Raw genomic sequence first — 56,094 nt, 5'->3', positions numbered from 1 at the left:
GCGCGGCGGACGAGTCCGTAGTGCAGCCGCCAGGCGTCGTGCACCTGGCCGGTCGGGCCGACCGGCAGCACGTTCGTGGAGCCGTCCGAGACGCGCACCCCGGTGCCGGCCGCCGCGACCTGCATGACCGCCTTGGCGTGGTCGGCGGCGGGGTGGTCGGAGGCCTGGTGGGCGGCGGAGACGCCGAGGCAGGCGCTGTAGTCGAAGGTGCCGTAGTGGAGGCCGGTGGCGCGGCCCCGGGACGCCTGGATCATGCGGGCGACGGTCGCGGTGCCGTCGGTGGCGAGGATCGACTGGCTGGTCTCGATCTGGATCTCGAAACCGAGCCGTCCGGCGTCGAGGCCGCGGGCCCGCTCGAAGGCCTCCAGGAGCCGGACCATCGCGGTGACCTGCTCCGGATAGGTCACCTTGGGGAGGGTCAGGACCAGGCCGTCGGGCAGGCCGCCGTTCTCCATCAGGCCGGTGAGGAAGACGTCGAGGGTGCGGATGCCCCGGTCGCGCACCGCGGCCTCCATGCACTTCATGCGGATGCCCATGTAGGGGGCCGCGGTGCCCTTCGCGGCCGCCTCCGCGATCAGCCGGGCCGCGCGGGCGGCCGCCGCGTCCTCCTCGGCGTCCGGGCGGGGGCCGTAACCGTCCTCGAAGTCGACGCGCAGGTCCTCGACGGGCTCACGTTCCAGCTTGGCCCGCACCCGGGCGTACACGGGCTCGGCGAGGTCCTCGGAGAGGCCGAGACAGGCGGCGAAGGAGTCCGCGTCGGGGGCGTGTTCGTCGAGGGCGGCGAGGGCCCGGTCGCCCCAGGAGCGGATGGTGTCGGCGTCGAAGGCGTCGCCGGGGACGTAGACGGTGTGGACGGGCTGCCGGGTGCCGGGGTCGCCGGGGTAGCGGCGGTCGAGTTCGGCGTCGACCGGGGCGAGGGAGGCGCTGATCTCCTCGCTGACGGCGCTCGCGAGGCTCGTCGTGACCGTCTCCTGCTGGCCCTGGCCCATTCCACACCCTCCGTTTTTCCGCTGTACGGAATCAACAATCCGTTGAATGAAGTTATCCGTGCGGCTTCCGGCAGGTCAACACCCTGTCCACGGCTCGGCCCCTCGCGTCCGGCGTCGCACCCGTGCCCTCTTCCCTCCACGGGTTCACGCCTCCATCCTGGCTCACGAGACAAAGGGGAACACATGACGGGCAGCAGTGGGCCGAGTCGCCGGGCGGGGCTGAGAACCGTGGTGGCCGCCGTGGCCGCCGTTCCCCTGCTCGGCATGGTGCGGGCCTCGGCGGCACGGCAGGAGAGCCGGCCGCGCGGGACGCTCCTGCCGGCGCAGCCCGTCCCCCCGCTGGAGGTCATGACGTTCAACCTCCGTTTCGCGTCCGCCGAGGAGCCCAACAGCTGGGCGGCCCGCCGGCCGGCGATGCGCGCGCTGCTGCGCCGGGCGGCCCCGCACGTCATCGGCACCCAGGAGGGCCGGCCGCAGCAGCTGCGCGACATCGCGGCCGACCTGGGGCGGCGGTACGCGTGGATCGGCGTCAGCCGGGGAGCCGCCGACGACGAGGCGATGGCGGTCTTCTACGACACGCGCCGGCTGGCCCCGGCCGAACACGCGCACTTCTGGCTCTCCGACACGCCCGAGGTGCACGGCTCCAACACCTGGGGAGCGGCCCATCCCCGCATGGTCACCTGGGTGCGCTTCCGGGATCTGCGGGCCGGGGGGCGGGAGTTCTGGGTCCTCAACACGCATCTCGACAACGCCAGCCAGTACGCGCGCGAGCGCTCCGCCGCCCTGATCGCGGCGCGGATCGCCCGGTTCGACCGCTCGCTGCCCCTGCTGCTGACCGGCGACTTCAACGCCGTCGCGCACGTCAATCCGGTCTACGGCACCCTGCTGGCCGCCGGGCTGGTCGACACCTGGGACGCGGCACGCTCGCGCGGCGGGGCGTACGCCACCTTCCACGGCTACAGGCCGCTCACGCCGGGCGGGGACCGCATCGACTGGATCCTGGCGACGCCCGGGTTCCGGGTCCACCGGGAGTGGACCGACACGTTCACGCTGAACGGCCAGTACCCGAGCGACCATCTGCCGGTGCGGGCGTCCCTGGGCGCGGAATGAGCCGAGGCCCCCGCGACCTGTGCGGTCGCGGGGGCCTCGGACAGTGCCGCGAGTGCCGGGTGATCAGCCCTTGCGGGTGTTGATCTCCTCGGTGAGCTGCGGGACGACGTCGAACAGGTCGCCGACGACGCCGTAGTCGACGAGGTCGAAGATCGGGGCCTCGGCGTCCTTGTTGACGGCCACGATGGTCTTCGAGGTCTGCATGCCGGCGCGGTGCTGGATGGCGCCGGAGATGCCGTTGGCGATGTAGAGCTGCGGCGAGACGGACTTGCCGGTCTGGCCCACCTGGTTGGTGTGCGGGTACCAGCCGGCGTCCACCGCGGCGCGGGAGGCGCCGACGGCCGCGCCCAGGGAGTCGGCGAGCGACTCGATGAGGGCGAAGTTCTCGGCGCCGTTGACGCCGCGGCCGCCGGAGACGACGATCGCGGCCTCGGTCAGCTCCGGGCGCCCGGTCGACTCGCGCGGCGTGCGGCCGGTGACCTTGGTGCCGGTGGCCTGGGCGGAGAAGGTCACCGCGAGGGCCTCGACGGCACCGGCGGCCGGGGCGGCCTCGACGGCGGCCGAGTTCGGCTTCACGGTGATGACCGGGACGCCCTTGGAGACACGGGACTTGGTGGTGAAGGACGCGGCGAACACCGACTGGGTGGCCACCGGGCCCTCGTCGCCGGCCTCGAGGTCGACGGCGTCGGTGATGATGCCGGAGCCGATGCGCAGCGCCAGACGGGCCGCGATCTCCTTGCCCTCGGCGGAGGACGGGACGAGGACGGCGGCCGGGGAGACCGACTCGACCGCGGCCTGGAGCGCGTCGACCTTCGGTACGACGAGGTAGTCGGCGTACTCGGACGCGTCGTGGGTCAGCACCTTCACGGCGCCGTGCTCGGCCAGCGCGGCGGCGGTGTTCTCGGCGCCCGTGCCGAGGGCGACGGCGACCGGCTCGCCGATGCGGCGGGCCAGCGTCAGCAGCTCCAGGGTGGGCTTGCGGACGGCGCCGTCCACGTGGTCGACGAAGACGAGGACTTCAGCCATGGGATTGCTCTCCTGCGAAACGAAGTTGAGGGGCGGTCGGCGAAGGGCCTTTAGATGAACTTCTGGCCCGCGAGGAACTCAGCCAGCTGCTTGCCGCCCTCGCCCTCGTCCTTGACGATCGTTCCCGCGGTGCGGGCCGGACGCTCGGTCGCGCTGTCGACCGCGGTCCAGGCGCCCTCGAGGCCGACCTCCTCGGCCTCCAGGTCCAGGTCCGACAGGTCCCAGGACTCGACCGGCTTCTTCTTGGCCGCCATGATGCCCTTGAACGACGGGTATCGCGCCTCGCCCGACTGGTCGGTCACCGACACGACGGCCGGCAGGGAGGCCTCGAGCTGCTCGGAGGCGGCGTCGCCGTCCCGGCGGCCCTTGACGGTGCCGTCCTCGACGGAGACCTCGGAGAGCAGGGTGACCTGCGGGACGCCCAGACGCTCGGCCAGCAGGGCCGGCACGACGCCCATGGTGCCGTCGGTGGAGGCCAGGCCGGAGATGACCAGGTCGTAGCCGGCCTTCTCGATCGCCTTGGCGAGCACCAGGGAGGTGCCGATGGCGTCGGTGCCGTGCAGGTCGTCGTCCTCGACGTGGATCGCCTTGTCGGCGCCCATGGAGAGGGCCTTGCGGAGCGCGTCCTTGGCGTCCTCGGGGCCCACCGTCAGGACGGTGATCTCCACGTCGTCGTCGGAGTTCTCGGAGATCTGCAGCGCCTGCTCGACCGCGTACTCGTCGAGCTCGGAGAGCAGACCGTCCACGTCGTCCCGGTCGACGGTCAGGTCATCGGCGAAGTGCCGGTCGCCAGTGGCGTCGGGCACGTACTTCACAGTGACAACGATCCTCAAGCTCACGCCGGCTCTCCTACTGCATCGTCAGTTCTCGGCTGCCTTCTTCCAGGCAGCATAGGCGCCACAAGCGGCCGATCCCGGTCGGGGCGGCCCGCGCTCCGACCGAAATATTACTCGTCAGTACACCCAGTTCGTTCCCGCTAAGCAAGCGCTTTGAACTGTGACCTTTGCAACGCAGCGTAATCGGAACTCGACGACTTCGCAGGAGAGCCGGGCGTGATCAATCCCGCAGGGCGGTGAACCGCCCCTGGTGGTAGAGCAGCGGACGGCCCGCGCCCTCCGGGTCGCCCAGCTCCACCTCGGCCAGCACGATGCGGTGATCGCCCGCCGGGACCCGCGCGACGACCCGGCACACCAGCCACGCCAGCACGTCGTCGAGCACCGGAACGCCCTGCGGGCCGTCCCGCCAGGCGGTCGGCGCGCCGAAGCGGTCCGCGCCGCTCCGGGCGAAGGTGGCGGCCAGTGCCTGCTGGTGCTCGCCGAGTATATGGACGCCCACGTGGGTGGCCCGCGACAGTACCGGCCAGCTGGAGGCCCCGGTGCCGATCCCGAAGGACAGCATCGGCGGCTCGGCGGAGACGGAGCTGAGCGAGGTGGCGGTGAAGCCGACCGGACCGCTCTCGCCGGAGGCGGTGATCACGGCGACCCCCGCGGCGTGCCGCCGGAAGACGGAGCGCAGGAGGTCGGGAGAGGCGAGACGAGGGGAGCCGAGGGCGGGTACGGCCGTCATGGGGGTGTCCTTCTGCGGGAAGTGGCGAACCGGGCCGTGGGTGCTCAACGGACCGGACAGCGCGCGCTCGCGGTACGGACCAGGTCGACGTGGACCCGTCCGTGGAGAAGGAGTTCCTCAGGCATACGGTCAGGCTGACGATAGGTGGCGCGCACAGTCAAGTACGTTCCGGCATCTGGGAGATGCCTCACCGTCCCCCGCGGGTGGATCACACGGCCTCCCCCAGGGCGGCGATGACGTCCGCCTTGCGGGGCTGGCCGGTGGCGCGCCGGACGACACGGCCGTCCGCGTCGAGCACCAGGACGGTCGGGGTCTTGAGGATGCCGAGCTCGCGGACGAGGTCCAGATGCGCCTCGGCGTCGATCTCCATGTGGATGACCCCGGGCACCACCGCGGCCACCTCGCCGAGCACCCTGCGGGTGGCCCGGCAGGGCGCGCAGAAGGCGCTGGAGAACTGCACGAGCGTGGCCCGTTCGCCGAGTTCGCCGCCCAGCCGGTCCGCTCCGAGCCGTTTGCCGTCGTCGCGCCCGCGCACCCGCACCCTCCCGCTCCGCCGCCTGTGCAGCACTCCGTAGGCGCTCGCCGCCGCGAGCACCGCCACGCACACCAGCAATCCGCCCATCAGGTCCTCCAGCGTTCACGAGACTGCAAAGATTCCCGGGCCCGGGAATCGTTTCCGTTGCGGAATGCTCGGTTCATGGACATCGATGCGAGGGGCCCGCGCTTCGGGGCCGCCGTGACGACCGTAGTACTGGCGGTCGTGCTGATCAGCGGCAACGCCTGGCTGCTGGGGTGGCAGACGCTGGCGTTCGCGCTCGGCGCGGCGGGCGGGGCGGGCCGCTCACCGTACGGCTGGGTGTTCCGCCGGGCCGTACGGCCCCGGATCGGGCCGCCGACCGGGTTCGAGGCGCCGGAGCCGCCGCGGTTCGCGCAGGCCGTGGGTCTGGTGTTCGCGGGGGCCGGACTCGTCGGCCTCACCCTGGGTCCGCACTGGCTGGGTCTCGCGGCGACCGGGGCGGCACTCGCGGCCGCCTTCCTCAATGCTGCTTTCGGGTACTGCCTCGGATGCGAGATGTACCTGCTCGCACGGCGGGTCGCGGTACGCGCGGAGTAAAGGCGGCTTAAAAGCCCGAGGTGGATCAAGGGGGTTGACGTGACGAGGATCTCGCCGTTCCGGGGCACCAGGGCTGGCTCCCGGGCCGTTCTTCGGGCACGATCTGCGAGATGCCGTAAACCTACGGCTGCGTAACTTTGCCGCCGGGAGCCCCTCCCCGGCAAAGAGAAGGAAGGGTCCGCCCCGCCCATGGCAGAGATTGTTTACCGCCCCGTCGTCGGCCTCGCCCAGACGTTGTTCAAGGCCTGGGACCTCAAGATCGACTGCAAGGGTTCGGAGAACATCCCGCGTTCGGGTGGAGCCGTGCTGGTGAGCAATCACATCAGCTACCTGGACTTCATCTTCGACGGACTGGCCGCGCTCCCGCAGAAGCGTCTCGTCCGTTTCATGGCGAAGGAGTCCGTCTTCCGCCACAAGATCTCCGGCCCGCTGATGCGCGGGATGAAGCACATCCCGGTCGACCGCAACCAGGGCGAGACGGCCTACGCGCACGCGCTCGAGTCGCTGCGCTCCGGCGAGATCGTCGGGGTCTTCCCCGAGGCCACCATCTCGCAGTCGTTCACGCTCAAGAGCTTCAAGTCGGGCGCGGCCCGCATGGCCCAGGAGGCGGGCGTCCCGCTGATCCCGGTGGCCCTGTGGGGTACGCAGCGGCTGTGGACCAAGGGGCACCCGCGCAACTTCAAGCGCAGCCACACCCCGGTCACCATCCGCGTCGGCGAGGCCATGGAAGCCTCCCGGGACAAGTACGCGGGCGCGATCACCCGGCAGCTGCGCGAGCGCGTCCAGGAACTCCTGGAAGCCGCCCAGCGCGCCTACCCCGTCCGTCCCAAGGACGCGGACGACACCTGGTGGATGCCGGCCCACCTGGGCGGCACGGCTCCGACGCCGGAGCAGGTGCGCGAGGCCGAGACCCGCTGACCCGGCCCGCCCCGAGAAGTGCCCCGGCGGCACCGTGACGGCCGGGCTCGGCCGTGGTCACAGTGCGCCGGGGAGGGTCTTCCACAGGTGCGCCCGGTCGGGGGCGGCCCGCAGCGCGGCGAGGACGGCCGGATGCGGTGCGGCGTAGAGGCGGGGGTAGTCCCGCTCGCCCGCCGCGGGGTCGGGACGGAAGGCCAGGCGTTCGCCGTCCAGGGAGAACCGCGCGTCCACTCCCGGCTTGTTGCCGCGCGGGTCCTGGCGGTGCCAGGCCCCGTGGAAGCGCACGGCGACGAGCCCGTGGAGGGCGTGCCCGTCGCCCTCGTCATGCGCGAACCGCTGGTAGCAGAGCGCGGTCGGGATGTCCTCGGCGCGCAGCAGGGCGGCCAGGGCGTGCGCCTTGGCGTGGCAGATGCCGGTGCCCTGTTCCAGCACGTCCGAGGCGCGCCAGGTCACGCGCTGGTCGCCGGCGTCCTGCGAGTGGGAGATGGCGTCGCGGACGAATTCGAAGGCGAGCCGCGCATAACCATACGAGTCTGCCGCCTCCCTCGCGAGGCGGGCAGCCGTGTTCCGCACCTGCGGATGGTGGTGGTCGATGGCCTCGTCAGCGGCCAGGTAGGCCGAGAGGTCGGGATTCTCCTGGATCAGCTCCATGGAGGGAGAGCATAGGAAAGCGATCACCCGAGAGTCAATGACTTTTCGGATGACCGCATACCTATGCACTCTTCGCTTCGGACCAAGGCGCCCTCGACTACCGCGCCATCTCTTCCTTGACCGCCGCGACGAACGTGTCCACGTCCTCCTCGGTCGTGTCGAACGCGCACATCCAGCGCACGACACCCGCGGCCTCGTCCCAGAAGTAGAACCGGAACTTCTTCTGCAGCCGCTCGCTCACCTCGTGCGGGAGCCGCGCGAACACGCCGTTGGCCTGCACGGGGTAGAGGATCTCCACGCCGTGCACGGCGCGCACGCCCTCGGCCAGGCGCTGGGCCATCTCGTTGGCGTGACGGGCGTTGCGCAGCCACAGGTCCTTGGCCAGCAGCGCCTCCAGCTGCACCGACACGAAGCGCATCTTGGAGGCCAGCTGCATGGACAGCTTGCGCAGGTGCTTCATGTGGCGGACGGCGTCCTGGTCGATGACCACGACCGCCTCGCCGAACAGCGCGCCGTTCTTCGTCCCGCCCAGCGAGAGCAGGTCGACGCCGACCGCGTTGGTGAACGTCCGCATCGGGACGTTCAGCGAGGCCGCCGCGTTGGCTATCCGGGACCCGTCCAGGTGCACCTTCATCCCGTGCGCGTGGGCATGGTCGCAGATCGCGCGGATCTCGTCGGGCGTGTAGAGCGTGCCCAGCTCCGTGCTCTGGGTGATCGAGACGACCTGCGGCATCGCCCGGTGCTCGTCGTCCCAGCCCCAGGCCTGCCGGTCGATCAGCTCGGGGGTGAGCTTCCCGTCCGGGGTGGGCACGGTGAGCAGCTTCAGGCCGCCCATGCGCTCGGGCGCGCCGCCCTCGTCGACGTTGATGTGCGCGCTCTCGGCGCAGATCACCGCGCCCCAGCGGTCGGTGACCGCCTGCAGCGCGACGACGTTGGCGCCGGTGCCGTTGAAGACCGGGAACGCCTGCGCCGTGGCGCCGAAGTGGCTGCGGATGATGCCCTGGAAGTGCTCGGTGTAGTCGTCCTCGCCGTACGCCACCTGATGGCCGCCGTTGGCCAGGGCCAGGGCGGCCATCACCTCCGGGTGTGCCCCGGCGTAGTTGTCGCTGGCGAAACCGCGGACCTCCGGGTCGTGATGGCGCCGCGCGTCGGTCTTCGGAGGGTTCACGGCTTCTCGGTGAGCCACAGACGCTGTCCGTTCACTTCGGGGGCGGGCTTCTCCCAGACTCCGGTGATGGCCTCGGCCAGGTCCTTGACGTCCGTGAAGCCCGCGAACTTCGCGTGGGGGCGGTCGGCGCGCATCGCCTCGTGCACCAGCGCCTTCACCACCAGGATCGCAGCCGCGGAGGTCGGGCCCTCGGCGCCCCCGGCCTTGCGGAAGGCGTCGGCGAGCGCGAGCGTCCAGGCCTCGGCGGCGGCCTTCGCCGCCGCGTACGCGGCGTTGCCCGCGGTGGGCTGGGAGGCGCCGGCCGCGCTGATCAGCACGTACCGGCCGCGCTCGCTGCGCTGGAGGGCCTCGAAGAAGGCCAGCGAGGTGTGCTGCACGGTCTTGACGAGCAGCAGCTCCAGGAAGTCCCAGTCGTCCAGGCTGGTCTTGATGAAGGTCTCGCTGCCGCGCCAGCCGCCGACGAGGTGGACCACGCCGTCGACCCGGCCGAAGTCCTTCTCGACGCGCTGCGCCCAGTCCCGGGTCGAGTCCAGGTCGAGCAGGTCGACCGGCTCACCGGTGACGGTGGCGCCCCCGGCACCGTAGCGGGCCGCGTCGACGGCCTCCGCCAGGCGCTCGGGATCGTTGTCCGCGCCGACGACGACCGCGCCGGCCTCGGCGAGCCGGAGCAGCGCCGCGCGGCCGGCCGGTCCGCCCGCACCGGCCACCGCGACCACCGCACCGCTGAGAGCCCCGTTCCCCATGGTCTTCGCCTCCTGAGCAGTGTTCTCGGTACGCAGGTCGCTCACGCGGCGATCCGCTCGGCGCTGTCCGCCGTGATGCCCTTGGTGGAGGCGATCACGTTCTTCAGCTTCTTGGACAGTGCCTCATAGAACATGCTCAGCGGAAACTCGTCCGGAAGCACGTCGTCCACGAGCTTGCGGGGCGGCTGGGTCAGGTCCAGGGCGTCGGGACCCTTGGCCCACTTGGAGCCCGGGTGCGGCGCGAGGTAGGTGGAGACCAGCTCGTAGCCGGCGAACCAGTGGACGAGCTTGGGGCGGTCGATGCCGTCCCGGTAGAGCTGCTCGATGTCGGCGCACAGCTGGTTGGTGACCTGCGGGGCGCGCTGCCAGTCGATGTGCAGCTTGTTGTCCGTCCAGCGGACGACGTCGTGCTTGTGCAGGTAGGCGAAGAGCAGCTGGCCGCCGAGACCGTCGTAGTTGCGTACCCGCTCGCCGGTGACCGGGAAGCGGAACATGCGGTCGAAGAGGACCGCGTACTGCACGTCACGGGCCTGCGAGACGCCGTCGGCCTCCAGCTTCACGGCCTCCTTGAAGGCGGTGAGGTCGCAGCGCAGCTCCTCCAGGCCGTACATCCAGAACGGCTGGCGCTGCTTGATCATGAAGGGGTCGAAGGGCAGGTCGCCGTGGCTGTGGGTGCGGTCGTGGACCATGTCCCACAGGACGAAGGCCTCCTCGCAGCGCTTCTGGTCGTGGACCATGGCGGCGATGTCCTCGGGCAGCGACAGGCCCAGGACGTCGACGGCGGCGTCGGTCACCCGGCGGAAGCGGGCGGCCTCGCGGTCACAGAAGATGCCACCCCAGGAGAAACGTTCCGGCGCCTCGCGGACGGCGATGGTCTCCGGGAAGAGGACGGCCGAGTTGGTGTCGTAGCCGGCCGTGAAGTCCTCGAAGGTGATGCCGCAGAACAGCGGGTTGTCGTAACGGGTGCGCTCCAGCTCGGCCAGCCACTCCGGCCAGACCATGCGCAGCACGACCGCCTCGAGGTTGCGGTCCGGGTTGCCGTTCTGCGTGTACATCGCGAAGACGACCAGGTGCTGGAGGCCGTCGCGGCGGTTCGCGGCGGGCTGGAAGGCCAGCAGCGAGTCGAGGAAGTCCGGCACCCCGAAGCCGCCGTCGGCCCAGACCCGCAGGTCCTTGGCGAGCGCCCGGTGGTAGTCGGCGTCGTGCGGGAGCAGCGGGGACAGCTCCTCGACGGCCTCGATCACGCGCAGGACGGCCTGCTCGGCGTCCGTGCGCAGCGGTGCGCCCTCGGCGGCGAAGTCGATCGAACCGTCCTTGGACTGCCAGGGCCGGATCTGCTCCACCGCATCCTTGAGCACGCGCCACGCCGGGTGCTCGACCACCCTCGCCGCCGGAGGAACGTGCTCCCCCGTAGCCGCCTGCACAAGAATTTCCGTCATGTCCCATCCTTCACTGGAGAAGCTCGCGTCAGGACACCGTATGCATATGAGGATTCCTCCAGCAAGTGGACCTTCCGGAAATTATCCTGCGCTCCCGCATCTTCACCGCACTTTTTCCTGCCGGACACGGGAGGAACGACTACTTCGGCTAGGGCCGGTCCGGTGGGTCGGATCTCCCCCCGGGGCGGGTAGAGGAAGCCTCGGTGCACGCTCATGTCCTTGACGGCCCGGGGCCACTAGGCTGCGTGCTCCTCCAGCCCAGCCGTCGACGGAAGCGAGTCGTGTCTTGAACTTCCTCACCATCGGTCACCGCGGAGTCATGGGTGTCGAACCCGAGAACACCCTGCGTTCCTTCGTCGCGGCGGAACACGCCGGCCTGGACGTCATCGAACTCGATCTGCATCTGAGCAAAGACGGTGCTCTGGTGGTCATGCACGACGCCGATGTCGACCGGACGACCGACGGGACCGGGCCCATCGCCGACCAGACGCTGGCGGAGCTGCGCACCCTCGACGCGGGGCGCGGCGAGCGCGTGCCGTTCTTCGAGGAGGTCCTGGACGCCGTCCGGCTCCCGCTCCAGGCGGAGATCAAGGACGTCCAGGCAGCGCGGGCGCTGGCCGAGGTGATGCACGCGCGGGACCTGGGGGACCGCGTGGAGGTCTCCTCCTTCCACGACGAGGCCGTCGCCGAGATCGCGCGCCTCGTCCCCGGGGTGCGCACCGCGCTCATCGGCAGCCGCTACGGCCTCGACATCGTGGAGCGTGCCGTGGAGACCGGCGCGGCGACGCTCTGCCTCAACCTGCGCCGGCTCACCCTGGAGATCGTCGAGGAGGCGCGGAAGCGGGACCTGCGGATCATCGGCTGGGTGGTCAACACGCAGGACCAGCTGCGGCTCGTCCGCGCCCTGGAACTCGACGGCGCGACGACCGACTACCCGGAGATCAGGCGCACGGGCCGGTTCACCGCCTAGGCCAGGGCCGCGGGGCGGCGCCGTCAGCCCCGTGGGGCAGGGCGGGCGCGCGGCGTCCGGTGCGCGCCCGCCCTGCGGCGGAGGGTCGCCCTCGAACCGGACGCCGTGCGCGGGCGCCCCGGCGCCGGGGCGGGCGTGCACGACGGGCCCCGCGAGCCGGCGGGACCGCGCGGACCGGCCTGGATCGGGGCCTGCCGGTCAGACGAGTTCCTTGACCAGCAGCTCGAACTGGAGGTCGTCGCGCTGCGGGATGCCGAAGCGCTCGTCGCCGTAGGGGAACGGGGTCATGCGACCGGTGCGCCGGTAGCCGCGACGCTCGTACCAGGCTATGAGGTCCTCGCGTACGGAGATCACGGTCATGTGCATCTCGGTGACGCCCCAGCTCTCACGGGCCTGAAGCTCGGCCTGCGCCATGACCGTCTTGCCGAGGCCGCCGCCCTGGACCGCGGGGCTGACCGCGAACATGCCGAAGTAGGCGTGGTCGCCCCGGTGTTCCAGCTGGCAGCAGGCGACGATCCGGCCCTGCCGCTCGACGGTGAGCAGGCGGCTGTCCGGCGCCTTGATGACCGCCAGCACGCCGTCGGGGTCGGTCCGCTGCCCCTCAAGGATGTCGGCCTCGGTCGTCCACCCGGCGCGGCTGGCGTCCCCGCGGTAGGCCGACTCGATGAGGGCGACGAGCTCGTCCACGTCGGCGTCGACGGCGTCGCGGAAGGTGAAAGCGGTGGCGGCGGTGTCCATGCGGGCGTTCTCCGGTCTCCGACTCGGCTGGGGCAACGCCGAGCGTAGACCCTGCGCCGGTAGGCTCCGGATGCATGGTGCACGTACTCAGCAGCAGGACCCTGCTCCGGCCGGCCGACCCCGAGCGCTCCCGCGCCTTCTACGGCGAGCAGCTGGGCCTCGCGGTCTACCGCGAGTTCGGTACGGGGCCGGAGCGCGGAGTCGTCTACTTCCTGGGCGGCGGGTTCCTGGAGGTATCCGGCCGCTCGGCGACACCGCCGGACCCGGCCCTGCGGCTGTGGCTCCAGGTGCCCGACGTGGCGGCGGCGCACGACGAGCTGCGGGCCCGGGGGGTCGAGATCGTCCGGCCTCCGGTGCGGGAGCCGTGGGGGCTGCTCGAGATGTGGATCGCCGACCCGGACGGCACGCCGATCGTTCTGGTGGAGGTGCCTGCGGACCATCCGATCCGCTACCGACCGGGCGTCTGAGCCGCTCGGATCGGCCGGGATCCGAGCGGGATCCGGCGCGCCCCGGTCGGTCCTCGCCGGCCTGCCGAGGGGCGGCGGGCGGGCAGCCGGTTCGGCGGGAGTGCCGAGGCCATCGGGCCAGGCCGGACCGTGTTTTCCGGGCCGCGGCGGCCACCGGATGCCGTGGCCCGGACCGGGGCATAGCGTGCTGATGGGGGTCCCTTTCGGAAGGAACGCCATGAAGCTCGACGCGCCCGTGCCCGGCGGGCCCTGCTGGGCCGAGCTGGGGACCAGTGACCTGGAGTCGGCGAAGCGGTTCTACGCGGAGCTGTTCGGCTGGCGCGCGGAGACGGATCCGCGTCCGGAGGCGGGCGGCTACACGGTCGCGCACCTCGGCGAATCGGCCGTCGCCGCCCTCAGCCCGCTGTATCAGGAGGCACAGCCCTGTGCCTGGAGCGTGTCGTTCGCGGTGACCGACGCGGATGTCAGCGCGCGGCTGCTCACGGAGGCCGGGGGCAAGGTGCTGGTCGGCCCGATGGACGTCTTCGACGCGGGTCGTTTCGTGGTCGTCCTCGACCCGGCCGGCGCCGCGTTCCAGTTGTGGCAGGCGCGGGCCTTCCCGGGCGCCGGGCTGTTCAACGCGCCCGGCTCGCTCGGCTGGGTCGAACTGCTGACCCGCGATCGCCGGCGGGCGGAGACCTTCTACACGACGGTGTTCGGCTGGACGGTCCGCTCCTCGGAGAACTACCTCCAGTGGGGTGTCGGCGGCGCGGACTTCGGCGGCGTGATCACGATGGACGAGAAGTTCCCGCCCGAGGTGCCCCCGCACTGGCTGCCGTACTTCGCGGTGACGGAGGTGGAGGAGTCGACCCGGACGGCGGTGGAGGCGGGCGGCACCGCCCTCATGGAACCGACCGCGGTGCCGGACGGTCCCCGGATCGCCGTGCTGCGGGACCCGCAGGGCGCGGTGTTCGGCGTGTACCGGGCGGCGGACGAGGAGTGACCGCCGCCCGGTCACCGGGTCCCGTCCCGCGCCGACCCGGCGTTCAGACCCTGACCGCCCGCATGTGTCCCTCGAGCCGGCTCAACAACTCGCCCAGCAGATCGGCCAGTTCGCCCTGCCGTCCGCTGTCGAGGGCGGACAGCACGGCGCTCTCGTAGACGAGCTGCTCCGGCATGATGCCGTCGACGAGGTCGCGTCCGGCGTCCGTGAGCCGGAGGTGGGCGACCCGGCGGTCCCGGCTGTCGACGCGGCGCTCCACCAGACCGCGTTCGGTCAGCTGCTTGAGCCGCTTGGTGACGGCCGCCCCGGAGGAGAAGGTCTCCCGGGCCAGCTCGCCGGGGGTCAGCTCGTGGCCGGTGCGGCGCAGCGCGCCGAGCAGGTCGAACTCCGCGCGGCTCAGGCCGGCCCGTCGCAGCGGGGCGTCCTCGGCCTGCTGGAGCAGCGCGGCGCAGCGGTTGACGCGGCCGATGATCTCCATGGGGCCGGTGTCGAGGTCGGGCCGGACCGTCTGCCACTGCCGCACGACGGCGGCGACGGTGTCGTCGCGCGCCGCCCGCGCCGGGTCGCCGCCGCCCTTCCGGGCACCGCTCCCCCGCCTGTTCCCGCTGTCCGGGCCGTCGCCGCTCCTCGCGCGGTCACCGGTGGTTCCGGGGTCCCCGGCCGCCCCTTGCGCCCCGGCCGCCGCTCCTTCCCCCGTCCCGTTCCCGGCCGCCGCCCGTCCCTGCGTCGCCGTCATCGCCGTACGTCCTCCGCTCCCGTGCTCGCCTCCCGGTCCAGGAGGAGTCCCTGGCGCCGTACCGTCGCCGCGAGCGTACGGTGTCCGGACTGCTCGGCCGCGACGACCCGCTCCTCGGGCAGCGCCCGCTGCCACCACTCGCCGGACGCGGCGTCGGCGGTGCCGCGCAGGTCGACGAGTGTCGTGGCGAGCCGACGGCGGGCGGACTCGAGCGCGCCGGGCGCGGGGCACGGTTCGGCCAGGAGGCGGGCGGCCTGTTCGCGGGCCTGTTCGACGGCCGTCAGGGCGTGCCCGAGTCGGTCGCCGGCCCGGCGGTTGGTGACGGCGACACCGGCGGCGAAGCCGACCACGGCGCCGACGAGGGTGTCCGCGAGCCGCTCGGTGATCAGCCGACCCGGGTCCTGGACCTGCGCGAACTCGGTGATGAGCAGGGCCATCGGAGTCACGAGGACGCTGCCGAGCCAGTAGTTGCGGCTGATCAGCGCCTCGGCCCCGAAGTTCAGCGCGAGGCAGATCAGGACGAGGGCGGCCTGGGTGAGATGGGCGAGCGGGACCAGCGCGGCGAAGGCGGACACGCCGATCAGGTTGCCGACGACGCGCTGCACCCCGCGGCTCCAGGTGAGCGTGATGTTCGCCTGGTAGAGGGACGCGGCGGTGACCAGGGCCCAGTAGGGACGGCCGACCCCGACGGCGAGGGAGGCGTATCCGGCGAGGGCGCAGCCGAGGGCGGTGCGGGCGGCGATCGGCGCGAGGGGGCCGAGGCGCAGCCGCAGCGACGGTCGGCCGGTCGCGAGTTCGGCGTCGACGCCCAGGAGCTCGTCGTCGTCCACGAGGTCGTCAGGACGCGGGACCGGACCGGTGCCGCGCAGGTCGCGGGCCCAGTCGCGCAGCCGCTTCGGGTCGGTGTCGCGGGGGGCGGCGAGGGCGATCTCGGCGCGGACGACGAGACGCTCCAGGGCCCGCCGGGTCTGCGTGGCGCGGGCCGACAGCAGGGTCTGCCAGGCGGCGTGCACGGCGGCGGCCGCGGCGGCGCGGGTCCGGGCGTGGCTGTCGTCCGGGGCATCCTCGGCAGGGTGGGCGGCGTGGACGGCGTGGGCGGCTGCCGTGGCCAGGGCGTGGGCGGTGGCGCGGCGCTCGGGGCCGTGCGGCCGCAGCAGCCCGGGCGCCATGCCGATGAGCCAGGACCAGGCGCCCGCGGCGAGGGCCAGCCCCAGGTGGCCGGGGACCTGGCCGGGCGACTGCGGCGCGAACAGCGCCGCGGAGCTGATGAAGGTGAGGACGACGTTGGAGGGCGGGCCGAGGCGGGTCGCGTCGCAGAGGGCCTTCTGCGCGGCCGCGAGCAGGGCGCCGACGGTGACCAGGGCGACGGCGTCGCGGGTCAGCGAGGCCGTGAGCAGGGCGACCGCCAGACCGGCGGTCATGCCCAGCACCACCCAGGCCAGGACACGGGCCCTGGCGCGATAGGGGCGGTTGTGGGCGTACAGCGCGCACAGCGACCCGGCCATCGTGTACATCGCCAGGTCCAGCCGTCCGAGGGCCAGCAGGATCAGGTTCGGCGGGGCGACGGCGGCGATCACGCTCAGGGCGGGCTTGAACCAGATGTCGGAGGGCCGGCCGAGGCGGAGCGCTGCGGTGATCGGGAGGCGGCGTCCCGGGCGCCCGTGCCGGTGGCCGCGCTGCCCGCCTCGCGGTTCGGGGCGGGGTTCCGGGTGGGGGCACTGAGGGTTCGCACGGCTCATACCCACTAATTTAGCATGTGTTTTACTCGTGAACTATCTCGTGCTCCGCCGAGTGCTCCCCGTGTACACCCTTGCGCCCGCGTGCGCACGGTGTGCCGCGGGCATCGCAACCCTCGATTGCGAACGTCGAGCGGGGAGGTGCGCGTGCACGGACCGGCTTCGCCCGGCTGGCTGCTGGTGGCGCTGTGTGCGGCGACCGGGGCCTACTGCCTGCTGCGGATGCGCAGCGCGGTCGAGGAACAGCGCAGGGCCGCGGGCGGCGAGGCGCTGATGGGCTTCGGGATGGCCGCGATGGCCGTGCCCGCGGCCGCGTTCACCCCGCCCGCGTGGACCTGGCCCGCCTTCGCGGCGGTCTTCGGGGCGGCCGCGTTACGGGCCCTGTGGGCCGCCCGCGTCAGCGCCCATCATCTGCACCATCTGGTCGGGACCGGAGCCATGGTCTACATGGCGGCCGTGATGGCCGACGCGCCCGCGCACCGGCACGGTCACGGGGGCTCCGGCGTCCCGCTGCTGACGGGGGTGCTGCTGCTGTACTTCACCGGCTACGTCCTGCTCGCCGGGGCCCGGCTGCTGCCGGTGGCCGGGGCGGGAGGCGCCGCCGTGGCCTGGGGCGACCGGCCCGAGGTGGCGCGCGCGTGCCGGCTGTCGATGGGGATCGGGATGCTCGCCATGCTGCTGACGATGTGATCCCGACTCGGGCGTGGTCTGCGTCACTTCGCCGCGGCAAGCCGTACCCGTGAGCGGTACGCCGCTCATAGGGTGCTGCCCATGATGGTCCCCGTGGTACTGCTGCTGCTCGGTGCCCTGACCGCCGTGATCGCCCCCCGGCTGATCGCCCGGGCCGACTGGCCGGACCGCGAACCGGTGATCGCGCTGTGGGCGTGGCAGTGCGTGGTGGCCGCGGTCCTGCTGTGCTGCGTGCTGTCGATGACGCTCAGCGCGGCGGCGGCCTGGCAGGCGGTGCGCGGCCATGTCTTCGCGCCGGCCCCGCGCGCGGTGGTGGAGGCGTACGCGCTGGGCGCGACGGGTCCTTGGGCGGCGGCGACCGCGGTGGCGCTCGCGTGCGGCGGTCTGTGGAGCGGGGCGATGCTCGTACGGGAGGTGCTGCGGAGCCGGGCCGGACGCCGGTCCCGGCACGCCGAACTCCGTTTGCGTGCACCCTTGTTGCCCGGCGAGAAGTCCGCGTCCGGCCGCCTGCTCGTCCTGGAGGGCGAGCGGCCCGACGCCTGGTGGCTGGCGGGCGCGGCTCCCCAACTGGTGGTGACCACGGCCGCGTTGCGTCGCCTGAAGGGGCGTCAGCTGGATGCCGTGCTGGCACACGAGCAGGGACACGCCCAGGCTCGTCACGACTGGCTGCTGAACTGCTCGACCGCACTGGCGACCGGCTTTCCGCAGGTGCCGGTGTTCGCCGCGTTCCGCGACGAGATGCACCGGCTGGTCGAGCTGTCCGCGGACGACATGGCCTCCCGGCGCTGCGGACGGCTGACGACCGCGCTGGCCCTGGTCGAACTCAACGAGGCCCGGGGCGTGTTCGGCCCCTCCCCGGCCCCGCAGGCCCATGTCCCGCAGCGCGTGAACCGGTTGCTCACGCCCCCCGACCGCCTCACCGCGGCCCGCAGACTGCGCCTGACGGCGGCGGCCTCCCTCGTACCGGTGGTCCCGGTGCTGGTGACCCTGGTCCCCGCCCTGCGCGCACTCGGCTAGAACCCCGCGACCCCGGAGCCTCCGCCGCCCCCGAGCCGCGTCCCGTCCCAGGACCCGGACCGGTCGGCCTCGCCGCCTCCGGACGACAACCGATCGGCCCGGCCGTCCTCCGGTCGACCGCCGGACCGACGCGGTCGGGCCGGCCGTCCCGACCCGGCCCGGTCGCCTCCCACCCATCCGGTCAGCTCCGACCGGCCTCCCCTGGCGCCCACGACCCGTGCGGTCACCCCCGATCAGGCCGTCCGCCCCGGCCGCGGGGCCGGGCCCCCTCACCGGGACGACCCCTCCCTGCGGCCGGGGCAGTCAGGGTCGTCGGCCGGGGCGGGCGGTCGAGGCGGGGGCCCCGGCGACCGTTCCCGGCGGCCGGTGAAAGGCGGAGGCCGACCGCCCCTCGCCCCGGGACGGCCGGCGGAGTTCGCTTCCGGCCCCACCGTTCGGCGAGGATCGCCGTATGCACCATCCGTCCGTCGACTCCCCGCCCCACCCCCCGGCGCTGCGCACGACGCTCCGGACCGCCCTGGTCCTGGGGCTGTGCTCGGCTCTGCTCCTCACCCTCGTCGCGGCCGCCTGGCATCCCCTGATCTCCGCCGACGCCGACATCTCCCGCACCACCCACCGCTGGGCCGTCGCCGATCCCGACGTCACCCAGGCCTGCCGCATCCTCACGGACTGGGTCTGGGACCCCCTGACCATGCGTCTGCTGGGCGCGGCGGTCGCCGTGTGGCTCGTGTGGCGGCACAGGGCCTGGTGGACGGCCGGGTGGCTGGTCGTCACGGCGGCGGTGGGCACACTCGTCCAGCAGGGCCTCAAGGCGGCGGTGGGTCGCGCCCGACCGGTCTGGCCCGACCCGGTCGACTCCGCCCACTACGCCGCGTACCCCTCCGGGCACGCCCTGACGGCCACCGTGGTCTTCGGTCTCCTGCTGTGGCTGATGCGCCGGTACGGCGTGGCCCCTGTCGTGTGGCGCACTGCGCTGGCGGTGGCGGTGGTCTCCGTGGTGGGCGTGGGACTGACCCGGATCTGGCTGGGCGTGCACTGGCCCTCGGACGTCGTGGGCGGCTGGCTGCTGGGCGCGATGCTGGTGGCCCTGGCGATCGCGGCACACCTGCGCCGGCGCCCGTGACGCCGCCGGACCGGCGCTGCGGCGATCTTCCGCTGATACCGGACGCGGCTCCGCGGGATCGGGAAACCCCGACCCGGCGGAGCGCGGGCCCGTGCGCTGCGCCCCGTTCGTAGACTCGGCCCCATGCGCATGACAGCGGTGTTGTTCGACTTCTCCGGGACCCTGTTCCGTATCGAGTCCACCGAGGCCTGGCTGGGGGCGGTGCTGGAGGCGGCGGGCGTCACGCTCTCCGCGTCGGAGTTCGCCGAGAAGGCGCGGGCGCTGGAGACGGCCGGCGCGCTGCCCGGCGGTGCGGCTCCGGTCCGGCTGCCCGCCGCGGTCGCGGACGTGTGGCGGGTGCGGGACGAGAGCGCGGAACTGCACCGGGCCGCGTACACCGGCCTGTCCCGTCAGGTGCCGCTGCCCGATCCTGCGCTGCACGACGCCCTGTACGAACGGCACAGGATGCCCGCGGCCTGGGCGCCGTACCCGGACGCCCTCGACGTGCTGAGCGGGTTGCGCGAGCGCGGACTCCGGGTCGGCGTGGTCAGCAACATCGGCTGGGACCCGCGGCCGGTCTTCCGGGAGCACGGCCTCGACCGGTACGTCGACGCGTACGCGCTGTCGTACGAGCACGGCGTCCAGAAGCCCGACCCCCGGCTCTTCACGGTCGCGTGCGAGGCGCTGGGCGCCGATCCCGGCAGGACGCTGATGGTGGGTGACGACCGACGCGCGGACGGCGGGGCGGCGGCGCTGGGCTGTGCCGTGCACTTCGTGGACCATCTGCCGGCGGCCGAGCGGCCGGACGCGCTGCGCGGGGTGCTGGACCTGGTGGGATGACCCGAGGGTCGCGCACGCACTCCACCGAAGGTCGCCTCAGGCCACCATTACGGGAAGAGCACGCCCACTCTGGACGATCCCCCGCGTCGCCCAGAGCAGGCGGCAGCCCGGTGTGCTCCGAACCGGAACGCCACCGGGTTGCCCTGAGTATAGTTGGCTGGCAGCCAGTCAACGCAGGAGTTCCAGGATGTCCCCGCGCAGCGCGTCGGTCAATGAAGAATTGCGGCGCCGTTCCCGGGAGCGGTTGCTTCAGGCCGCGGTGGAACTGGTGGGCGAGCGCGGATACGAGGCGACGACGCTCGGGGACATCGCGGACCGGGCCGGCTCGGCGCGCGGTCTGGTGTCGTACTACTTCCCCGGCAAGCGGCAGCTGGTCCAGTCGGCCGTGCACCGGCTGATGCACCGGACGCTGGAGGAAGCGCTGGAGCGGGAGCCGCGCACCGAGGACGGCCGGGAGCGGATGGCGCGGGCCATCGACGCGATCCTGGGCCTGGCCCGGGACCGTACGGTGCTGATGCGGCAGCACATGGCGGGTCTGCTGCAGGCCGAAGGGTTCGTGCAGTGCCCGGAGCAGCAGCGTCTCGCCGAGCTGCTGCGGGACACGGCGGCCCGGCACGGGTCGCAGGACGTCGCCCACGACTACCCGATGCTGCGCTCCCAGCTCATGGGCGCCGTCTACGCGATGGTGCTGCCGAACGTGCCGCTGCCCCTCACGACGCTGCGCGCCGAACTGTTCGCGCGCTACCGGCTCGACTGGGAGCAGGGGGTCCCGCCGGACGCCGAGGCGCCCGGCGGGAGGAGTGACACCGATCTGTCGCGCTTCTTCGCGACCGACCCGACGGCTCCGCGGAGCGAGGGTCAGTCGAAGTAGTCCGGCTGGGTCTGGACGTTGAGCTCGTGGACCCGGACCCGCTTGGCCGGGTCGGTGCGCCGGTCGCTGAGCTTCAGCACGTCGAAGCCCTTGGCGATGTCGTTGGAGTAGATGTAACCGTTGTAGTAGTACGCCGACCAGGAGCCGCCGCCCACCAGGGTGGTGGTGGAGATCGGGCCGCGCTCGAAGTAGGCGATCTCCTTGGGCTTCGACGAGTCGGTGAAGTCCCAGACCGAGACACCGCCCTGGTACCAGGCCTGCACCATGATGTCCTTGCCCTTGACCGGGATCAGCGAGCCGTTGTGGGCCACACAGTTCTCGGTGTCCGCCTGGTGGCGGGGGATCTTGTAGTAACTGCGGAAGACCAGCTTGCGCTTGTCGCCCTTGCCGACGATGTCGTAGATGCCGTCGGCGCCCTTGTCCGGCCCGATCGCCGCGTTGCAGGTGGCCGCGCCGCCGCCGCCGAGCTCGTCGGTGAACACGACCTTGTTCGCCTTCTGGTTGAAGGTCGCCGAGTGCCAGAACGCGAAGTTCACGTTGTCCTGGACCTGGTCGATGACCTTCGGGTGCTCCGGGTCCTTGATGGAGAACAGGATGCCGTCGCCCATGCAGGCGCCCGCCGCCAGGTCCTCGGAGGGCAGGACCGTGATGTCGTGGCAGCCGGTCGTCTTGGAGACCCCGGGGTTGGTGGGCGAGCCCGGGTTGCCGCCGCCGTCCGGGCCCTCGCCCGGGAACAGCACGGGGAAGTTCACGATCGCGGCCTTCTCCGGCGCCTTGCGCGGCACCTTGATGACCGAGATGCCGTCGTGCGGGGGCTGGCAGTCCGGGTAGGCGGCGTTCGGCGAGTACGAGGAGACGTAGATGTAGACATTCTTGCGCTCGGGCACCAGCGTGTGGGTGTGCGAGCCGCAGGCGGTCTCGACGGCGGCGACGTACTTCGGGTTCGCCTTGTCGCTGATGTCGAAGACCTTCATGCCCTCCCAGGAGGACTTCTCGGTCACCGGCTGCGTGGTGCTGTTGCAACTGCTGTCGCTGCGTGAGGAGTCGGTGGACAGGAAGAGCAGGTCGCCCGAGACCGAGATGTCGTTCTGCGAGCCGGGGCACAGCACCTGCGCGATGGTTCTGGGCGACTTCGGGTTGCTGATGTCGAAGACGCGGAAGCCGTCGTAGTTGCCGGCGAAGGCGTACTTGCCCTGGAAGGCGAGGTCCGAGTTGGTGCCCGGCAGAGCGTCCTTGGGGATGTTCGTCAGATGCTCGATGTTGTCGGAGTGGACGATCTCGTCCTGCCCCGGTATCTCGCCGTCGGCGATCGCCGCGGCCGCCTCGGCCCGGGCGCCCTCGGACACCTTCTGCTGCACGGCGGGACCGTCCCCCGGGTCGGGGGTCGCGGCCGCCGGAACGGCCGTCAGGAGCGCGGCCAGCAGTCCGGTACACGCGGCGGCCACTCCCAGCCGTCTGCGTCGCGTGCGAAGGTCGTTCAACAGGGTCACTGTTTCCTCCCTTGTCGCCGTTCACGCGGAACGGTTCGCGGTGCTCCGAAGTATCGTCTTCATCATGCACATATCAAAGGTCGGCAACGCACTCGTCACGAATCTTTCGCTTCAGTAGCGCGATCCATGGTGCGAAGATCCAACGAGGACGGCGCCCCGTCCTCAACTCACCTGCCTCAGGAGGTCGTTGTGCTCGTCCGCCGCGTACCCCTCGTCCCGGCCGCCCTGCTGCTCGCCCTCGCCCTCGCCCTCGCGGGGTGCGACTCCGGGCCGGACACCAAGTCGGGCGCGGCGAGCGGCCCTTCGGTGATCGCACCGGGCAAGCCGGGTGAGACGAACCGGACCCTGTCCGCCCAGGACGCGGCCGAGCAGCGCGCCGACGACGACACGCCCAACTCCGCCGACGTGGCGTACGCGCGGATGATGATCCAGCACCACGCGCAGGCCCTGGAGATGACCGGACTCGCCCCGGCGCAGGCCGCGTCGAAGGCCGTGAAGGGACTCGCGTCGCGGATCGGCGCCGCCCAGGGGCCGGAGATCGAAGCCATGAAGGGCTGGCTCACCACCTACGGCGAGGACGAGACGGGCGGCGGGCACGAACACACGGCGATGCCCGGGATGGCCACCGAGGCCCAGCTGACCCAGCTGCGCGCGGCCCGCGGCAAGGCGTTCGACGCGCTGTTCCTCTCCCTGATGATCACCCACCACGGGGGCGCCCTCACCATGGCCGCGGACGTCAAGGCGCAGGGCAACAACGTGCGCATCGAGGAGATGGCGGACGATGTGATCGCCCAGCAGACGAGCGAGATCACCCGGATGCGCGCGCTGCAGTGACATCCCGGGCCACGCGCCCCGCCAACGGGCCCCGGCCGCGGGGCCGGTCGGCGGACCTCACCGACGACCGCCGTCAGCGCCGGGCGTGCCGAGGAGACAGATAACCCGCGTCACGGGCCTGGGCGATCAGCCTCAGCGATCTGCGGCGGCTGTGGCCCGTCGCGCACATGATCGCGAGGACGGGGTCCGCCCCCTCCTCCTGGGCCGCGCGGTACTCCTGCGCGACCAGCCAGCGCCCTTCGACGCCGCGCGGCCAGGCGGGGCGGGCCCTCCGGGGGCCGAACGCCGCGTCGGCGTCCCCCGCGACGGCCGGCTCCGGAACACTCCCGGCGCCGGAGCCCGCGTCCGGGTCGGGCCTGCCGCCCGGCTCCTCCACGCCGCCCGGCCCCTCCGTCCCCTCCATGCCGTCCGCGTCGGACGTCTCGAGGGCGCCGCCCTCCTCGCACCTCTCGAACAGCGGTCCCTCGATCCAGTCCGCGAGCACCGTCAGGTCCACGAGCGACAGGGGCGGCTGGGCGCGGACGTCCTCGACCGAGACCCGCCCCTCGCAGACGACGGCCAGCAGCTCCACCCGCGCACCGTCGACGAACCCCAGCCGCACATGGAACCAGGAAGTGGCGCCCCCGACTTCCCGGACCTCCCACGCGGGCCACACGGAGACCGTGCCGTCCTCGGCGGAACGATCAGAAAGATTAAGAAAGGATGCTTCTAGCACACACGCAAAGTAACCGCATGATCACTTTCCATACGAACGGACACGCGCCGTCGGGGGCGCACAGCACCCTGTCAGCGGAGCCGCCCTGATGCGATGCTGGAGACATCAGCGATCTACTCCGTCCCCCTGGGTAAGGAGTTCCGCGTGCTGCGTGTCGCCGTCGTCGGCTCGGGGCCGAGTGGGGTCTACACCGCCCAGAGCCTGGTCCAGCAGGACCCCGAGGTGCTCGTCGACGTCCTGGACCGGCTGCCGTGCCCGTACGGGCTGGTGCGGTACGGCGTCGCCCCGGACCACGAGAAGATCAAGTCGCTCCAGAACACTCTGCGCGCGGTGCTGGAGCACGAGCGGGTGCGCTTTCTCGGCGGGATCGCGGTGGGCACGGGCGGGGTGCCGACGGCGACGCTGCGCGAGCTGTACCACGCGGTCGTGTACTGCGTGGGCGCCGCGACCGACCGGCATCTCGGCGTCCCCGGGGAGGAGCTGCCGGGCAGCTGGTCGGCGACACAGTTCGTGTCCTGGTACAGCGCGCATCCGGACACCGTCGCCGACGGGTTCCTGCGCGACGTCCGCTCGGCCGTGGTGGTGGGCGTGGGGAACGTGGCGGTGGACGTCACCCGGATCCTGGCCCGGCGGGCGGCCGAGCTCAGCCCGACCGACATGCCCCAGGCGGCGCTGACCGCGCTGGCGGCGAGCGAGGTCGGCGAGATCCACATGGTGGGCCGGCGCGGCCCGTCCCAGGCCCGCTTCACCACCAAGGAGCTGCGCGAGCTGGCCGGCCTGCCGGACACCGAGGTGGTCGTGGACGAGGCCGAGCTGGCACTGGACCCGGCGTACGGCGACCCCTGCGCGCTGCCGCCGGCGCAGCGGCGCAACGTGGAGGTGCTGCGCGGCTGGGCGACCGGCGCGCCGGCCCACGGCGCCCGGCGCCGGATCCGGCTGCGGTTCTTCCTGCGGCCCGTCGAACTCCTCGCCCGCGGGGACCGGTTGGCCGCGGTGCGGTTCGAGCGGACCGCACCGGACGCGCACGGCGGGGTGACGGGCACCGGACGGTTCGAGGAGATCGAGGCGCAGCTGGTGCTGCGGTCGGTGGGCTATCGCGGGGTGCCACTGGAGGGGCTGCCGTTCGATCCGGAGCGGGGCACGGTGCCGCACCTCGCCGGGCGGGTCCTGCGCGAGGGCGCGGTGGCGCCGGGCGAGTACGTGGCGGGCTGGATCAAGCGTGGCCCCACCGGGGTCATCGGCACCAACCGCCCGTGCGCGAAGGAGACGGCGACCTCCCTGCTGGCGGACGGCCCCGTCCTCGTACGGCGGGAGCTGCCGGGTGACCCGCTCGAGCTGCTGCGGGCCGCCGGGGCCGAACCCGTCGAGTGGGCGGGGTGGCTGGCGATCGAGCGGGCCGAGGCGGCGCTGGGCGCCTCGCTCGGGCGGGGTGTGGTGAAGCTGCCGGACTGGGCGGCGCTGCGGGCGGCGGCGGACCCCGCCGCGATCGCTGTACAGGACACACAGCAGCAACATCGGTGAAATCAACAAACTGTTTAAGTCCCGTACGTTCTCGTGCTGTTCGCCTCTCCACCCGTCCGGTCCCTCGAGCCCCCCGACTCGTTCGGCCCGTTCAGCCTGTCCGGATGCCCCCGCCGCCCTGGAGTGCCCATGACCACGACCGCGCCCGTTCATCCCGTCGACGAGGTGCCACCCGCACGGCAGTTGGCCGCCTTCGGCCTCCAGCACGTGCTCGCGATGTACGCGGGCGCGGTGGCCGTGCCCCTCATCGTCGGCGGCGCGATGAAACTGTCTCCCGCCGACCTGGCGTATCTGATCACCGCCGACCTGCTGGTGTGCGGGGTCGCCACGCTGATCCAGTGTGTCGGCTTCTGGCGGTTCGGCGTACGGCTGCCGATCATGCAGGGCTGTACGTTCGCGGCGGTGTCCCCCATGGTGCTGATCGGGACGACGGGCGGCGGACTGCCCGCGATCTACGGATCGGTGATCGTGGCGGGGCTCGCGATCATGCTGCTGGCACCCCTGTTCGGCAGGCTGCTCCGCTTCTTCCCGCCGCTGGTCACCGGCACCGTCATCCTGATCATCGGCATCTCGCTGCTGCCGGTCGCCGGCAACTGGGTTGCGGGCGGCGCCGGTTCGGCGGACTTCGGGGAGCCGAAGAACATCGGCCTCGCCGCCTTCGTCCTGGCCGTGGTACTCGCCGTGCAGCGGTTCGCGCCGCCCTTCCTGAGCCGGATCGCGGTGCTGATCGGCATCGTGGTGGGGCTCGCGGTCTCGGTGCCCTTCGGCTTCACCGACTTCGACGGCGTCGGGGACGCCGACTGGATCGGGATCAGTACGCCGTTCCACTTCGGCGCGCCCGCCTTCGAGGCGTCGGCGATCATCTCGATGCTCGTGGTCGCGCTGGTCACGATGACCGAGACGACCGGTGACCTCATCGCGGTCGGCGAGATGACCGGCCGCAGGGTCGAGCCGCGCAGCCTCTCCGACGGTCTGCGCGCCGACGGTCTGTCGACCGTCCTCGGCGGCGTCTTCAACACCTTCCCCTACACCGCGTACGCGCAGAACGTCGGCCTGGTCGGCATGACCCGGGTGCGCAGCCGCTGGGTCGTCGCCACCGCCGGCGGCATCCTCGTGCTGCTGGGCCTGCTGCCCAAGCTGGGCGCGGTGGTGGCCGCCGTCCCGGCGCCGGTCCTCGGCGGGGCGGGCCTGGTGATGTTCGGGACGGTCGCCGCGAGCGGTCTGCGGACGCTGGCCGAGGTCGACTTCAAGGGGAACCACAATCTGACGGTGGTGGCCGTCTCGGTCGCGATGGGCGTGTTGCCGGTCGGCGTGCCGACGATCTACGAGCAGTTCCCCGACTGGTTCCGGACCGTGATGAACAGCGGCATCAGCGCGGGCTGTCTGACGGCGATCGTCCTGAACCTGCTCTTCAACCACCTGCCCTCGAAGGCTTCGCCGGAGACGGTCGCCCTGCCGACCGGCGGCGGCGAGGAGCCCGTCGGGGACGTGACGGAGAACTCCCGGAAGGAGATCGTCTAGCCGTCCCGCGGGCGGCCGGGTCCGTCGGCCGCCCACCGGGCGTCAACCCGTGCCGCAGGCGGCCCCGTTGCGCGTGAGGGCGGCGGGCGCCGCCCTGTCGCCGGTGCGGGTCGCCCGGTAGCCGATGGTGACGCTCGCGCCGGGGGCGAGCGTGCGGTGGTCAGGGGCGTCGGTCGCCGTCACGGCTCCGGTAGGCGGCGGGCAGCCGGCGCCCCAGCCATCGGTGACGGTCCGGCCGGCGGGCGGGGTGAGGCCGAGCCGCCGGCCGTCGACCGTGGTGGCGCCGGTGTCGGTCAGGGTCACGGAGGCGGTCAGCCCGGTGTTCCAGGCGCTGGTCGTCGCGGTCACCCGGCAACCGCCGGGCAGGGACCGGGGGGCCGTCCGCGTCCAGTCCGAAGAAGGCGATCACCCGGACCGCCGTGCCCCCGGCGGACAGGTTGTGGCCGACGCCCTGGAGGCCGACGGCCTCCACGGGGACCTGGTCATCCGTGGAGGCCGTCACGGGTACGGGTCCGGCCCGGGACCGGCGCGGCGGTGGCGGCCGGGGTCCGGCCCACTCCCCGCACGTCGGGTACATGGGTGCGCGAGAGGACGGAAGCGGCGCGGCGGGTGACTTCGGTCTGCGGTGGCAGACCGGACACGGGCGCCTCGCCGAATCTCGCGAGGGGCGTCCGCACCGCATGGTGACATGCGCGCCCTCGTCATGGAAGCGCTCCCCCGGCAAGCCCTTACCCCTTGGCCGAGCCTGGCCGGGTGGCCGGATGTGTTCTGCGCAAAGCGTTGACTAGAAAGCGCTTACCCCCTACGTTCCGTTCAGCAGCGTGACCGAGCCGCTCACGCCGGGCCCCGAAGGGCCGCACGAGCCACATATGTCGTTCAAGGTCGCGTACGACATTCACATACCTGACCAACCCCCCTCCCCCGAAGGGACGCACCCGCATGCACAGAGGGCCGCCGCCCGCACGGACGCAACGCTCCCCCTCGCCACGGGCGGCCGTACCGCCGAGACCCCTCGGGCCACTCGGGCCGCCCGGAGCACCCCCCACCATCCCCCACCTGGAAGAAGGCATCGGGACATGACTTCACCAGCACTGCCGCGCCGACGGCGCACCCTCACCGGCGCTCTCGCCGCCCTGGCTCTCTCGGTTGGCATGATCATGACGACCGGGGCGCTCGCACCCGCGCACGCCGCCACCTGGCCCAGCGCGACCGGCAGCCAGGCGGTCTCGTCCACCATCTCCGTGTCCGGCACCAAGGACTACGGGATGATCCGCCTCTACGGCACCGGCGACCTTGGCAGCGGCAGCCAGGACGAGGACCAGGGTCCGATCCTGGAACTGGCCGCGGGCGCGGTGGTCAAGAACGTCATCATCGGCGCCCCCGCGGCCGACGGCATCCACTGCAAGGGCGCCTGCACCCTCCAGAACGTCTGGTGGGAGGACGTCGGCGAGGACGCGGCGACCTTCCGCGGCTCCTCGTCGTCCAACGTGTACACCGTCTCGGGCGGCGGCGCGCGGTCGGCCAGCGACAAGGTGTTCCAGTTCAACGGCGCCGGAACGCTGAACATCTCCAACTTCGCGGTGCAGACCTTCGGCACGTTCGTGCGCTCCTGCGGCAACTGTTCGACGCAGTACAAGCGGACGATCAACCTCAACACCGTCGAGGCGACCTACTCGGGCAGCAAGCTCGTCGGCATCAACACCAACTACGGCGACAGCGCGACCCTGAAGAACATCACGATCGTCGGCGACAGCAGCAAGAAGATCGTCCCGTGCCAGAAGTACATCGGCAACAACACCGGGGCCGAGCCGACCACCAACGGCAGCGGCGCGGACGGGACCTACTGCAAGTACGCCTCGTCCGACATCACCTACAAGTAGCGCCCCGCCCGCCGGAGTCCGCACGGTGGGAAGGCGGCCGTACGAAGCGTCCCCGCACGGCGCTTCGCACGGCCGCCGCGCCTACGCGCCCGCCCCCGACACCATGTCGACGAGCTCGCGCTGGTAGTGACCGTAGGCGCCGCGCAGGGCGGGCCCCGGCCAGTCGGCGGGGAGGAGGCCGGCCGGCAGCACCGGGTCGGCGAGGAGATGCCGGACGACGGCCGCGAGGGCCGTGAAGCGGTCGGCGGGCCGCCGGGTCGCCTCGACGTGGGCCAGCAGGGTCCGGGCGGTGCGCGCCCAGGTGTCGAGCGGCCACAGCCCGGCGGCCAGCTCGGGAGCGGGCGCGCCGGGGCGGGCGGTGAAGCGCTGGAGCACGTCGGCGAGATCCGCGGGCCAGGGGCGGCCCAGATTGTCGGGCCGCAGCCAGACCCCCTCGCGCAGTTCGGCGAGCCGCAGGGCGGTCAGCCGGCCGCGCAGTTCGGCACGCTCGGCGGGGCCGCGGCCGGTCGCGGTGACGACGGCCATCTCCCAGGCACCGTCCCACGCGCGGGTGTCCGGGTGCACGGCGTCGTCCTGGCGGCGCTGGCGCTCCAGCAGCCGGTCGCTGAGCCGGTAGACGCCGTCCGTCCGCCGCAGGTCGCCCGCCGCCACCATCCGGCTGAGCGCGGCCCGCACCGTGGATCCGCCGACGCCGAACGGCTCCACCCCGCGGACCAGGTCCTTCGCCGCCATCTCGGGCGGATGCGTGCCCAGCAGCAGGCTCAGGACCACCGACCGCGCGGACAGCGGGGGCAGATCGACCTCGCCGGGCTGCGCCGTCACGTTCATCCGCATGAGGCCGTACTGTACGTGCGCCGACGATGTTGCACTATTGCTACACCCGTAGGACAAGTGCAACATGGGCCGCATGGCCCAGATACTCACCCCGCCGCAGCCGCAGGCGCACCCCGCGCCGCCCGGCCCTCCGTACGTCACCCACGACGTCGCCAATCAGCCGCCGCCCCTGGCCCCGTACGACGCCTCCGACGACGTGGCCCTGCTGGAGGGGCTGCGGCGCGAGGGCGCCGGGTGGGCGGAGCCGGACGTCCGCCGGATCGGCCTGCTGGCGGGCGGCGTCGAGGCACAGGAGTGGGGCGAGCTGGCCAACCGGCACGAGCCCGTCCTGCGCACGCACGACCGCTACGGGCACCGCGTCGACGAGGTCGACTTCCACCCCGCCTGGCACGAGCTGCTGCGGGTCGCGGTCGCGGAGGGGCTGGCCGGCGCGCCCTGGGCGGACGACCGGCCGGGCGCCCATGTGGCACGCACGGCGGGCGGCCTCGCCTGGGGGCACACGGACGCCGGACACGGCTGCCCGACGTCGATGACCTATGCGGCCGTCCCCGCGCTGCGCCGCCAGCCGGACCTCGCCGCCGTCTACGAGCCGCTGCTGACCGGCCGGGTGTACGACCCGGGGCTGCGGGCGCCGGCCCAGAAGCGCGGGCTGCTGGCGGGCATGGGGATGACCGAGAAGCAGGGCGGCTCCGACGTCCGGACGAACACGACGACGGCCCGGCCCACGGCGGAGCCCGGTGTGTACACCCTGCGCGGACACAAGTGGTTCACGTCGGCGCCGATGTGCGACGTCTTCCTGGTGCTGGCGCAGGCGCCGGACGGGCTCTCGTGCTTCCTGGTGCCGCGGGTGCTGCCCGACGGCACCCGCAACACGTTCCGCGTCCAGCGGCTGAAGGACAAGCTGGGCAACCGCTCCAACGCCTCCTCCGAGCCCGAGTTCGACGGGACCGTGGCCTGGCTGGTCGGGCCCGAGGGACAGGGCGTGAAGACCATCATCGAGATGGTCAACTGCACACGCCTGGACTGCGTGATGATGTCGGCGACGCTGATGCGCAAGACGCTCGTCGAGGCGGGTCACCATGTGCGCCACCGCACCGCGTTCGGCGCGCGGCTGCTGGACCAGCCGCTGATGCGCAACGTGCTGGCCGACCTGGCCCTGGAGTCGGAGGCCGCCACCACGCTCACCCTGCGGCTCGCCGGGGCGGCCGACCGGTCGGTGCGCGCAGCCGGCGACCGGGGCCCCGAACGCGCCTTCCGGCGGATCGCCACCGCCGTCGGCAAGTACTGGGTGACCAAACGGGGTCCGGCGTTCACCGCGGAGGCCCTGGAGTGCCTCGGCGGCAACGGCTACGTGGAGGACTCCGGAATGCCCCGCCACTACCGCGAGGCGCCGCTGCTGTCCATCTGGGAGGGCTCGGGCAACGTCAACGCCCTCGACGTGCTGCGGGCGTTGACCCGCGAACCCGAGACGGCGGACGCCCTGTTCGGTGAACTCGCCCTGGCGCGGGGCGCGGACGCCCGTCTCGACGCCGCCGTCTCGCGGCTGCGGACCCGGCTGGGCGAGGCGACGCCGGCCGGAGCCCGCCGTCTGGTGGAGCAGATGGCCCTCACCCTCCAGGCCTCGCTCCTGGTCCGGCACGCCCCGCCCGCCGTCGCCGACGCGTTCTGCGCGACCCGGCTGGGCGGCGACTGGGGGTACGCCTTCGGCACGCTCCCGGACGGCGCCGATCTCGACGGGATCCTGGAACGGAGCCTTCCCGGCGCGAACTGACGCCCCCGGTCCCGCGTACGGACCCTCGCCGGGCCGCTCGACGGTCCGCCGCCCCCGCCGTCGGGGCGGCGGGCGGGGCGCGGACCGGGCGCGTCGGGACCGGGTCAGCCCGTCGGGCGGCCCCAGAGCGCGTCGAAGCGGGCCCAGTCGGTGTCCCACTGCTCCACGCGCCGGCGTTCCAGTCGGCCCCGCAGGACGCGGCCGCCCGCGAAGGGGAGCGCGGCCACGCCGACGCCCGCCAGACCGCCCACGAGGGAGGCGCGCAGTCTGGCCTGGGTCGCGGTGGCCGGTTTCGTCACCAGGCGGCCCTGCCGGTCCGTCCAGACCGTGACGGGGGTGCCCGCGGCGCTGCCGGGGGCGACCCGGACCTGGCCCTGGTGCGCGGAGCCGTCCGGTCCGGTCCAGCCGACCTTCGCCCACACCCGGTCACCGGCGGAGGAGCCGTTCACGGCGGCCTTGCCCGGGGCCTGTTCGGTCAACCGCCCCTGCAGGGGCCGCCACTCGACGCGTTCCCGCGCCAGACCGTGTTCGACGGACCCCGCGGTCGCCCACCCCGCCAGCAGCCCGGCGAGGACGGTCAGCGCCCACGCGCCGAGCACGACCCAGGCCTCCACCGTGTCGGCGCGGCGCTTGAGCGGGTTGCGCCGCCAGCGCCACAGCCACACCTTCGGACCACGGAACGCCATCGAAGGCTTCCTCCTCGTGAGCACATGAACATCCCGGCCGCCCTCCCATACGCGGCAGGCGGGCCCGATGCTCAGGCCGAATCCCTCGTCCCGACGGTCCCACGGCCCCGGCGTCCGCGCAGGCGTCCCCGCGAAAGTGGCCGATGTCATGCGGTCCAGACCCGCCGTCGCCGCCGTGACCTGCGGCGACGGCGTTTCCAGAGGTGACTGTCAGTGGTGGGGTGCAAACTGGCCGGTGTCCGGGACGAGGACGTCACGGACAGACACCGCGGAGGTGAGCGGCATGACCGAGACACTGCTCGCCGTGGGCACGCGCAAGGGCCTGTTCATCGGGCGCCGGCGCGGTGGCTCATGGGAGTTCGACGAGTCCCCCTACTTCAACGCACAGGCGATCTACTCGGTCGCCATCGACACCCGCGGCGACCGGCCGCGGCTGCTGGCCGGGGGCGACAGCGCGCACTGGGGCCCGTCGGTGTTCCACTCCGACGACCTGGGGCGGACCTGGACCGAACCGGCCGCGCCCGCCGTCAAGTTCCCGCAGGACACGGACGCCTCGCTGGAGCGGGTGTGGCAGCTGCACCCGGCGGCGGCCGAGCCGGACGTGGTGTACGCGGGCACGGAACCGGCCGCGCTGTACCGCTCGCGGGACCGTGGCGAGAGCTTCGAGCTGGTGCGCCCGCTGTGGGAGCACCCCACCCGCTCGAAGTGGGTGCCGGGCGGCGGCGGCGAGGGCCTGCACACCGTCCTCACCGACACCCGCGACCCGCGGTCGGTGACCGTTGCCGTGTCGACGGCCGGGGTGTTCCGCACGAGCGACGGCGGCGCGAGCTGGGCGCCGGCCAACTCCGGTGTCTCGGCGGTGTTCCTGCCGGATCCGAACCCGGAGTTCGGCCAGTGCGTGCACAAGGTCGCGAGGGACGCGGCGAACCCGGACCGCCTCTACCTCCAGAACCACTGGGGGGTCTACCGGAGCGACGACGGGGGCGGGCGGTGGACCGACATCGGCGCGGGCCTGCCCTCCACCTTCGGCTTCGCCGTCGCCGCGCACCCGACGCGCGGGGACACGGCGTACGTGTTCCCGATCAACGCCGACGCGGACCGGGTGCCCGCCGACCGCCGGTGCCGGGTCTTCCGCACCTCCGACGCGGGCCGGAGCTGGGAGCCGCTCACGGCCGGCCTGCCGCAGGAGGACCACTACGGCACGGTGCTGCGCGACGCGCTGTGCACGGACGACGGGGACCCGGCGGGCGTGTACTTCGGCAACCGCAACGGCGAGGTGTTCGCCTCGGCCGACGACGGCGACAGCTGGCGGCAGTTGGCCTCGCACCTGCCGGACGTCCTGTGCGTACGGGCCGCGGTGGTCGGATGAACCGACGCACGCGCGAGGCCCGGCCGTCCGGCCCCGGCCACCGGTTGATCAGCGCCGTGCGTACGGCAGTAGGGTGACGCCGTGGCACCACGACCCTTGCATGAAATCGTCGAACCGGGCTGGGCCGAGGCCCTTGCACCCGTGGCCGGGAAGATCGCCGAGATGGGCGACTTCCTGCGCGCGGAGATCGCCGCGGGACGCACCTACCTCCCTGCCGGACAGAACGTCCTGCGGGCCTTCCAGCAGCCCTTCGACGACGTCCGCGTCCTGATCGTCGGACAGGACCCGTATCCGACGCCCGGGCACGCGGTCGGTCTGTCGTTCTCGGTCGCTCCGGAGGTCCGCCCGCTGCCCGGCAGCCTGATCAACATATACCGGGAGCTGAACACCGACCTCGGCCTGCCGCAGCCGTCCAACGGCGATCTGACGCCGTGGACGCGCCAGGGGGTGCTGCTGCTCAACAGGGCGCTCACCACCGCCCCGCGCAAGCCGGCCGCCCACCGCGGGAAGGGCTGGGAGGAGGTCACCGAGCAGGCGATACGGGCGCTGGCGGCGCGCGGCAAGCCCCTGGTGTCGATCCTGTGGGGCCGCGACGCCCGCAATCTGCGTCCACTGCTCGGGGATCTGCCCTCGGTGGAGTCCGCGCACCCCTCCCCCATGTCGGCGGACCGCGGCTTCTTCGGCTCGCGGCCGTTCAGCAGGGCGAACGACCTGCTGGTCCGGCAGGGGGGTCAGCCGGTGGACTGGCGCCTGCCGTGACCGTCGGCGCCGGTCCGGGCGACGGGGCCGGGACCGGCTCCGCGGCCGGCTCCGGCGGCGGCGTCCTCGCCGTGGACTCGGGCGGTTCCGGTCTCCGGGCCGTCCTGGGCACCGCCGAGCGCGGTGCTCTCGGGCGACGCTCGTCGCCGGTGCCCGTGCGCACCGGTGCGCGGGGCATCGACCCGGACCATCTGATGGCTCAACTGACCCCGCTGGTCAGGGCGTTGTCGGTGGAGACCGGTGTCTGTCGGCCCGCGACGGCGGTCGTGGGCGCGGCGGGGCTCGGCACCCTGGGCGACGCCCTGCGCGCCGAGCTGCCGGGCGCCCTGGCGCGGGAGTTCGGCGTCCGCACGACCGCGCTCGCCGCCGACGCCGTCACCGCCTATGTCGGCGCCCTCGGACCGCGGCCGGGCGCCGTGGTGGCCGCGGGCACGGGCCTGATCGCGATCGGCACGGACCTGACGGCATGGCAGCGGGCGGACGGCTGGGGCCATCTGCTCGGCGACTGCGGCAGCGGCGCGTGGATCGGGCGGGCCGGTCTGGATGCCGCCCTGCGCGCGTACGACGGGCGTCCCGGCGGGTCGGCCGCGCTGCTGGCCCGGGCCGAGGAGCGGTTCGGGCCGATGCCCGGGCTGCCCGGTCAGCTGTACCCGCGTCCCGACCGCCCGGCCGTTCTCGCCTCCTTCGCGCCGGAGGTGGCCGCGTGCGCCCGGGAGGATCCGGTCGCCGCGGGCGTTCTGCGCGACGCGGCCCGGCACATGGCCGGGTCGGCGGCCGCCGTCTGCCCGGCCGGCGGAGCGCCCCGGATCGCGCTCACCGGGGGCCTGTTCGGCATGGGCGCCCCCCTCCTCGTCCCGCTGGAGGAGGAACTGGCGCGGCTGCTGCCGCACGCCGTGCGGGTGCCGGCCGAGGGCGATCCGCTGGACGGCGCCGTGCGCATCGCCGTCGGACTGGCGACGGGCGCGCTCACGCTGCCGAGCGACGGAATCCTGTTCTCGGTGGTGAACCCCGCCTGATGCATCATGCGTAGAGAAAGTACGTCATGACCCAAAGAGGGGGATTACCGCCTCCGCGGGCAAGTCGCCTGGAAAACACGCTGATCACTTCTGATCCGTACGTAACTCATCAGACAAAACCGGACGGATACCGCTCACGTGCACCCTCCCCGAACAGGGGAGCCCAGGAAGCCAGTAACATGCGTCGCCATGAGCTCCCCCACTGGGCCCGCGTCCGGCCTGCCAGTACGAATGCCGCGGCCTCGCCAGCCCGGGCGGCACCGCCGACCCGAGCCGCTGGCGGCTCCCGAGGGCGCGCCCGCGCTCGTCCTCGCGGTGCCTGGTCCGCCGAGCGCCGCCACGCGCGGCCTCGCCGAGGAGATCGTGAGCATCGCCCGCTCCGAGCTGCCCGGCCTCGACGCCCGCATCGGCTACCTGGACGGGGACGACAACGGTTTCCCCACCCTCCAGTCCGTTCTCGCGCACGCCGCCGACGAGCGCACCGCCCGCTTCGAGCAGGCCCGCGCCGCCGGACTGGACGTCAAGGAGCCCGACGGCCCGGTGGGCGTCGTCGTGCCGCTGCTGGCCGGTCCCGACAGCGCGCTGCTGCGCCAGGTCCGCCAGGCCGTCATGGAGAGCCGGATCGCGGCCGAGCTGACCGATGTGCTCGGCCCGCACCCGCTGCTCGCCGAGGCCCTGCACGTGCGGCTGTCCGAGGCGGGCCTGGCCCGCGCCGACCGCGCCCGGCTGTTCACCGTGGCGACGGCCGCGGACGGCATCATCCTCGCCTCCGTGGGCGGCGAGGAGGCCGTGCAGGCCGCCGGGATCACCGGCATGCTGCTCGCCGCGCGCCTCGCCGTGCCGGTGATGGCCGCGGCTCTCGACCAGGAGGGCTCCATCGCCTCCGTCGCCGAGCAGCTGCGCACCTCCGGCTCCCAGCAGCTGGCGCTGGCGCCCTACCTGATCGGCCCGGAGATCGACGCCACGCTGATCGAGGAGGCGGCCAGGGAGGCAGGTTGCGCCGCCGCCGAGGCGCTCGGCCCGTACCCGGCCATCGGCAAGCTCGCGCTGGCCAAGTACACGACCGCGCTCGGTATCGCCCCGCCGCAGCCCCAGGGCGCGCCGGTCCGCTGAGCCGCCGCAGGGACGTCGTACGGACGAAGGGCCCGCTCCGGGTGTGGAGCGGGCCCTTCGGCGTCGGCGGATGCAGGACGGCGCGCGGCCGGCCCGGGCGCCGGACAGCGGGGACGGTCAGCCGAGGACCACGCAGGAGGCGGCGGGGACCGCGATCGAACCGGCCCGCCGGGGCAGGCCGGTCGCCGGGTCGAGGGAGAACCAGGTGACGTCGCCCGAGCGCTCGTTCGCGACGTAGAGGAAGCCGCCGGATTCGGCGACGGCCCGCGGCCAGTGCCCGGCGCAGGGCACGGTCCCGACCAGCCGCAGCGACTCCCCCGCGCCCTCCACGGCGAACACCGAGAGCACGTCCTCGCCCCGGGTGGCGATCCACACGAACCGGCCGTCGGGCGAGACGGCGACGCCCGACGGGTAGGCGTCCCCGGCCGGAGCGCCGGGCAGGACGGCGACCTCGGCCAGCGGCTTCAGCGAGCCGTCCGAGGCGTCCCAGCGGCAGACGGTGACGGTCGGGGTGAGCTCGTTGACCACATAGGCGTACCCGCCCCCCGGGTGGAAGGCCAGGTGGCGCGGCCCGGATCCGGGGCGCAGCGCGTGCTCACGGTGCAGGACGGGGCTGCCCTCGCGCAGCGCGCACACCCGCACCGAATCCGTCCCGAGGTCCACGCTGACCGCCCAGCGCCCGGTCGGGTCGGGCTGGACCTGGTGGGCGTGGGGGCCTTGCTGGCGCCGCGTGTGCGGGCCCGAGCCGGTGTGCCGGAGGACGCCGGAGGCGACCCGGGCCAGGCTGCCGTCGGCGCGGACCGGGACGGCGGAGACGCTGCCGGAGCCGTAGTTGGCGGTGAGGACGTGTCCGTCGAACACGCTGAGGTGCGTGGGTCCGCTGCCGCCGACCGGCACGGGCGGCCCGGTCTGCTCCGGCGCGTCGCCCGTCACCCGGTACGCGGCCACCGCGCCGTCCGCCGTCTCGCTGACCGCGTACAGCGTGTCGCCGGAGGCCGACAGGGCCAGGTACGAGGGGTCGGGAACGCCGTTCACGCTGCTCAGGACGGTCAGCGCACCGCTGACCGGATCCACGGCGGCGGCCACGATCCCGGGCCCTCCGGCCGCCGTGAACGAGCCGATGAACGCCCGCCGTCGCCTTCCGCCGAGGTCTGCCACCGCTGTCCCCTCCCGGGTCGCCGCTGCCGCTGCTGACGCTGCTGCTCGGGTGACCGTAGCAGTCGATCACCAGCGGTCTAGACCAGGCGCGCTCGCTCGGCCGGGCGACGACGCCCGGGCGGCGGCCCGCCGCGGCCGCAGGCCGGGTCCGCTCAGGCGCCGACGGAGACGCGGGAGGCACCGCGCAGGGGCACGGCGAGTTCGAGGAGTGCCCGCTCCAGGGCGTGCAGGTGGGCGAGCACCGGCTCGGCCGCCGCGCCGGCCGGCACGACGTCGGTCTCGGCGGCGGGGCGGGGCCGTCCGTCGCCCGGTGCGGCGGTGAGCGCCTCGACGGCCGCCTCCACCCGCCAGCAGGCGGCGACGAGGCGTGCGTCGTGCGAGGCCTCGGGGTCCGCGGCGACCGAGGCCAGCCCGCGCACCTCGCGGGCGCAGTCGTCGAGCAGCTCCAGCACGTGCCGGGCCCGGCCCTTGCGCGCCCGCAGCGGGCTGAGCGGATGCACCAGCGGCGCCAGGGACAGCCGGACCCGGGCGAGGATCTGCTCCAGCTCGGCCACCCGCCGGGCCGGGTCCGCCGCCGCGGAACCGGCGAGCCGGGCGGCGGCCTCGGCGGTGCACAGGTGCACACAGCGCAGCGCGCGCTCGACCCAGGCCTCGGTGACGGCGTGCGTGGTCACCGGCAGCACCAGCAGCACCGCCAGCGCGGCCCCCAGCGCCCCGACGGCCGTCTCGGTCACCCGCAGGGCGAGGAGCGCCGGGTCGAGCAGGCCGAGCAGCCCGTACAGGGCGCTCGCCATGACGGTGACGGCGAGCATCATCCAGGTGTACGACACGGCGGCCGAGTAGAAGATCCCGAAGACGCCGACCGCCACGACGACGGCGGTCGCCACCGGCTCGCCGTGCAGGGGAAGGGCCACGACCAGGCCCAGCACGATCCCGAGGACGGTCCCGAGGAACCGCCGGAACCCCCGCACGAGGGTCTCGCCGCGCGAGGTCGTGTTCACGAACACCCACCAGGTGGCGCCCACGGCCCAGTACCACCGCTGGTCCGACAGGGCCTGCCCGGCGACGAGGGCGATCCCGGCGCCCACGGTCGCCTGCGTCGCCTGCCGCGTGGTGATCCGGGCCAGTCCCGTCCCGCCGGTCGGCGGGGCGACGGCCGTCGGCGCCGGCAGCCGGCGTTCGTAGGGCCAGATCCCGAACCGCACCGCGGACGACGCGCCGACCGACAGCAGGACGGCCGCGCACAGCTCGGGCAGCTGGCCGGGGACGGTGTGCAGGAACTGGGCGGCGAAGAAGGTCATGAACGCGAACACCCCGAGCGCGTGCCCGCGCGGTCCCCAGCGCCGCGCGTACACCCCGGCGCCGACCACGGCGAGGAAGGCCACGTCACGGGCGACGGGCACGTCGTGCAGCAGAGCGGCGAGAGCCAGCACCGGCAGCCCGACGGCCGGGAGCAGGGCGGTGGTCACGGCCTGTCCGCGCACCGTCGCGTCCGTCACCGTGAACAGCGCGAGCAGCGCGGCCAGGCCCCCGGTGATGGCCGCCACCAGCGAGTGCCCGGCCAGCCCGCACAGCGCGACGGCGAGCCCGATGCCGAGCACGGCCCGGGAGGCGAACCGCAGTCGCACCCGTCCCGGATCCGGTGCCATGAACGCCCTCTTCAGCAAGCTGCCCCGCCCTTTCCCCACCCTGACGCACCACCGCATGAGAAAGGCGCCGCGGGGATCCGCAGCGCCATCGACTCCGCCATTTCATCACCCGGAGGGCTGGTGGTTCAACAGGGCACGGTCCGACTGGGCCAATGGCCCATCCAGAACGGCCGCTCCTCGGCCACCAGCCTGCCAACGGCACACTCCCCCCGACGGCCTCAGCGGCGGCGCCCGCACCGCCGACGGCCCGGGCACCGGCCGTCGCACTGGGCCATTGGTACAGTCGGCGATGATCACGAACGCGCGAGGAGGGCCGCCGGATGGCCGTGGACGAGCTGGACACCCGCATCCTGCGCCTGCTGCTCGAACAGCCGCGGACGAGCGTGCGGGAGTACGCCCGCGTCCTCGGCGTCGCGCGCGGCACCCTGCAGGCCCGGCTCGACCGGCTGGAGCGGGACGGCGTGATCACCGGCACGGCGCCGTCGCTCTCGCCCGCCGCGCTGGGCCATCCGGTGCTCGCGTTCGTGCACATCGAGGTCACCCAGGGGCACCTCGACGACGTGGGCGACGCGCTGGCCGCCGTGCCGGAGATCGTCGAGGCGTTCTCCATCACCGGTGGAGGCGACCTCATCACCCGGGTCGTGGCGCGCGACAACGCCCACCTGGAGGACGTGATCCAGAAGCTGATCAGCCTGCCCGGTGTGGTCCGCACCCGTACCGAGGTCGCCCTGCGCGAGCGGGTGCCGCACCGGCTGCTGCCCCTGGTGGAGTCGATCGGGCGAGCGGCCTCGGGCTAGCGGCCGCTTCGCGCGTTGCCGTCCCGCCGGGACCGCCGACGCTCTCCCGCCACCGGGTCCGACCGCCCGGAGGCCGGAACGCGGCCGTCTCCGGCGACCTGCCGCCCTCCCTCGCCCCGGTGAGCGGGAAGCCGCCGCACCTCACCCTCGACGGCACCGGGGTTCGCCCCGTTCTTCGAGGCACGTGCCCTGACGAGAAAAGGCCGTCACGGCCGGCGGCGGGGCTTGCCGCCGCCGGTACCCCGCCGGCCGCCGCCCTTCGCGGCCCCGCCCTTCGCAGCCCCGCCCTTCGCGGCGCCTCCGCGGCCGCGGGAACCCCCGGCGCCGCCCTTGCCCGCACCGCCGCCCGCCTGCGGCTTCCGACGCTCGCGCTCGCCCTTGCGGTCCGCCGCCGGGGCCTGCTGGGCACGGCCGCGCGTGCTGTTGACGGTGCGGCCGCGGACGATGCCGATGAAGTCCTCGACCAGCTCGGTGGTCGCGTCCTCGGGCCAGGCGAGGGCGATGTCCGACCGGGGGGCGTCGACGATCGTCCGGTAGGTGAGGTCCTTGCGGTGGTGGAGACGGGCCAGGGACTGGGGCACGACCAGCACGCCGATGTTCGCCGCGACCAGCTCGATCGCGTCCTCGGTGGTCGCCGGACGCTCGAAGGCGGCCTCTCCGGGCGGCCGCTCCCAGCCGAGGACGTCGTCCAGCGGGTGCAGGACCACCTCGTCGGCGAGGTCGGCCACCGTGACCTCCTCGGCCGCGGTGATCACGTGGTCCCGGGGGACCACGACGACGGTGGTCTCCGTGTAGAGAGGGATCGCGCTGAACACCGTCCGGTCGACCGGAAGGCGCACGAAGGCGGCGTCCGCGGCGCCCTCGCGCAAGACGTCGGAGGCTTCCGCGGGGGTCACCTGGAGGAGGTCGAGGGGGGTGTCGGGCAGGCGCTCCGCCCAGATCCGCACCCACTTGGCGGGCGTCACTCCGGGGACGTACGCGAGCCGGAACGAGGAGGAGTCCGCCGAGTCGGTCATCCCGCCAGGTTACCGGCTGTGGTCGGAGGTCTTAGCCGCGGCCGATACCCTGGAGCGCATGAAGTCGCAGCAGAGCACCCAGACGATGAAGCCCGCCACGGCGGCGAAGAAGCTGGGTGTGCACCTCCCCGCCACGCCCGCCGAGTTCCAGGAGGGCGTCGTCTCGCGCACCGAGCTGAACGAGCTCCAGGCGAACCCGCCCGCGTGGCTGGTCACGCTGCGCGAGACCGGCCCGCACCCCCGCCCGGTGGTCGCGGCCAAGCTGGGCGTCTCCATCGCGGGCCTGGCCCGCGCGGGAGTGACGGAGGCGCTCACCACCGAGCAGATCGAGGCCCTCAAGGACGCCAGGCCCGAGTGGCTGGATAAGGAGCGCGCCACGCAGGCCGAGGTGCGCAAGGAGACCGTCCGCATCAAGAAGCGCAACGCCGAGCGCGCCGGGTCCTGATCCCGCTCAGCGGCGCGGCACGAGGACGGCGAGGGCGTTCGCGCCGACGACGGCGACGATCGCCGACCAGTCCACGAGGCCGAGCCGCTGCCCCAGGCCCGGTGTCGTCTACCGCCCGGTGCGGGACGCCGAGCCCGTCGCCGTCCGGCTGGTGTGGTGGCGCGACGACCCGCACCCCGTGACGCAGGCCGTGGTCGAACTGCTCACCACGCTGTACCGCGCGCCCTGAATCCCCGGAGTCGCCCGCGGACCGTCGCTTTGACTACGATCTGGGCAGGTTCACCGACGTGGGTGTTTCGAGGTTGCTGGGGGTTGGGATGGTTGCTGGTCGTGTGGTGCGTTTCGACAGTCAGCGAGGTTACGGCTTCATCGCCCCCGACGACGGCGGTGAGGATGTCTTCCTGCACGTCAACGACATGCTGATGCCCGAGTCGCAGGTGCGCCGGGGCATCGTGGTGGAGTTCGAGATCGAGGACGGCGAACGCGGTCCGAAGGCGTCCGACGTACGGCTCGCGCGGGGTGCGGACGGCAAGCCCCTGGCCGCCGACGACGACGTCCTGTGCGATGTGCTGAGCACCGAGGAGTTCACCCGGGACGTCACCGAGGCGCTGCTGACGGCGGCGCCCTCGCTCACCGGTGAGCAGATCGTCCAGGTGCGGGCCGGCCTGGCGCAGTTCGCGAAGAACCACGGCTGGGTCGAAGGCTGAGACCTGCGGCCGCCCGGGGCCGCGCGATGCCCAGGGGGGAGCCCGCCGCAGGACGCTGACCTGCGGTCTCGCCCTGCCGGACGACGGAGTGCCGCCCACCCCGCCGCCTTCCGGATCCCGTTGTCAGTGGCCTGATCTACAGTTCCCGTCACTTGATCACTGCGGGTGCGGGAGGCACACATGGGGTGGGTGTCGGCCGGCGACTACGAAGTCGCCCTCGATGACGGCAAGGTGGTGTGCCGCAACGCGGCGGGGCGGCGGTTGAAGTCCGTGCCGCCCAAGATCGCCGACGAGCCGGCGGTGGTGGGCCTGCGCCAGCTCACCGAGTGGCTGGAGCGCCACGAACGCCGGTGCCTGGCCGACGTGGAGCGGTGGATGGTGCGCTCGCTGCCGGTGCCGTTCGCCGTCGTCGCCCAGGTCTGGCCCGACCCCGCCTGGCAGGCCGCGCTGCGCGACCTCGTCGTCACCGGGCCCGACGGCGAGGTGGCCGGTTTCCTGCGGGACGCCGGCCCCGAGCGCGGACTCGGCCTCGTCGACCTCGACGGCGACACCGTGCGCATCACGCCCGACCTGGTCCGCCTCCCGCACCCCGTGCTCCTCGACGACCTGGAGGAGCTGCGGGAGTTCGCCGTCGAGCTCGGCGTCGAGCAGCGCGCCCAGCAGTTGTTCCGCGAGGTGTGGCGGCGGCCGGCGGCCCTCGACGCGGAGGGCACCGCGGTCGAGGAGTACGCGGGCGGCTCGTTCAAGGAACAGCGGTTCCTGCACGGCCGGGTCACCCAGCTCGGCTACCGGGTGCGCGGCGGTCACGCCGTCACCTCCGTCCTCGAGGAGAACCGCACCGTCGAGGCCCGCGTGTGGGTCGGCGACTACGAGGGTTACGAGGAGGCGGAGACCGGGCCCCTGGTGTTCACCGACTCCGCCGGCCGGGTGCTGAAGCTCGGTCAGATCGGGCCGGTGGCCTGGTCCGAGGGCATGCGCATGGCGGCCGCGCTGTACGCCGGGCGGGACATCGAGGACGAGGAGCGGGCGGCATGACGACCTACGACGAGACCACCGCCGGCGCGCTGCTCGACGCGGGCGCCGTGCTGCCGCCGGGGAGCACCTCCCGCGAGGACGCCGACACGCTCACCGTCCGCCGGTACACCCACCCGGCGCTGGACGACCGGCAGATCGTACGGCTCGTGCCGGGCACCCTGGGCGAGGCCGAGGACCTGGCGCTGGACTTCCTCGGGCTGGCCCGGGACCCGGAGACCCCGGAGGTCGGCCAGGTGCGCCGGGAGACTCTCGGCTTCCCGGCCTGGGCGCTGGTCCACGACCCGGCCAACGGCCACCACGCGCTGGCGCTGGTCAAGGACGTGGAGCGGCTCGCGCGGCAGGCCAAGTCCCGTCCCGGCAACGCCAAGGACGGCTTCGAGGCGCTCGGCACCCGGCTCGGCCGGGCCGTACCGCACTTCCTGCCCACGTTCTACGAGCAGGCCGCCCGCGTCTTCCTCCAGCACGAGAACACCACCTACGCCTCCGCCTTCTTCGGCAAGGCCCGCGAAGCCGAGCGGGTGCACGCGCTGAAGGTGGACGAGGAGCGGCAGCGGGCCGTCTTCCTGGAGTTCGCGTTCGCCGGGGCGCTCACCGTCAAGGCCCTCAAGGAGCACGTCAAGGCCCTCGCGGCACGGCTCGACGCCGCCGAGGCCTGGTCGCAGTTCCGGCAGTTGACCGTGGAGCGCTGCGCGGCCGGGATGCCGCCGTACGCGTCCCTGCCGCAGGACGCGCGCGGGCTGATCAAGGCCGCCGGTCTGGACCGGGTCACCGAGGAGTGCGGCCTGGTCGCCGACCTGCTCGCCTCCCCCGCCGCGGTGCGGGCTCCCGCGTCCTTCTGGAACGCCTACCGGGCGATCCTCGCCGTCCTCGCCGAGCGGCGGCCGGAGGTGCGCGAGCGGCTGCTCGAGATCATGCCCTCCGGCCTGGGGCGTTCCGTCGAGGACGACGAGTTCTGGCTGGCGCTGCTCGCGGAGTGCGGGGCGGATCTGCTCCTCACCGGTGAGACGGCGTCCGACGTGGACCCGGCGGACTGGCTCGGCCGGTGGGCCCTGCACCGCAAGCACGGCGGCAATGTCAGCGGCCGCTCCCCGGCCACCCTCGCCCTGGTGGAGCGGATGGGACCGCGGCTGCGTGACCTGGGCCGTCCCGTCGACCTCTGCACGGGCCGCTGGCACGCCGGCGCCGATCTCGACCTGCTCGACCTGTGCGCGGCCCAGGGCGTGCCCCTGACGCTGCCCGGTCCCGACCAGGTCGTGTACCTCGCCGTGGACCGCTGGCTGCGCGAGTCCCTGCCCGGCCGGCGCGACCTCACCGCGACCGCGGCGGACCCCGGGCTGCGCCGCCTGCTGTACACCGACATCAGCACCCTCGGCGGCCAGCGGCCCGGAGCGGAGGTACTGGAGAAGCTGGCCGCCCACCCCGTGCTCAGCGAGGTGCTGCGCGCGTGGCTGGACGACGCGGCCGGAGAGCTCGCCGCGGCCGCCGGGCTGCCCGCCGCGCGGGCGGCGCTGGAGCGGCTTCGCCCCTTCCGCACGATCGCCGCCCGGGTCAGCCCCGCGGCCGTCGCCGTGGTCTCCGCGCACGCCGTCGCGCCGCTGCTCGGGCACACGCTGCGGGCCGGCCTGCTGGACGAACTGGGCTGGCCCGCGCTGGACGAAGCGCTGCGCCGGCTCGACGCCGAGACCAAGCGCGACCGCGACGACACCCTGGGCGTCACCGAGGCATGGCCCGCGCTGATCCTCGCCCGCGCGCACAAGGTGATCGTCGTCGGCCCCGAGGAGATCCTGCTCGAGCACGACCTGCGGCTGCCCGTGACACTGGACCGCTGGCAGCGCCCGAGCTACCGCTACACGGACGGCGAACTGCTCGTCATGTGGCGGCAGGACGGCAAGCAGGTCGGCTACTGGTCGGCCCGCCCGGCCGACGTCTTCCCGCTCGGCGGCGAGCAGCTCCCGCACTGGTACGGCGGCAACGACGCGGGCGACCCGTCGATCCCCCTCCCCGGCGGCGGCCGCGCCACCGGCGGGCGCACCCTGCACGCCGGTGACACCGTCGTGCCGCCGAGCCGCCGCATCCTCGGCGACGGCACCTCGTACTGGCGCCAGGGCAGGCAGGGCCGGCAGCAGGTGTGGCTCGAGTACGACCCGGCCACCGGTACCCACGGCCGTGCCTCGCTGCCCGCGTTCCTGTCGTCCGGCATCCGGGAGGACGCGTCCCTGCTGCAGCAGCACTGCGCGGTGCTGCCGCTCCAGCCCGGCCTGGAGCTGAGCCCGTTCGGCACGGACGGCACCGTGCTCGGCCGCTGGGTGCGCACCGAGGGCGAGGGCGACGAGAGGCGCTCCGTCGCCGGCACCCCGGACGGACGCACCGTCACCCTGCCGTGGTCCGGCGGGCGGGCGCCCGGGGTGCTGCTCGGCGCGCTGCGGCTGCCGGGCGGGGCCGAGCCGGTGGCTGTCGCCCTGCACCGGCAGATCGCCCTCTACGCGGGGGACGACCCGTCCGCCGCCGGGGAGCTGGGCCGGGTCACGCCGATGGAACGCGGCGGCGAGTTCGCCGCCGGCACCCGGTTCGTCCCGCCGGTCGACTTCTGGCACGCCCTTCGCCCGCGCGACGAGCGCGCGTCGGCGGTGCTGCGCGCCCTGACCGACGAGCAGGCGGCCGCGATGCTGCGGGCGGCCGAGGAGGCGCTGGCGCGACGGCAGGCGCAGCTGGCGGCGGCCAAGGTGGTGGACGGGACCGCGGAGAGCGCCGCCGTCGTGCCGCCCGCGGACGAGGTCGTCCAGGGGGTCGTGTCCCGCTGCCTGCCCTCGCTCGGTGACACGGGCCTCGTCCGGGGTGTCGCCTCGGTGGTGCGCGCGATGCTGCGGCTGGCGGAGTCGACCGCCGCGTTCGTGGCGCCCCCGGTCGAGCGGCCGAAGGCGGAACGCCGCAGGACCGACGGCATGTTCGCCGACCTCGCGCCGGAGCACGGCGACGACGCGACGCTGCGCGAGGCCACCACCGGGCTCACCGAGGTGCACGGGTGGTGGGGCAGCGAGGCCCGCTGGAGCACGCTGCGGCAGGTCCGCGCCGTGAACCACGTGCTGTCGGGGAAGCCGGCCGACGGCAGGCCCCTGGCCGAGTCCGCCCGGTCCGCCGGCGCAGCCGAGGGGTGGCGCAGCGACGAGTTCACCGTGCCGGGCATCGGGCTGGTGTGGACGCCGGTGCTCGACACGCTGCGTCCGCTCGCCTACCGCGCCGCCTCCGCCACGGTGACCGAGGAGCGCCGCGAGGCGCTGCTGCTGCTGTGCGAGGCGATCGCGGACGGTCCGCTGGCCGCTCCGGGTGCGGCCCTGCGCGAGGTCGTGCTGAGCGAGCCGCACGACAAGCAGGAGCGCGTCGGCCAGGTGCTGCGCCGGGACGGCCGTACCGTCGTCGTCCTCGGCTGCCAGAACCTGGACCGGCAGGCGGGGCGGGTGCACTGGCTCGCCCTGGACCACGATCCGGCCGGTGCCTTCGGCGCCGTCGCCCACTTCACGCTGGAGCGGGAGACCCCCCACCCGGCGGTGTTCCCCGCCGACGCGCTCGGCGCCGTCACCGCACTGGTCCGGGACAAGGGCCCGGCGCCCTGGCAGCCGGAGGCGCCCGCGGCCCTGGCCGCCGCGACCGACGGCGGGCTGGGTCCCCTGCAGGCCGCCCTGCTGCTGGCCGGGAAGCCGAAGCAGCTGACCGCCGAGGTGATCGCCGCGACCGGGCTGAAGCCGCGGCAGAAGGAGCTGGCCGACGCCCTGTTGTCCTCGGTCGGGAGCGGCGACCGGGCGGCCCTCGTCGGCGCCCTGCTGCCGGGGAACCCCGGTGACCTGTGGACGGCCGGGCCGGACACCGAGGCGGCGGGCCGGGTGTGGGCGGAGCGGCTCGGCAAGGTCGTCCGGCTGCCCGAGGACCTGGCCGGGGAGCTGTCCCTCGGCGGCCTGTCCACGAGCTCCGCGGAGGACGTCCTCAACCCCGGGCTGACGCCGTGGATCAGCCGCACCACCGTCCAACGGCCCGACAAGGACGGCAACCTGGTCGCGGAGGACCCGGCGGCGCTGCCCGGCCGCAACCACCTGACGGGCGCCGTGACCGCGCTGGCCGGACTCGCCTACTCGCTGCCGTACGGGCACCCGCTGCGGGCCGTCCTGCCGGAGAGCCTGGCCGCGCTGCGCCGCCGGTTCGCCGACACAGGGCTGCTGCTCGACCTGGACGTCGCGTGGACGGAGAAGGGCTCCTCGTCCGCCGTCGAACTGCGCAAGGCCTACGGGATGCCCGCCACCGGGGGCGCCGACGCCCAGGGGCTGACCCCGGTGGGCGAGGCGCTGGTGCTGCGCCCCTGGTACGGCGACCAGGAGACCGTCCTGGTCCGGCCCGGCGCGCTCGGCGCTCCCGACGACCCGGTGTTCGGGCTCGTGGAGGGACTGCTCGGGCAGGGCCGGGGCGAGGGCATGCGCGCCCTGCGCACCCTTCTCGACGACGACCTGGCCCGCGCGGTCGCCGCCGGGGTCGATCCCGAGGGACCCTCCGGGCACGCCCAGGACCCGGCCTTCAGTGTGCCCGGCCTGGTCGCCGAGGTCGCCGCGCAGCACGGTCTCGGCGAGGACGCGGCGGCGCTCTACCTCCAGCTGCTGGCCCTCCCGGACCCCACGGACCGCAACTGCGCCCGCTGGACCGGCTGGAAGCCCGCCCGGGCGAAGAAGGCGCGCGCCGAACTCGCGGCGAGCGGACTGGTCGTCGAGGCCAAGCGGGCGCGCGCCGGACGCACCCTGTTCCTGCCGTGCGGCTGGCTGGACCTGTCGTCGCCCGCGCTGCCGCTGGAGATCTGGAAGGAGGGCCTCTATCCGGTCCGCGCCTACGCGCGCGTGGTGCCGCTGATGCCCGTGCCCGCCCTGTTCACGCGCGCGTGGGAGCGGGTCCGCTCCGGCGACGCCCCGGCCTACGAGCAGCTCACCACCCGGGCCACCCGCAAGGGCCGCCGCCGATGACCACCCTCCCGCCCCACCTGGAAGAACCCGCGCCGATGACCACGACCGCCCTGCCCACCGACTCCGCTCTCGCCGTCCCCGCCCCCGTACGCCAGGTGGTCCCGCCCGAGGAGCGGTACGCGGCGGAGCTGGCCTTCCTGGCCGCGTACGACGACGGGCCGCGCCCGCCCGCCTGGCACCTCACCCCGCGTGCCGTCGTCACGTTCGTCATGGGCAGCGACGGGCGCGCCCTGAAGCTGCCCGAGGACGCGGAGGCGCCGGACGGGGTGCCGCGACGGCTGGTCGTGGAGGGCAAGTTCGTCGGCGACCGCGCGTTGGTGGAGCGGTGTGTGGTCACGCTCGCCGGCGAGCGCGGGCTGCTGCTCGTCGGCGAGCCCGGCACCGCCAAGTCGATGCTGTCCGAGCTGCTGTCCACCGCCGTGTGCGGCACCAGCGGGCTGGTCGTGCAGGGCACCGCGGGCACGACGGAGGACCAGCTCAAGTACGGCTGGAACTACGCCCTGTTGCTGGCGCAGGGCCCGAGCCGGCAGGCCCTGGTGCCCTCGCCGGTGCTCACCGCCATGTCCCGGGGCGCGATCGCCCGGGTCGAGGAGGTCACGCGCTGTCTGCCCGAGGTGCAGGACGCGCTGGTCTCGCTGCTGTCGGAGCGGCGCATCGCCGTGCCCGAACTGGCGGGCTCCCAGGACGCGTTGGCGCATGCCGCGCCCGGCTTCAACCTCATCGCGACGGCCAACCTGCGGGACAAGGGCGTCTCGGAGATGTCCGCGGCCCTCAAGCGCCGTTTCAACTTCGAGACGGTAGGGCCGATTCCGGACCTCGACGCGGAGACCGCCCTGGTGCGCAGCCAGGCCCGGGCCTCGGTGGAGCGGGCGGGCGCGCCCTTCCAGGTCGACGACGCCGTGCTGGAGGCCCTGGTCACCGCCTTCCGCGATCTGCGGGAGGGCCGCTCGGCGGAGGGATGGGAGGTGGAGCGGCCGTCCACGGTGATGAGCACCGCGGAGGCCGTGTCCGTCGCGGGTGCGCTGGCGCTCGCCGCGGCGTACTTCCCGGGCGACCGTGACGTGCTCGGGCTGCTGCCGGGCCATCTGCTGGGTGTGGTCCGCAAGGACGACCCGGCCGACGCCGCCCGGCTGCGCGGGTACTGGGACGGACCCGTCCGCCGCCGTGCCGAACAGGGCTCCGCCACCTGGCGGACCCTGTGGGACCTGCGCACGGTCCTGGAGGGCTGACGGCCGTGTCCCCGCACCCCACCACCGCGTCGGCCGCGGCCGCCTCTCCGGACGCCACGGGCTCTCCGGACGCCCAGGGTCGGCCGAGTGCCCAGGGTTCGCCGGGCTCCCCGGTCTCCCCGGACGAGGCGCTCGCCGCGCTCACCGACCCGGCCGCGCCCTACCTCATCGGGGTACGGCACCACGCGCCCTCGCTGGCCGCCGCCGTGCCCGCCCTGCTGGACGAGGCGAAGCCCGACGTGCTGCTCGTCGAGCTGCCTGCCGAGATGCAGGAGTGGCTGCCCTGGCTCGGGCACGAGGAGACCCGGGCCCCGGTCGCGCTCGCCGCCGCGCCCGGTGACGGCGGGGGCGCGAACGGCGGGGGGCCGGCGTTCTATCCCTTCGCCGACTTCTCGCCCGAGCTGGCCGCCGTGCGCTGGGCCGCCCGGCACGGCGTCCCGGTCCTCGCCTGCGACCTGCCCCTCGCGGACCGGGCGTGGGGCGCGGGGCGCGACGGCACCGCGCGGGGAGAGGCACCCGGACTCGGCGGCGCGCTGCGGGCCCGGCTCACGGGCCGTCCCGGGGACGACCTGTGGGACCGGCTCGTCGAGGCCACCGCCCCGGGTTCGCCGCCCGAGGCGCTGCGCCGGGCCGCCCTGCTGACGGGCTGGGCGCTGCGCGAGGACGCGGCCGCCTCCGGTGGGGTGCCCGAACTGGACCTGCGGCGTGAGCGGTGGATGCGGTCCCGGATCACCGAGGCCACCGCGCGGGGCGAGCGGGCCGCCGTGCTCGTCGGCGCCTTCCACGCACCGGCGCTGACCGGAGCCGCCCTGGCCGGACGAGGCGACGGCTCCGTCCCCGCGATCGCCGGCGACCGGGGCGAAACCGCCGCCGCGGGTGGCGACGGTGGGGTCGTAGCGGCCCTCCCGGCCACCGGCGAACAGGGCGACAGCAGTGGCTCCGCCGGCGGCGAGCCGACCGGTGCCACGGCCCCGGGTGGCGGGGGCGTGGCGAGTCGGGCGGGGTGGATCACCTCGCTGATTCCGTACGCCTACGCCCTTCTGGACGAGCGTTCCGGCTACCCGGCCGGTATCCGGGACCCCGAGTGGCAGGACATGGTGCTGCGGGCCGCGGGCGATCCGGCGGCGCTGGAGGAGGCGCTGACCGGGGCGGCCGTGCGGGTGTGCGCGGCGCTGCGGGACCTCGGGCATCCGTCCGGGCCCGCCGACGCGCGCGAGATCACCCGGCTGGCCTCGGATCTGGCCCGGCTGCGCGGGCTGCCCGCGGCGGGGCGGGGGGAGCTGGTCGAGGCCGTCCAGACGGTCCTCGCGCAGGGCGAGCCGTACGGGCGGGGACGGGCCGTCGCGCGGGCGATGGAGCGGGTGCTGGTCGGCGCCCGCACCGGTCGGCCTGCGCCCGGCGCGCCGCGCAGCGGCTTGGTCCCGGCGGTCGAGGCGGAGGTGGCGGGGCTGGGCCTGCCCGGGCCGGAGGACGCCTCCGGCCCGGCGCGGGATCTGCGGCTCGACCCACTGCGGTCCGACCTCGACCGGCGCCGCGAGCTGCTGCTGCGCCGGCTGACCGTGTGCGGTGTGCCGTACGGCGAGGCGAAGGAGGTCGTGGGCGCGGGCGGGGCCGAGGCCCTCACCTCGCGCTGGGAGGTGCGCTGGACGCCCGCGACGGCGGCCATGCTGACCGCGGCCGGGGTGCGCGGAGTCACCGCGGCGCAGGCCGCCGAGGGTGTGCTGCGGGAGCGTCGGCGCGCGGAGCGGAACGCGGGCGGATCGACGGCCGCGCAGGTCCTCCAGGGGCTCGCGGAAGCCGCGGAGTGCGGTCTGCCGACGCTGGCGGACGAACGGCTCGACGATGTCGCCGAGGTGTTGCCCCTGGCCGGCACGCTGCCCGAACTCCTGGCCGGGCTCGCCCTGTCGGACCGGCTGCGGTCCGGTCATGTGCCGGGGCTGGGCGCCGACGGGGAGCGTACGGCGCGAGCGGCCGCCGTGGCCGAGCTGCTCACCGCGGCGGCGGTGCGTCAGGTGGACGGACTGACCGGTTCCGAGGATCCGGCCGACGCCCACGCGCTGGTCGAACTCGCGCACCGGGCGGACCTGTTGGGCGGTATCCGGCTCACCGACGCCCTCGCCCGGCTGGCCGCGGACGGCTCCCCGCTGATGCGCGGCGCCGCCGGGGCGGTCCGGGTGCTGCTCGGTCAGGAGAGCGCCCCGTCCTTCGGCGGCCGGGTCGCGTCCTGGGTGGACGGCGCCGTCGACGCCGACTCCCGATCGGCGCTGACGGCCCGGCTGAGCGGGCTGCTGGCCGCCGCGGGGCCGCTGCTGGAAGCGGCGGCGCCCGCGCTGGAGCCGCTGCTCGGCCGGGTGTCGGAGCTGCCCGACCGGGAGTTCCTCGACCGGCTGCCCGCGCTGCGGGGCGGCTTCGAGACCCTGAGTCCCGCGGCCCGTGACCGCCTGCTCGCGGCCGTCGAGGAGCGCCTCGGCACCGGGCGCGTCGCCGACACCGACGGTCTCGACCCGGCCGCGCTCGCCGTCTGGGCCGGTGCGGACCTCACGGCCCGTGCCGCCCTGCGGTCGCTGGGGCTGCTCCCCTCCCCCGGTGGCGACGCACAGGCGCATCCCGCCGAGACCGTGACCGGCGCCGAAACAGCGGCCGGGGCCGGGACGGCGGCCGGCGCCGATGCCGGCGAGGCGGGGCCCGCCGGGGAGAACGGTGCCGACCGCAGACTCGCCCCCGCCGACCGGTGGCGGCTTCTCCTGGGCCGCCGCAGCGATCGACTTCCGGCGTCCGCACGCGCGTTGGCGACGGCTCTGGACGAGCTGTACGGCAGCGGACGCGGCGAGGGCAGCCGCGGGGACCTGACGCGTCCGGGGGCCGGCGGCGGCCGGGAGGCGCCGTATCCCGGGGTGCGGGAGTGGTCGCGGGAGCTGGCCGCGCTGTTCGGGCCGGGCATCCGGGAGGAGGTGCTGGCGGCGGCCGCCGCGTCGGGCCGCAGCGACGTGCTCGCGGAGCTGGACGCGGACAGCGCGCGTCCCTCGGTCGATCTGCTGCGTACGGTGCTGCGGCACGCGGGCGGGCTGCCCGAGGCCCGGCTGGCGGCGCTGCGTCCGCTGGTACGGCGGCTGGTCGAGGCGCTCACCCGGCAGCTGGCCACCCGGCTGCGTCCCGCGCTGCACGGCACGACGCTGCCACGCCCCAGCCGCCGTCCGGGCGGCGGCCTCGACCTGCCGCGGACGCTGCGCGCCAATCTGGCGACCGCGCGGCGCGGTCCGGACGGCACGGTCCAGGTCGTCCCGGAGCACCCGGTGTTCCGTACCCGGGCGCGGCGGGCCGCCGACTGGCGGCTGATCCTGGTCACCGACGTGTCGGGGTCCATGGAGGCGTCCACGGTGTGGGCGGCGCTGACGGCTTCGGTGCTGGCCGGGGTGCCGACGCTGTCCACGCACTTCCTGGCCTTCTCCACGGAGGTCATGGACCTCACCGGACATGTCGAGGACCCGCTGTCGCTGCTGCTGGAGGTCAGCGTGGGCGGCGGCACGCACATCGCGGCGGGGCTGCGGCACGCCCGTGAGCTGGTCACCGTGCCCTCGCGGACGCTGGTCGTGGTCGTCAGCGACTTCGAGGAGGGCTATCCGCTCGGCGGGCTGCTCGCCGAGGTGCGGGCGCTGGTCGGCGCGGGTTGCCACGTGCTGGGCTGCGCGAGCCTCGACGACACGGGCCGGCCGCGCTACTCCACGGGTGTCGCGGGGCAGCTCGTCGCCGCGGGCATGCCCGTCGCCGCTCTCAGTCCGCTCGAACTCGCCCGCTGGGTAGGGGAGAAGATCGCATGAGCCAGGACCTGCTGCCGCCGGTCGCGCCGTCCGTCACCGCCGAACTGGTCGAGGCGCTCTCTCCCCGGCTGCGCAAGCGGCTGGACGCGGGCGTCGCCAAGCTGGCGGCACGTCCGGTGGTCCGCGACGGGGACACCGTGCGGATCGCCGTCGACGACGACACCGACCTCCGACTGCACGCGCCCGAGGGCGTGGTGACCAGCGCGGACGCGATCCGTTGCGGTTGTCTGCTCGCCCCCGACTGTCTGCACCGCGCGGCGGCGGCCTCGGCCGCGCCGGTCGCCGAGGACACTTCCGACAGCGCGCCCGCGCCGCCGACGCCCGACGAGGCGTCACCCCTGGCCGCCCCGGCGGCGCCCGCGCCCGGCGGGGCGTCGCCGTCAAAGGACGAGGGCGCCGCCCCGGCCCAGCTCGCCGCAGCGCGGGCCGTGTACGACGCGGCCGCCGCCGTCCTCGAAGCCGGAGCGGACGGTTCCGGCGCCGTGCTCCAGGCGGAGCTGCTGCGTGCCGCGCACACCGCGCGGCTGGCGGGTCTGCCCCGGGTCGCCGCCGCCGCGGTCTCGGTGGTCAACGGGGTGCGCGCGGCCCGCTCCGCCGACCCCGCGTACCGGCTGCCCGACCTCGCGGACGCGTTGCGCACCGTCCTCGGCATGGCGTACCGCCTGCCGTTCGCGACCGGCCGGGATCTGGCCGAACTGCGCGGCGGCGTACGGCAGCCGTACACGCCGGACGGTTCGCTGCGGCTGTACGGGCTGTTCTCGGAGCCCGTCCTGACGACGACCGGATACGCGGGCGCCGTGACCTGGACCGCCGACGCCGGGGGCAGGCTCTGCACGGTCTCCGACGTGGCTCCCGGCGGGCCCGGCCGGGCGACCGGGGCGGCCGACCGGGCCGTGCGGATCGGGGACACCGCCCTGACCCACCGTGAACTGTCGCGCGCGGGCCTCGCGGTCTCCGGTGCGACGGTCTCGCCGACGGGCCGGCTCGGCGCCGGGGCCGGGGTGCGCGCGGTGCGCGCCTCGGGTGCCGCCTGGAGCGCGGAGCCGCTCGACCGGCTGTGGGCGGTGCCGGTCGCCGAGCAGGTCGCACGCGCGCTGGGCGACGACGGGCACGGTCTGCTCTTCCTCGACGTCACCCTGGTGGGCACGGTCCGGGAGGCGACGGGGGAACATCTGCTGGCCGACTGCGAGGGCCGCACGGTCCGGCTCGCCGTCGCCCACGACGATCCCGCGCTCCCCTACCGCGACAACCTCCGACTTCTGTCCGCCGCCCGCGGCAGTCGGCTGCGGGTCGTCGCCCGGCTCGCGCCGGGGCCGCTGCCGCGTGCCCTGCTGCTCGCCGCCGAGCACCCGGCGCGGTCCGGCGACCGGGTGGATCTGGGCCTGGACCGGCTCCAGCACGCGGACCTGCCCACCGCGACGGCCCCGGCGGCGCCCGCCGTCGCTCCCCCGGCGGACGAGGCCCCGTTGCACCTGTTGCGCCGCCGTGTGCACCAGGCGGTGTCCGGGGGCCGCCGGGTGCTGGGGTTCGGGGACAGCGGGGCGGGGGACGGCGGTCGGCTGCGTCGCGTCGGTCTCGCCACCGCGGGCGAACTCCTCGACGAACTCGGGTCCGCGGCGGCGGACCGTTCCCGTGACGCGTTCGGCCGGCTGCTCCCCGCGGACCCGGGGCGTTTCGCCCGCGCCTGGCTGGCCGCGGCCGTGTACACCGGTGAGGTCGAGCGGGCGCTGTGCGCGGCGGCCTGGGGGGCGGATGCGGAGGTGGCGGCGACTTCGCGGTGAACCCGGCACCTTGAGGACAGGATCTGACCTCTATCGCTCCTAACGTGGTACTCGATCGCGGAACAGCACCCACGGAAGAAGGCGACCATGAGCAAGCCCACCTCCCCCGACGCGCCCACCGCCGCCCCCGCCGTCGGCGGCGAGCGCGCCGATCTGCTGGAGGCGCTCGGCAAGCAGCGGCACTTCCTGCGCTTCACCACGCGCGACCTCTCGGACGAGCAGGCCGGGCAGCGGACCACCGCGAGCGAACTCTGTCTCGGCGGCCTGATCAAGCACGTCGCCTCGGTCGAACAGGGCTGGGTGGCCTTCATCCTGCAGGGCCCGTCGGCGATGCCCGACTTCACCAGCATGACCGAGGCGGACTTCGCCGCACGGGCCGACGAATTCCGGATGCTGCCCGGCGAGACGCTGTCGGGCGTGCTGAAGGAGTACGAGGAGGTGGCGCGCCGCACCGACGAACTGGTGGTGTCCCTGCCCGACCTGAACGCGGACCACCCGCTGCCGCCCGCGCCGTGGAACGAGCCGGGCGGGCGCTGGTCGGCGCGCCGGGTCCTGCTGCACATCGTCGCGGAGACCGCCCAGCACGCGGGTCACGCGGACATCATCCGCGAGTCCCTGGACGGGGCGAAGAGCATGGGCTGAGCCCCCTGCGCGCAGGGGCTCACCCCACCTCCAGGACATGCGTCTGCCAGGCGTCCAGGGCCACGAACAGACCGGGGTCGGTCAGTTCGCCGCCGTCCCGGTCGTACGTCCGTGAGGTCAGCAGGTCGGTCAGCCGGTGCTCGCGCCCGGGCAGGTCGTCCCAGGGCAGGGGCAGCCGTGCCTGGGCCGGGCGGTCGGAGTGGTTGACGACGACCAGGTGGCGCGCGTCCGCGTGCGTCCAGGTCCAGGCGAGCAGGTCGCGGTGGGTGTCGTCGTCCGGCAGGCCCGTCGGGTCGAGCGGCCGCCATTCGCCGCGGCGGACAGCGGCAGCGGCGGTCAGCAGCCGGTGGTGGAAGGCACGCAGCGGCTCGTCGACCGGCTCCCGCGGTCTGCGCGTGAGGAACACCGGCGGCCGGACCCGGCGCCCCTCGAACTGGC

The 56,094-nt window shown here is 74.1% G+C and carries 50 protein-coding genes and 1 pseudogene (2 of these 51 cut by a window edge); 30 read left to right on the top strand and 21 right to left on the bottom strand.

Features of this window, described 5'->3' with window-relative positions; translation table 11 throughout:
- On the bottom strand, positions 1–989 hold the 5' portion of the coding sequence (locus J2X68_RS09305) for a DUF6986 family protein (protein ID WP_310431986.1). Its footprint begins 316 nt before the window's first position; only the first 989 of its 1,305 coding nucleotides appear in the window; the start codon lies at positions 987–989; its stop codon lies beyond the left edge, outside the window.
- Between the two features lie 183 nt (positions 990–1,172).
- Here J2X68_RS09305 and J2X68_RS09300 point away from each other — a divergent pair, with 183 nt between their 5' ends.
- On the top strand, positions 1,173–2,099 hold the full coding sequence (locus tag J2X68_RS09300; protein WP_310431985.1) for an endonuclease/exonuclease/phosphatase family protein: 927 nt from the start codon (positions 1,173–1,175) through the stop codon (positions 2,097–2,099).
- A 63-nt stretch (positions 2,100–2,162) separates the two neighbouring features.
- On the opposite strand, the gene J2X68_RS09295 is transcribed toward J2X68_RS09300, so the two are convergent.
- The 4 genes from J2X68_RS09295 to J2X68_RS09280 all read right to left on the bottom strand — a co-directional run bounded on the left by J2X68_RS09295 (position 2,163) and on the right by J2X68_RS09280 (position 5,313).
- Positions 2,163–3,125, bottom strand: coding sequence for an electron transfer flavoprotein subunit alpha/FixB family protein (locus J2X68_RS09295; RefSeq protein WP_310431984.1), 963 nt, complete (start codon positions 3,123–3,125; stop codon positions 2,163–2,165).
- 50 nt (positions 3,126–3,175) lie between these two features.
- Positions 3,176–3,964 (bottom strand): electron transfer flavoprotein subunit beta/FixA family protein, encoded by a 789-nt coding sequence (locus tag J2X68_RS09290; protein WP_028806184.1) that lies wholly within the window; start codon positions 3,962–3,964, stop codon positions 3,176–3,178.
- Positions 3,965–4,181: 217 nt separating this feature from the next.
- Positions 4,182–4,691 carry a flavin reductase family protein gene (locus J2X68_RS09285; protein WP_310431983.1) on the bottom strand — a complete coding sequence of 170 codons (510 nt, stop codon included), beginning with the start codon at positions 4,689–4,691 and terminating at the stop codon, positions 4,182–4,184.
- 208 nt (positions 4,692–4,899) lie between these two features.
- Positions 4,900–5,313: a thioredoxin family protein gene (locus J2X68_RS09280; protein ID WP_310431982.1), complete on the bottom strand. Its 414-nt coding sequence runs from the start codon at positions 5,311–5,313 to the stop codon at positions 4,900–4,902.
- A gap of 75 nt (positions 5,314–5,388) precedes the next feature.
- On the opposite strand from J2X68_RS09280, the gene J2X68_RS09275 reads away from it, so the two are divergent.
- Positions 5,389–5,805 (top strand): DUF4395 domain-containing protein, encoded by a 417-nt coding sequence (locus tag J2X68_RS09275; protein WP_310431981.1) that lies wholly within the window; start codon positions 5,389–5,391, stop codon positions 5,803–5,805.
- A 189-nt stretch (positions 5,806–5,994) separates the two neighbouring features.
- Positions 5,995–6,723: a lysophospholipid acyltransferase family protein gene (locus tag J2X68_RS09270; protein WP_310431980.1), complete on the top strand. Its 729-nt coding sequence runs from the start codon at positions 5,995–5,997 to the stop codon at positions 6,721–6,723.
- Positions 6,724–6,780: 57 nt separating this feature from the next.
- On the opposite strand, the gene J2X68_RS09265 is transcribed toward J2X68_RS09270, so the two are convergent.
- The 4 genes from J2X68_RS09265 to J2X68_RS09250 form a co-directional block, all read right to left on the bottom strand.
- A complete protein-coding gene (locus tag J2X68_RS09265; RefSeq protein WP_310431979.1) occupies positions 6,781–7,374 on the bottom strand; it encodes a transglutaminase domain-containing protein in 594 nt (197 codons plus the stop codon).
- 97 nt (positions 7,375–7,471) lie between these two features.
- A complete protein-coding gene (locus J2X68_RS09260) occupies positions 7,472–8,542 on the bottom strand; it encodes a low specificity L-threonine aldolase (protein ID WP_310431978.1) in 1,071 nt (356 codons plus the stop codon).
- The gene (locus J2X68_RS09255) at positions 8,539–9,285 is read right to left on the bottom strand and encodes an SDR family NAD(P)-dependent oxidoreductase (protein WP_310432139.1); all 747 of its coding nucleotides are present in this window, start codon (positions 9,283–9,285) and stop codon (positions 8,539–8,541) included. Before J2X68_RS09255 ends, J2X68_RS09260 begins: the two co-directional genes overlap by 4 nt.
- A 41-nt stretch (positions 9,286–9,326) precedes the next feature.
- Entirely contained in the window at positions 9,327–10,724 is a 1,398-nt protein-coding gene (locus J2X68_RS09250; protein WP_310431977.1) for a DUF6421 family protein, read from the bottom strand.
- Between the two features lie 286 nt (positions 10,725–11,010).
- On the opposite strand from J2X68_RS09250, the gene J2X68_RS09245 reads away from it, so the two are divergent.
- Positions 11,011–11,694, top strand: coding sequence for a glycerophosphodiester phosphodiesterase family protein (locus J2X68_RS09245; RefSeq protein WP_310431976.1), 684 nt, complete (start codon positions 11,011–11,013; stop codon positions 11,692–11,694).
- Positions 11,695–11,892: 198 nt separating this feature from the next.
- Here J2X68_RS09245 and J2X68_RS09240 read toward each other — a convergent pair whose 3' ends face one another.
- Positions 11,893–12,432, bottom strand: coding sequence for a GNAT family N-acetyltransferase (locus tag J2X68_RS09240; RefSeq protein ID WP_310431975.1), 540 nt, complete (start codon positions 12,430–12,432; stop codon positions 11,893–11,895).
- Positions 12,433–12,506: 74 nt separating this feature from the next.
- On the opposite strand from J2X68_RS09240, the gene J2X68_RS09235 reads away from it, so the two are divergent.
- Together J2X68_RS09235 and J2X68_RS09230 are read left to right on the top strand one after the other, a co-directional pair.
- The gene (locus J2X68_RS09235; protein ID WP_310431974.1) at positions 12,507–12,899 is read left to right on the top strand and encodes a VOC family protein; all 393 of its coding nucleotides are present in this window, start codon (positions 12,507–12,509) and stop codon (positions 12,897–12,899) included.
- Positions 12,900–13,116: 217 nt separating this feature from the next.
- Entirely contained in the window at positions 13,117–13,881 is a 765-nt protein-coding gene (locus J2X68_RS09230; protein ID WP_310431973.1) for a VOC family protein, read from the top strand.
- A gap of 43 nt (positions 13,882–13,924) precedes the next feature.
- Here J2X68_RS09230 and J2X68_RS09225 read toward each other — a convergent pair whose 3' ends face one another.
- Positions 13,925–14,617 (bottom strand): MarR family winged helix-turn-helix transcriptional regulator, encoded by a 693-nt coding sequence (locus tag J2X68_RS09225; protein ID WP_399039570.1) that lies wholly within the window; start codon positions 14,615–14,617, stop codon positions 13,925–13,927.
- Complete coding sequence (locus J2X68_RS09220) at positions 14,614–16,356, bottom strand: FUSC family protein (RefSeq protein ID WP_310431972.1); 1,743 nt, start codon at positions 16,354–16,356, stop codon at positions 14,614–14,616. Before J2X68_RS09220 ends, J2X68_RS09225 begins: the two co-directional genes overlap by 4 nt.
- A 144-nt stretch (positions 16,357–16,500) precedes the next feature.
- Here J2X68_RS09220 and J2X68_RS09215 point away from each other — a divergent pair, with 144 nt between their 5' ends.
- The 5 genes from J2X68_RS09215 (at position 16,501) to J2X68_RS09195 (ending at position 20,873) form a co-directional block, all read left to right on the top strand.
- Positions 16,501–17,043, top strand: a complete 543-nt coding sequence (locus J2X68_RS09215; protein WP_310431971.1) for a DUF5134 domain-containing protein — start codon at positions 16,501–16,503, stop codon at positions 17,041–17,043.
- Between the two features lie 81 nt (positions 17,044–17,124).
- Positions 17,125–18,060, top strand: a complete 936-nt coding sequence (locus J2X68_RS09210; protein ID WP_310431970.1) for a M56 family metallopeptidase — start codon at positions 17,125–17,127, stop codon at positions 18,058–18,060.
- A 451-nt stretch (positions 18,061–18,511) separates the two neighbouring features.
- The gene (locus J2X68_RS09205; protein ID WP_310431969.1) at positions 18,512–19,183 is read left to right on the top strand and encodes a phosphatase PAP2 family protein; all 672 of its coding nucleotides are present in this window, start codon (positions 18,512–18,514) and stop codon (positions 19,181–19,183) included.
- A 129-nt stretch (positions 19,184–19,312) separates the two neighbouring features.
- Positions 19,313–20,002 carry an HAD-IA family hydrolase gene (locus J2X68_RS09200; protein WP_310432137.1) on the top strand — a complete coding sequence of 230 codons (690 nt, stop codon included), beginning with the start codon at positions 19,313–19,315 and terminating at the stop codon, positions 20,000–20,002.
- 187 nt (positions 20,003–20,189) lie between these two features.
- Complete coding sequence (locus J2X68_RS09195) at positions 20,190–20,873, top strand: helix-turn-helix domain-containing protein (protein WP_310431968.1); 684 nt, start codon at positions 20,190–20,192, stop codon at positions 20,871–20,873.
- On the opposite strand, the gene J2X68_RS09190 is transcribed toward J2X68_RS09195, so the two are convergent.
- A complete protein-coding gene (locus tag J2X68_RS09190; RefSeq protein ID WP_310431967.1) occupies positions 20,861–22,363 on the bottom strand; it encodes a hypothetical protein in 1,503 nt (500 codons plus the stop codon). The genes J2X68_RS09195 and J2X68_RS09190 overlap by 13 nt on opposite strands.
- A gap of 189 nt (positions 22,364–22,552) precedes the next feature.
- On the opposite strand from J2X68_RS09190, the gene J2X68_RS09185 reads away from it, so the two are divergent.
- Positions 22,553–23,197: a DUF305 domain-containing protein gene (locus J2X68_RS09185; protein ID WP_310431966.1), complete on the top strand. Its 645-nt coding sequence runs from the start codon at positions 22,553–22,555 to the stop codon at positions 23,195–23,197.
- Between the two features lie 73 nt (positions 23,198–23,270).
- On the opposite strand, the gene J2X68_RS09180 is transcribed toward J2X68_RS09185, so the two are convergent.
- Positions 23,271–23,852, bottom strand: coding sequence for a DUF6214 family protein (locus tag J2X68_RS09180; protein WP_310432136.1), 582 nt, complete (start codon positions 23,850–23,852; stop codon positions 23,271–23,273).
- A 204-nt stretch (positions 23,853–24,056) separates the two neighbouring features.
- Between J2X68_RS09180 and J2X68_RS09175 the strand changes: the two genes are divergently transcribed.
- Positions 24,057–25,433 carry an FAD-dependent oxidoreductase gene (locus J2X68_RS09175; protein ID WP_399039630.1) on the top strand — a complete coding sequence of 459 codons (1,377 nt, stop codon included), beginning with the start codon at positions 24,057–24,059 and terminating at the stop codon, positions 25,431–25,433.
- Positions 25,434–25,562: 129 nt separating this feature from the next.
- A complete protein-coding gene (locus J2X68_RS09170; RefSeq protein WP_310431964.1) occupies positions 25,563–26,954 on the top strand; it encodes a nucleobase:cation symporter-2 family protein in 1,392 nt (463 codons plus the stop codon).
- A gap of 42 nt (positions 26,955–26,996) precedes the next feature.
- Here the strand turns inward: J2X68_RS09170 and J2X68_RS09165 are convergent, their stop codons facing one another.
- Positions 26,997–27,302, bottom strand: coding sequence for a cellulose binding domain-containing protein (locus J2X68_RS09165; protein ID WP_310431963.1), 306 nt, complete (start codon positions 27,300–27,302; stop codon positions 26,997–26,999).
- Between the two features lie 728 nt (positions 27,303–28,030).
- Here J2X68_RS09165 and J2X68_RS09160 point away from each other — a divergent pair.
- Positions 28,031–28,834 (top strand): pectate lyase, encoded by an 804-nt coding sequence (locus J2X68_RS09160; protein WP_310431962.1) that lies wholly within the window; start codon positions 28,031–28,033, stop codon positions 28,832–28,834.
- An 81-nt stretch (positions 28,835–28,915) separates the two neighbouring features.
- Here the strand turns inward: J2X68_RS09160 and J2X68_RS09155 are convergent, their stop codons facing one another.
- Positions 28,916–29,668, bottom strand: a complete 753-nt coding sequence (locus tag J2X68_RS09155) for a PaaX family transcriptional regulator C-terminal domain-containing protein (RefSeq protein WP_310431961.1) — start codon at positions 29,666–29,668, stop codon at positions 28,916–28,918.
- 73 nt (positions 29,669–29,741) lie between these two features.
- Between J2X68_RS09155 and J2X68_RS09150 the strand changes: the two genes are divergently transcribed.
- Positions 29,742–31,439: an acyl-CoA dehydrogenase family protein gene (locus J2X68_RS09150; protein ID WP_310431960.1), complete on the top strand. Its 1,698-nt coding sequence runs from the start codon at positions 29,742–29,744 to the stop codon at positions 31,437–31,439.
- Between the two features lie 104 nt (positions 31,440–31,543).
- Here J2X68_RS09150 and J2X68_RS09145 read toward each other — a convergent pair whose 3' ends face one another.
- Entirely contained in the window at positions 31,544–32,125 is a 582-nt protein-coding gene (locus J2X68_RS09145; RefSeq protein WP_310431959.1) for a hypothetical protein, read from the bottom strand.
- 283 nt (positions 32,126–32,408) lie between these two features.
- Between J2X68_RS09145 and J2X68_RS09140 the strand changes: the two genes are divergently transcribed.
- The 4 genes from J2X68_RS09140 (at position 32,409) to J2X68_RS09125 (ending at position 36,382) form a co-directional block, all read left to right on the top strand.
- Entirely contained in the window at positions 32,409–33,494 is a 1,086-nt protein-coding gene (locus tag J2X68_RS09140) for an exo-alpha-sialidase (RefSeq protein ID WP_310431958.1), read from the top strand.
- A gap of 81 nt (positions 33,495–33,575) precedes the next feature.
- A complete protein-coding gene (locus J2X68_RS09135; RefSeq protein WP_310431957.1) occupies positions 33,576–34,253 on the top strand; it encodes a uracil-DNA glycosylase in 678 nt (225 codons plus the stop codon).
- Positions 34,250–35,269 carry a BadF/BadG/BcrA/BcrD ATPase family protein gene (locus J2X68_RS09130; protein ID WP_310431956.1) on the top strand — a complete coding sequence of 340 codons (1,020 nt, stop codon included), beginning with the start codon at positions 34,250–34,252 and terminating at the stop codon, positions 35,267–35,269. Before J2X68_RS09135 ends, J2X68_RS09130 begins: the two co-directional genes overlap by 4 nt.
- Positions 35,270–35,458: 189 nt before the next feature.
- Positions 35,459–36,382: a hypothetical protein gene (locus J2X68_RS09125; RefSeq protein ID WP_310431955.1), complete on the top strand. Its 924-nt coding sequence runs from the start codon at positions 35,459–35,461 to the stop codon at positions 36,380–36,382.
- A gap of 117 nt (positions 36,383–36,499) precedes the next feature.
- Here J2X68_RS09125 and J2X68_RS09120 read toward each other — a convergent pair whose 3' ends face one another.
- Entirely contained in the window at positions 36,500–37,540 is a 1,041-nt protein-coding gene (locus J2X68_RS09120) for a lactonase family protein (protein ID WP_310431954.1), read from the bottom strand.
- Positions 37,541–37,692: 152 nt separating this feature from the next.
- Positions 37,693–39,207 (bottom strand): FUSC family protein, encoded by a 1,515-nt coding sequence (locus tag J2X68_RS09115; protein ID WP_310431953.1) that lies wholly within the window; start codon positions 39,205–39,207, stop codon positions 37,693–37,695.
- A 302-nt stretch (positions 39,208–39,509) separates the two neighbouring features.
- Here J2X68_RS09115 and J2X68_RS09110 point away from each other — a divergent pair, with 302 nt between their 5' ends.
- Positions 39,510–39,986 carry an Lrp/AsnC family transcriptional regulator gene (locus tag J2X68_RS09110; protein WP_310431952.1) on the top strand — a complete coding sequence of 159 codons (477 nt, stop codon included), beginning with the start codon at positions 39,510–39,512 and terminating at the stop codon, positions 39,984–39,986.
- Between the two features lie 206 nt (positions 39,987–40,192).
- Here the strand turns inward: J2X68_RS09110 and J2X68_RS09105 are convergent, their stop codons facing one another.
- Positions 40,193–41,002 (bottom strand): LysR family substrate-binding domain-containing protein, encoded by an 810-nt coding sequence (locus J2X68_RS09105; RefSeq protein ID WP_310431951.1) that lies wholly within the window; start codon positions 41,000–41,002, stop codon positions 40,193–40,195.
- A 58-nt stretch (positions 41,003–41,060) separates the two neighbouring features.
- Between J2X68_RS09105 and J2X68_RS09100 the strand changes: the two genes are divergently transcribed.
- From J2X68_RS09100 to J2X68_RS09060, 9 genes and pseudogenes are all read left to right on the top strand, one after another.
- Positions 41,061–41,447 carry a DUF5997 family protein gene (locus J2X68_RS09100; protein WP_310431950.1) on the top strand — a complete coding sequence of 129 codons (387 nt, stop codon included), beginning with the start codon at positions 41,061–41,063 and terminating at the stop codon, positions 41,445–41,447.
- A gap of 91 nt (positions 41,448–41,538) precedes the next feature.
- Positions 41,539–41,676 (top strand): annotated as a pseudogene (locus J2X68_RS09095) (LysR family transcriptional regulator); the annotation flags it as partial.
- An 88-nt stretch (positions 41,677–41,764) separates the two neighbouring features.
- Positions 41,765–42,154 carry a cold-shock protein gene (locus J2X68_RS09090; RefSeq protein WP_028806173.1) on the top strand — a complete coding sequence of 130 codons (390 nt, stop codon included), beginning with the start codon at positions 41,765–41,767 and terminating at the stop codon, positions 42,152–42,154.
- 180 nt (positions 42,155–42,334) lie between these two features.
- Positions 42,335–43,189, top strand: a complete 855-nt coding sequence (locus J2X68_RS09085; RefSeq protein ID WP_310431949.1) for a DUF4132 domain-containing protein — start codon at positions 42,335–42,337, stop codon at positions 43,187–43,189.
- Positions 43,186–48,186 (top strand): hypothetical protein, encoded by a 5,001-nt coding sequence (locus J2X68_RS09080; protein ID WP_310431948.1) that lies wholly within the window; start codon positions 43,186–43,188, stop codon positions 48,184–48,186. The genes J2X68_RS09085 and J2X68_RS09080 overlap by 4 nt, the downstream gene beginning before the upstream one ends.
- Before the next feature lie 35 nt (positions 48,187–48,221).
- Positions 48,222–49,415 carry an AAA family ATPase gene (locus tag J2X68_RS09075; RefSeq protein WP_310432135.1) on the top strand — a complete coding sequence of 398 codons (1,194 nt, stop codon included), beginning with the start codon at positions 48,222–48,224 and terminating at the stop codon, positions 49,413–49,415.
- A gap of 5 nt (positions 49,416–49,420) precedes the next feature.
- Entirely contained in the window at positions 49,421–53,233 is a 3,813-nt protein-coding gene (locus J2X68_RS09070; RefSeq protein WP_310431947.1) for a DUF5682 family protein, read from the top strand.
- Positions 53,230–55,014: a hypothetical protein gene (locus J2X68_RS09065; RefSeq protein ID WP_310431946.1), complete on the top strand. Its 1,785-nt coding sequence runs from the start codon at positions 53,230–53,232 to the stop codon at positions 55,012–55,014. Before J2X68_RS09070 ends, J2X68_RS09065 begins: the two co-directional genes overlap by 4 nt.
- An 87-nt stretch (positions 55,015–55,101) precedes the next feature.
- The gene (locus J2X68_RS09060) at positions 55,102–55,656 is read left to right on the top strand and encodes a DinB family protein (RefSeq protein ID WP_310431945.1); all 555 of its coding nucleotides are present in this window, start codon (positions 55,102–55,104) and stop codon (positions 55,654–55,656) included.
- Between the two features lie 19 nt (positions 55,657–55,675).
- On the opposite strand, the gene J2X68_RS09055 is transcribed toward J2X68_RS09060, so the two are convergent.
- Positions 55,676–56,094, bottom strand: the 3' portion of a protein-coding gene (locus tag J2X68_RS09055) for an alpha-amylase family glycosyl hydrolase (RefSeq protein ID WP_310431944.1). 1,030 nt of this gene lie beyond the right edge of the window; the window shows 419 of its 1,449 coding nt (coding positions 1,031–1,449); its start codon lies off the right edge, out of view; its stop codon occupies positions 55,676–55,678.

Origin of the sequence: Streptomyces sp. 3330 (genome assembly GCF_031456635.1) — a bacterium.
Taxonomy (GTDB): Bacteria; Actinomycetota; Actinomycetes; order Streptomycetales; family Streptomycetaceae; genus Streptomyces.
Note: the sequence above shows the minus strand (reverse complement) of the source record. Positions and strands in the feature narration are given on the sequence as shown.

What these genes read in the sequence shown, in the direction of transcription:
- J2X68_RS09300 (WP_310431985.1), top strand. Translation starts at nt 1,173, where the DNA reads ATGACGGGCAGCAGTGGGCCGAGTCGCCGGGCGGGGCTGAGAACCGTG.
- J2X68_RS09295 (WP_310431984.1), bottom strand. Translation starts at nt 3,125, where the DNA reads ATGGCTGAAGTCCTCGTCTTCGTCGACCACGTGGACGGCGCCGTCCGC.
- J2X68_RS09285 (WP_310431983.1), bottom strand. Translation starts at nt 4,691, where the DNA reads ATGACGGCCGTACCCGCCCTCGGCTCCCCTCGTCTCGCCTCTCCCGAC.
- J2X68_RS09280 (WP_310431982.1), bottom strand. Translation starts at nt 5,313, where the DNA reads ATGGGCGGATTGCTGGTGTGCGTGGCGGTGCTCGCGGCGGCGAGCGCC.
- J2X68_RS09275 (WP_310431981.1), top strand. Translation starts at nt 5,389, where the DNA reads ATGGACATCGATGCGAGGGGCCCGCGCTTCGGGGCCGCCGTGACGACC.
- J2X68_RS09270 (WP_310431980.1), top strand. Translation starts at nt 5,995, where the DNA reads ATGGCAGAGATTGTTTACCGCCCCGTCGTCGGCCTCGCCCAGACGTTG.
- J2X68_RS09265 (WP_310431979.1), bottom strand. Translation starts at nt 7,374, where the DNA reads ATGGAGCTGATCCAGGAGAATCCCGACCTCTCGGCCTACCTGGCCGCT.
- J2X68_RS09255 (WP_310432139.1), bottom strand. Translation starts at nt 9,285, where the DNA reads ATGGGGAACGGGGCTCTCAGCGGTGCGGTGGTCGCGGTGGCCGGTGCG.
- J2X68_RS09250 (WP_310431977.1), bottom strand. Translation starts at nt 10,724, where the DNA reads ATGACGGAAATTCTTGTGCAGGCGGCTACGGGGGAGCACGTTCCTCCG.
- J2X68_RS09240 (WP_310431975.1), bottom strand. Translation starts at nt 12,432, where the DNA reads ATGGACACCGCCGCCACCGCTTTCACCTTCCGCGACGCCGTCGACGCC.
- J2X68_RS09235 (WP_310431974.1), top strand. Translation starts at nt 12,507, where the DNA reads ATGGTGCACGTACTCAGCAGCAGGACCCTGCTCCGGCCGGCCGACCCC.
- J2X68_RS09230 (WP_310431973.1), top strand. Translation starts at nt 13,117, where the DNA reads ATGAAGCTCGACGCGCCCGTGCCCGGCGGGCCCTGCTGGGCCGAGCTG.
- J2X68_RS09225 (WP_399039570.1), bottom strand. Translation starts at nt 14,617, where the DNA reads ATGACGGCGACGCAGGGACGGGCGGCGGCCGGGAACGGGACGGGGGAA.
- J2X68_RS09220 (WP_310431972.1), bottom strand. Translation starts at nt 16,356, where the DNA reads ATGAGCCGTGCGAACCCTCAGTGCCCCCACCCGGAACCCCGCCCCGAA.
- J2X68_RS09210 (WP_310431970.1), top strand. Translation starts at nt 17,125, where the DNA reads ATGATGGTCCCCGTGGTACTGCTGCTGCTCGGTGCCCTGACCGCCGTG.
- J2X68_RS09205 (WP_310431969.1), top strand. Translation starts at nt 18,512, where the DNA reads ATGCACCATCCGTCCGTCGACTCCCCGCCCCACCCCCCGGCGCTGCGC.
- J2X68_RS09200 (WP_310432137.1), top strand. Translation starts at nt 19,313, where the DNA reads ATGACAGCGGTGTTGTTCGACTTCTCCGGGACCCTGTTCCGTATCGAG.
- J2X68_RS09195 (WP_310431968.1), top strand. Translation starts at nt 20,190, where the DNA reads ATGTCCCCGCGCAGCGCGTCGGTCAATGAAGAATTGCGGCGCCGTTCC.
- J2X68_RS09170 (WP_310431964.1), top strand. Translation starts at nt 25,563, where the DNA reads ATGACCACGACCGCGCCCGTTCATCCCGTCGACGAGGTGCCACCCGCA.
- J2X68_RS09160 (WP_310431962.1), top strand. Translation starts at nt 28,031, where the DNA reads ATGACTTCACCAGCACTGCCGCGCCGACGGCGCACCCTCACCGGCGCT.
- J2X68_RS09155 (WP_310431961.1), bottom strand. Translation starts at nt 29,668, where the DNA reads ATGCGGATGAACGTGACGGCGCAGCCCGGCGAGGTCGATCTGCCCCCG.
- J2X68_RS09150 (WP_310431960.1), top strand. Translation starts at nt 29,742, where the DNA reads ATGGCCCAGATACTCACCCCGCCGCAGCCGCAGGCGCACCCCGCGCCG.
- J2X68_RS09145 (WP_310431959.1), bottom strand. Translation starts at nt 32,125, where the DNA reads ATGGCGTTCCGTGGTCCGAAGGTGTGGCTGTGGCGCTGGCGGCGCAAC.
- J2X68_RS09140 (WP_310431958.1), top strand. Translation starts at nt 32,409, where the DNA reads ATGACCGAGACACTGCTCGCCGTGGGCACGCGCAAGGGCCTGTTCATC.
- J2X68_RS09125 (WP_310431955.1), top strand. Translation starts at nt 35,459, where the DNA reads ATGAGCTCCCCCACTGGGCCCGCGTCCGGCCTGCCAGTACGAATGCCG.
- J2X68_RS09110 (WP_310431952.1), top strand. Translation starts at nt 39,510, where the DNA reads ATGGCCGTGGACGAGCTGGACACCCGCATCCTGCGCCTGCTGCTCGAA.
- J2X68_RS09105 (WP_310431951.1), bottom strand. Translation starts at nt 41,002, where the DNA reads ATGACCGACTCGGCGGACTCCTCCTCGTTCCGGCTCGCGTACGTCCCC.
- J2X68_RS09100 (WP_310431950.1), top strand. Translation starts at nt 41,061, where the DNA reads ATGAAGTCGCAGCAGAGCACCCAGACGATGAAGCCCGCCACGGCGGCG.
- J2X68_RS09090 (WP_028806173.1), top strand. Translation starts at nt 41,765, where the DNA reads ATGGTTGCTGGTCGTGTGGTGCGTTTCGACAGTCAGCGAGGTTACGGC.
- J2X68_RS09085 (WP_310431949.1), top strand. Translation starts at nt 42,335, where the DNA reads ATGGGGTGGGTGTCGGCCGGCGACTACGAAGTCGCCCTCGATGACGGC.
- J2X68_RS09080 (WP_310431948.1), top strand. Translation starts at nt 43,186, where the DNA reads ATGACGACCTACGACGAGACCACCGCCGGCGCGCTGCTCGACGCGGGC.
- J2X68_RS09075 (WP_310432135.1), top strand. Translation starts at nt 48,222, where the DNA reads ATGACCACGACCGCCCTGCCCACCGACTCCGCTCTCGCCGTCCCCGCC.
- J2X68_RS09065 (WP_310431946.1), top strand. Translation starts at nt 53,230, where the DNA reads ATGAGCCAGGACCTGCTGCCGCCGGTCGCGCCGTCCGTCACCGCCGAA.
- J2X68_RS09060 (WP_310431945.1), top strand. Translation starts at nt 55,102, where the DNA reads ATGAGCAAGCCCACCTCCCCCGACGCGCCCACCGCCGCCCCCGCCGTC.